The 57,107-nt window shown below is 62.7% G+C and carries 51 protein-coding genes and 6 pseudogenes (1 of these 57 running past the window's edge); 40 read left to right on the forward strand and 17 right to left on the reverse strand.

All coding sequences use genetic code 11. The features are described 5' to 3' along the window. The 13 genes from QN397_RS05690 to kdpE form a co-directional block, all read left to right on the forward strand. A protein-coding gene (locus tag QN397_RS05690) for an acetyl-CoA acetyltransferase (protein WP_323500325.1) crosses the window boundary here: on the forward strand, nt 1–694 show its 3' portion. 473 nt of this gene lie to the left of the window's left edge; only the last 694 of its 1,167 coding nucleotides appear in the window; the start codon falls outside the window, past its left edge; the stop codon is at nt 692–694. A gap of 3 nt (nt 695–697) precedes the next feature. Further along, on the forward strand, nt 698–2,305 hold the full coding sequence (locus QN397_RS05695; protein ID WP_323500326.1) for an acyl-CoA synthetase: 1,608 nt from the start codon (nt 698–700) through the stop codon (nt 2,303–2,305). A gap of 55 nt (nt 2,306–2,360) precedes the next feature. Beyond that, nucleotides 2,361–3,146: an SDR family NAD(P)-dependent oxidoreductase gene (locus QN397_RS05700; RefSeq protein ID WP_416352308.1), complete on the forward strand. Its 786-nt coding sequence runs from the start codon at nt 2,361–2,363 to the stop codon at nt 3,144–3,146. Between the two features lie 55 nt (nt 3,147–3,201). After that, nucleotides 3,202–4,212 (forward strand): TRAP transporter substrate-binding protein, encoded by a 1,011-nt coding sequence (locus tag QN397_RS05705; protein ID WP_323500328.1) that lies wholly within the window; start codon nt 3,202–3,204, stop codon nt 4,210–4,212. 12 nt (nt 4,213–4,224) lie between these two features. Continuing rightward, nucleotides 4,225–6,096, forward strand: coding sequence for a TRAP transporter large permease subunit (locus QN397_RS05710; RefSeq protein WP_323500329.1), 1,872 nt, complete (start codon nt 4,225–4,227; stop codon nt 6,094–6,096). Nucleotides 6,097–6,342: 246 nt separating this feature from the next. Next, nucleotides 6,343–6,441 (forward strand): K(+)-transporting ATPase subunit F, encoded by a 99-nt coding sequence (gene kdpF, locus QN397_RS05715; protein ID WP_187054148.1) that lies wholly within the window; start codon nt 6,343–6,345, stop codon nt 6,439–6,441. 1 nt (nt 6,442) lies between these two features. Continuing rightward, nucleotides 6,443–8,245, forward strand: a complete 1,803-nt coding sequence (kdpA, locus tag QN397_RS05720; RefSeq protein WP_323500330.1) for a potassium-transporting ATPase subunit KdpA — start codon at nt 6,443–6,445, stop codon at nt 8,243–8,245. Nucleotides 8,246–8,370: 125 nt separating this feature from the next. After that, on the forward strand, nt 8,371–10,464 hold the full coding sequence (gene kdpB, locus QN397_RS05725) for a potassium-transporting ATPase subunit KdpB (protein WP_187054150.1): 2,094 nt from the start codon (nt 8,371–8,373) through the stop codon (nt 10,462–10,464). Nucleotides 10,465–10,486: 22 nt separating this feature from the next. Further along, nucleotides 10,487–11,059, forward strand: a complete 573-nt coding sequence (gene kdpC, locus QN397_RS05730; protein WP_323500331.1) for a potassium-transporting ATPase subunit KdpC — start codon at nt 10,487–10,489, stop codon at nt 11,057–11,059. Nucleotides 11,060–11,071: 12 nt separating this feature from the next. Beyond that, complete coding sequence (locus QN397_RS05735) at nt 11,072–11,431, forward strand: hypothetical protein (RefSeq protein ID WP_187054152.1); 360 nt, start codon at nt 11,072–11,074, stop codon at nt 11,429–11,431. Then, nucleotides 11,421–11,570, forward strand: a complete 150-nt coding sequence (locus tag QN397_RS05740) for a hypothetical protein (protein ID WP_323497094.1) — start codon at nt 11,421–11,423, stop codon at nt 11,568–11,570. The genes QN397_RS05735 and QN397_RS05740 overlap by 11 nt, the downstream gene beginning before the upstream one ends. Nucleotides 11,571–11,599: 29 nt before the next feature. Then, nucleotides 11,600–14,395 (forward strand): DUF4118 domain-containing protein, encoded by a 2,796-nt coding sequence (locus QN397_RS05745; RefSeq protein WP_323500332.1) that lies wholly within the window; start codon nt 11,600–11,602, stop codon nt 14,393–14,395. After that, complete coding sequence (gene kdpE, locus QN397_RS05750; protein ID WP_323500333.1) at nt 14,392–15,105, forward strand: two-component system response regulator KdpE; 714 nt, start codon at nt 14,392–14,394, stop codon at nt 15,103–15,105. Before QN397_RS05745 ends, kdpE begins: the two co-directional genes overlap by 4 nt. Nucleotides 15,106–15,396: 291 nt before the next feature. On the opposite strand, the gene QN397_RS05755 is transcribed toward kdpE, so the two are convergent. The 4 genes and pseudogenes from QN397_RS05755 to QN397_RS05770 form a co-directional block, all read right to left on the reverse strand. Then, nucleotides 15,397–16,620: an FAD-binding domain-containing protein gene (locus QN397_RS05755; protein WP_323497090.1), complete on the reverse strand. Its 1,224-nt coding sequence runs from the start codon at nt 16,618–16,620 to the stop codon at nt 15,397–15,399. A 147-nt stretch (nt 16,621–16,767) separates the two neighbouring features. Further along, entirely contained in the window at nt 16,768–17,463 is a 696-nt protein-coding gene (locus QN397_RS05760; protein WP_323500334.1) for a hypothetical protein, read from the reverse strand. A gap of 134 nt (nt 17,464–17,597) precedes the next feature. Further along, nucleotides 17,598–17,756: pseudogene (locus QN397_RS05765) on the reverse strand (transposase); the annotation flags it as partial. A 61-nt stretch (nt 17,757–17,817) separates the two neighbouring features. Then, nucleotides 17,818–18,867: an alpha/beta hydrolase gene (locus QN397_RS05770; protein WP_323497086.1), complete on the reverse strand. Its 1,050-nt coding sequence runs from the start codon at nt 18,865–18,867 to the stop codon at nt 17,818–17,820. A 468-nt stretch (nt 18,868–19,335) separates the two neighbouring features. On the opposite strand from QN397_RS05770, the gene QN397_RS05775 reads away from it, so the two are divergent. Together QN397_RS05775 and QN397_RS05780 are read left to right on the forward strand one after the other, a co-directional pair. Further along, on the forward strand, nt 19,336–20,367 hold the full coding sequence (locus tag QN397_RS05775) for a dienelactone hydrolase (protein ID WP_323497085.1): 1,032 nt from the start codon (nt 19,336–19,338) through the stop codon (nt 20,365–20,367). Between the two features lie 136 nt (nt 20,368–20,503). Further along, nucleotides 20,504–22,981 carry a PAS domain-containing protein gene (locus QN397_RS05780; RefSeq protein ID WP_323500335.1) on the forward strand — a complete coding sequence of 826 codons (2,478 nt, stop codon included), beginning with the start codon at nt 20,504–20,506 and terminating at the stop codon, nt 22,979–22,981. A gap of 48 nt (nt 22,982–23,029) precedes the next feature. Here QN397_RS05780 and QN397_RS05785 read toward each other — a convergent pair whose 3' ends face one another. Further along, on the reverse strand, nt 23,030–23,764 hold the full coding sequence (locus tag QN397_RS05785; RefSeq protein WP_323500336.1) for a Crp/Fnr family transcriptional regulator: 735 nt from the start codon (nt 23,762–23,764) through the stop codon (nt 23,030–23,032). Between the two features lie 255 nt (nt 23,765–24,019). Here QN397_RS05785 and QN397_RS05790 point away from each other — a divergent pair, with 255 nt between their 5' ends. Both QN397_RS05790 and QN397_RS05795 read left to right on the forward strand, forming a co-directional pair. Then, nucleotides 24,020–24,823 (forward strand): alpha/beta hydrolase, encoded by an 804-nt coding sequence (locus QN397_RS05790; protein WP_323500337.1) that lies wholly within the window; start codon nt 24,020–24,022, stop codon nt 24,821–24,823. 3 nt (nt 24,824–24,826) lie between these two features. Further along, nucleotides 24,827–26,344: an ATP-binding protein gene (locus tag QN397_RS05795; RefSeq protein ID WP_323500338.1), complete on the forward strand. Its 1,518-nt coding sequence runs from the start codon at nt 24,827–24,829 to the stop codon at nt 26,342–26,344. 145 nt (nt 26,345–26,489) lie between these two features. On the opposite strand, the gene QN397_RS05800 is transcribed toward QN397_RS05795, so the two are convergent. Continuing rightward, complete coding sequence (locus QN397_RS05800) at nt 26,490–27,626, reverse strand: zinc-binding dehydrogenase (protein ID WP_323500339.1); 1,137 nt, start codon at nt 27,624–27,626, stop codon at nt 26,490–26,492. A 176-nt stretch (nt 27,627–27,802) separates the two neighbouring features. On the opposite strand from QN397_RS05800, the gene QN397_RS05805 reads away from it, so the two are divergent. From QN397_RS05805 to QN397_RS05815, 3 genes are read left to right on the forward strand one after another with little or no spacing between them, the layout of a single operon-like run. Then, nucleotides 27,803–28,996: an MGDG synthase family glycosyltransferase gene (locus QN397_RS05805; RefSeq protein ID WP_323497074.1), complete on the forward strand. Its 1,194-nt coding sequence runs from the start codon at nt 27,803–27,805 to the stop codon at nt 28,994–28,996. Next, nucleotides 28,993–29,538, forward strand: coding sequence for a hypothetical protein (locus QN397_RS05810; RefSeq protein ID WP_323497073.1), 546 nt, complete (start codon nt 28,993–28,995; stop codon nt 29,536–29,538). The genes QN397_RS05805 and QN397_RS05810 overlap by 4 nt, the downstream gene beginning before the upstream one ends. After that, a complete protein-coding gene (locus tag QN397_RS05815; protein WP_323500340.1) occupies nt 29,535–30,089 on the forward strand; it encodes a dual specificity protein phosphatase family protein in 555 nt (184 codons plus the stop codon). The genes QN397_RS05810 and QN397_RS05815 overlap by 4 nt, the downstream gene beginning before the upstream one ends. Nucleotides 30,090–30,133: 44 nt before the next feature. Here QN397_RS05815 and QN397_RS05820 read toward each other — a convergent pair whose 3' ends face one another. Next, entirely contained in the window at nt 30,134–31,333 is a 1,200-nt protein-coding gene (locus tag QN397_RS05820; protein WP_323497070.1) for a DUF6969 family protein, read from the reverse strand. On the opposite strand from QN397_RS05820, the gene QN397_RS05825 reads away from it, so the two are divergent. The 5 genes from QN397_RS05825 to QN397_RS05845 all read left to right on the forward strand — a co-directional run bounded on the left by QN397_RS05825 (nt 31,332) and on the right by QN397_RS05845 (nt 34,210). Then, nucleotides 31,332–31,718 (forward strand): thioredoxin family protein, encoded by a 387-nt coding sequence (locus QN397_RS05825; RefSeq protein WP_323497069.1) that lies wholly within the window; start codon nt 31,332–31,334, stop codon nt 31,716–31,718. The genes QN397_RS05820 and QN397_RS05825 overlap by 2 nt on opposite strands. Next, the gene (locus tag QN397_RS05830) at nt 31,718–32,446 is read left to right on the forward strand and encodes a cytochrome c biogenesis CcdA family protein (protein WP_323497068.1); all 729 of its coding nucleotides are present in this window, start codon (nt 31,718–31,720) and stop codon (nt 32,444–32,446) included. The genes QN397_RS05825 and QN397_RS05830 overlap by 1 nt, the downstream gene beginning before the upstream one ends. 100 nt (nt 32,447–32,546) lie before the next feature. Further along, a complete protein-coding gene (locus QN397_RS05835; RefSeq protein WP_323497066.1) occupies nt 32,547–33,074 on the forward strand; it encodes an RNA polymerase sigma factor in 528 nt (175 codons plus the stop codon). 20 nt (nt 33,075–33,094) lie between these two features. Continuing rightward, nucleotides 33,095–33,316, forward strand: coding sequence for a hypothetical protein (locus QN397_RS05840; RefSeq protein WP_323497065.1), 222 nt, complete (start codon nt 33,095–33,097; stop codon nt 33,314–33,316). Nucleotides 33,317–33,376: 60 nt separating this feature from the next. Then, a complete protein-coding gene (locus tag QN397_RS05845; protein ID WP_323500341.1) occupies nt 33,377–34,210 on the forward strand; it encodes a pseudouridine synthase in 834 nt (277 codons plus the stop codon). A 10-nt stretch (nt 34,211–34,220) separates the two neighbouring features. On the opposite strand, the gene QN397_RS05850 is transcribed toward QN397_RS05845, so the two are convergent. Then, nucleotides 34,221–34,739 (reverse strand): hypothetical protein, encoded by a 519-nt coding sequence (locus tag QN397_RS05850; protein ID WP_416352309.1) that lies wholly within the window; start codon nt 34,737–34,739, stop codon nt 34,221–34,223. A 170-nt stretch (nt 34,740–34,909) separates the two neighbouring features. Between QN397_RS05850 and QN397_RS05855 the strand changes: the two genes are divergently transcribed. From QN397_RS05855 to QN397_RS05865, 3 genes are all read left to right on the forward strand, one after another. Further along, the gene (locus QN397_RS05855) at nt 34,910–35,569 is read left to right on the forward strand and encodes a response regulator transcription factor (protein ID WP_323500342.1); all 660 of its coding nucleotides are present in this window, start codon (nt 34,910–34,912) and stop codon (nt 35,567–35,569) included. After that, nucleotides 35,566–36,966, forward strand: a complete 1,401-nt coding sequence (locus tag QN397_RS05860) for an ATP-binding protein (protein WP_323500343.1) — start codon at nt 35,566–35,568, stop codon at nt 36,964–36,966. Before QN397_RS05855 ends, QN397_RS05860 begins: the two co-directional genes overlap by 4 nt. A gap of 127 nt (nt 36,967–37,093) precedes the next feature. Then, nucleotides 37,094–37,450: a hypothetical protein gene (locus QN397_RS05865; protein ID WP_323500344.1), complete on the forward strand. Its 357-nt coding sequence runs from the start codon at nt 37,094–37,096 to the stop codon at nt 37,448–37,450. A gap of 6 nt (nt 37,451–37,456) precedes the next feature. Here QN397_RS05865 and aqpZ read toward each other — a convergent pair whose 3' ends face one another. After that, a complete protein-coding gene (gene aqpZ, locus QN397_RS05870) occupies nt 37,457–38,200 on the reverse strand; it encodes an aquaporin Z (protein ID WP_323500345.1) in 744 nt (247 codons plus the stop codon). A gap of 149 nt (nt 38,201–38,349) precedes the next feature. Between aqpZ and QN397_RS05875 the strand changes: the two genes are divergently transcribed. From QN397_RS05875 to QN397_RS05885, 3 genes are all read left to right on the forward strand, one after another. Beyond that, the gene (locus tag QN397_RS05875) at nt 38,350–39,393 is read left to right on the forward strand and encodes an ABC transporter substrate-binding protein (RefSeq protein WP_323500346.1); all 1,044 of its coding nucleotides are present in this window, start codon (nt 38,350–38,352) and stop codon (nt 39,391–39,393) included. Nucleotides 39,394–39,460: 67 nt separating this feature from the next. Beyond that, nucleotides 39,461–41,452, forward strand: a complete 1,992-nt coding sequence (gene htpG, locus QN397_RS05880; RefSeq protein ID WP_323500347.1) for a molecular chaperone HtpG — start codon at nt 39,461–39,463, stop codon at nt 41,450–41,452. A 2-nt stretch (nt 41,453–41,454) separates the two neighbouring features. Then, entirely contained in the window at nt 41,455–41,742 is a 288-nt protein-coding gene (locus QN397_RS05885) for a hypothetical protein (protein ID WP_323500348.1), read from the forward strand. A 73-nt stretch (nt 41,743–41,815) separates the two neighbouring features. Here QN397_RS05885 and QN397_RS26735 read toward each other — a convergent pair whose 3' ends face one another. Further along, nucleotides 41,816–42,220, reverse strand: coding sequence for a hypothetical protein (locus QN397_RS26735; RefSeq protein WP_416352180.1), 405 nt, complete (start codon nt 42,218–42,220; stop codon nt 41,816–41,818). Between the two features lie 909 nt (nt 42,221–43,129). Beyond that, nucleotides 43,130–43,546, reverse strand: coding sequence for a hypothetical protein (locus QN397_RS05895; RefSeq protein WP_323500349.1), 417 nt, complete (start codon nt 43,544–43,546; stop codon nt 43,130–43,132). A 194-nt stretch (nt 43,547–43,740) separates the two neighbouring features. On the opposite strand from QN397_RS05895, the gene QN397_RS05900 reads away from it, so the two are divergent. Together QN397_RS05900 and QN397_RS05905 are read left to right on the forward strand one after the other, a co-directional pair. Beyond that, nucleotides 43,741–45,324 (forward strand): MobA/MobL family protein, encoded by a 1,584-nt coding sequence (locus QN397_RS05900; protein WP_323497052.1) that lies wholly within the window; start codon nt 43,741–43,743, stop codon nt 45,322–45,324. 33 nt (nt 45,325–45,357) lie between these two features. After that, nucleotides 45,358–45,789, forward strand: coding sequence for a hypothetical protein (locus tag QN397_RS05905; RefSeq protein ID WP_323497051.1), 432 nt, complete (start codon nt 45,358–45,360; stop codon nt 45,787–45,789). Here QN397_RS05905 and QN397_RS05910 read toward each other — a convergent pair. Next, nucleotides 45,782–46,021, reverse strand: a complete 240-nt coding sequence (locus QN397_RS05910) for a hypothetical protein (protein ID WP_323500350.1) — start codon at nt 46,019–46,021, stop codon at nt 45,782–45,784. The two genes, QN397_RS05905 and QN397_RS05910, sit on opposite strands and share 8 nt — an antisense overlap. Before the next feature lie 187 nt (nt 46,022–46,208). Here QN397_RS05910 and QN397_RS05915 point away from each other — a divergent pair, with 187 nt between their 5' ends. After that, nucleotides 46,209–46,577 carry a hypothetical protein gene (locus QN397_RS05915; protein ID WP_323500351.1) on the forward strand — a complete coding sequence of 123 codons (369 nt, stop codon included), beginning with the start codon at nt 46,209–46,211 and terminating at the stop codon, nt 46,575–46,577. Between the two features lie 199 nt (nt 46,578–46,776). Here QN397_RS05915 and QN397_RS05920 read toward each other — a convergent pair. Next, a pseudogene (locus QN397_RS05920) lies at nt 46,777–47,043 on the reverse strand (integrase core domain-containing protein); the annotation flags it as partial. Between the two features lie 131 nt (nt 47,044–47,174). On the opposite strand from QN397_RS05920, the gene QN397_RS05925 reads away from it, so the two are divergent. From QN397_RS05925 to QN397_RS05935, 3 genes and pseudogenes are all read left to right on the forward strand, one after another. Next, on the forward strand, nt 47,175–48,683 hold the full coding sequence (locus tag QN397_RS05925) for a transposase family protein (protein ID WP_323500352.1): 1,509 nt from the start codon (nt 47,175–47,177) through the stop codon (nt 48,681–48,683). 257 nt (nt 48,684–48,940) lie between these two features. Then, nucleotides 48,941–49,066, forward strand: a pseudogene (locus QN397_RS05930) (transposase domain-containing protein); the annotation flags it as partial. Nucleotides 49,067–49,626: 560 nt separating this feature from the next. Beyond that, nucleotides 49,627–50,334 carry a DUF4399 domain-containing protein gene (locus tag QN397_RS05935; RefSeq protein WP_323500353.1) on the forward strand — a complete coding sequence of 236 codons (708 nt, stop codon included), beginning with the start codon at nt 49,627–49,629 and terminating at the stop codon, nt 50,332–50,334. Between the two features lie 145 nt (nt 50,335–50,479). Here the strand turns inward: QN397_RS05935 and QN397_RS05940 are convergent. Then, a pseudogene (locus tag QN397_RS05940) lies at nt 50,480–50,687 on the reverse strand (IS3 family transposase); the annotation flags it as partial. Nucleotides 50,688–51,622: 935 nt separating this feature from the next. Here QN397_RS05940 and QN397_RS05945 point away from each other — a divergent pair. Then, nucleotides 51,623–52,903 carry a HAMP domain-containing sensor histidine kinase gene (locus QN397_RS05945; protein WP_323500354.1) on the forward strand — a complete coding sequence of 427 codons (1,281 nt, stop codon included), beginning with the start codon at nt 51,623–51,625 and terminating at the stop codon, nt 52,901–52,903. Between the two features lie 272 nt (nt 52,904–53,175). Further along, a complete protein-coding gene (locus QN397_RS05950; protein WP_323500355.1) occupies nt 53,176–53,460 on the forward strand; it encodes a hypothetical protein in 285 nt (94 codons plus the stop codon). 35 nt (nt 53,461–53,495) lie between these two features. On the opposite strand, the pseudogene QN397_RS05955 reads toward QN397_RS05950, so the two are convergent. From QN397_RS05955 to QN397_RS05965, 3 genes and pseudogenes are all read right to left on the reverse strand, one after another. Then, nucleotides 53,496–53,778, reverse strand: a pseudogene (locus QN397_RS05955) (transposase domain-containing protein); the annotation flags it as partial. Nucleotides 53,779–53,917: 139 nt separating this feature from the next. After that, nucleotides 53,918–54,328, reverse strand: a complete 411-nt coding sequence (locus tag QN397_RS05960; protein WP_323500356.1) for an MAPEG family protein — start codon at nt 54,326–54,328, stop codon at nt 53,918–53,920. A gap of 122 nt (nt 54,329–54,450) precedes the next feature. Then, entirely contained in the window at nt 54,451–54,729 is a 279-nt protein-coding gene (locus tag QN397_RS05965; protein ID WP_323500357.1) for a GNAT family N-acetyltransferase, read from the reverse strand. A gap of 102 nt (nt 54,730–54,831) precedes the next feature. Here QN397_RS05965 and QN397_RS05970 point away from each other — a divergent pair. After that, nucleotides 54,832–56,194 (forward strand): annotated as a pseudogene (locus QN397_RS05970) (IS3 family transposase). Nucleotides 56,195–57,107: the final 913 nt, after the last annotated feature.

The following is a 57,107-nucleotide window of genomic DNA, read 5'->3' on the forward strand; positions in this document are numbered from 1 at the left end:
CGGCGATCAGTCCGATGCCCTCGCGGCAATCTCTGCAAAGAATCACATCAATGGTGTTCGCAATCCCTATGCGCACATGAAACGCGATCTCGGCTTCGATTTTTGTCGCACGGTGTCCGACAAGAATCCGTTCGTCGCCGGACCCCTCAAGCGCTCGGACTGCTCGCTGGTGTCGGATGGCGCCGCGGCACTCGTGCTGTCGATGGAGCCGGTGGGCAACGCGCAGGTCGCTCCCGTGCGCTGGCGCTCACGCACGCAGGTCAATGATTTCCTTCCCCTGTCGCGCAGGGACCCGACGCGCTTCGAAGGTGCAACCCGGGCATGGGGCAGGGGCCTTGCCGCGGCCGAGTCACAACTAACCGACCTGCAATTCGTGGAGACGCATGACTGCTTTACCATCGCGGAACTGCTCGAATACGAAGCCATGGGGCTGGCGCCGCACGGGCAAGGTGCGCGGGTCATTCTGGATGGCGTGACACGTATGGACGGCCGGCTGCCCGTGAACCCCTCGGGCGGCCTGAAGTCGCGCGGTCACCCGATCGGTGCCACCGGCGTGTCGCAGCACGTCATGGCTGCAATGCAGTTGTCCGGGACTGCCGGGGACATGCAGGTGCCGAACGCGCGAAGGGGCGCGGTGTTCAACATGGGCGGCGCTGCAGTGGCCAATTACCTGAGCGTGCTCGAAGCGGTCTGATCGATGCACCCGGCTCAAGTCATGAACCTCGGCCAATTGCTGACGCAAACGGCCCGGTTGTTTCCGCAACACGCAGGTCTGATCCAGGGCGACGAGACCTGGACCTGGAAGGCAATCCACGCGCGGGTCGACGCCATGGTGGCGGCATTGCGCCACCAGGGCATGAAGAAGGGCGACAAGATCCTCGTGCAGTCCCGCAACAACCTGCAGTTGTTCGAAAGTTGCTGGGTCGCCTTTCGCCTCGGTTGCGTCTGGGTACCGACGAACTTCCGCCTGACGCCACCCGAGATTTCGTACCTCGGCGCATCGAGCGGTGCACGCCTCATGATCTACGAGTCGGATTTCGCGATGCACGTCGACGCCGTGCGTGCGGCATCGGATGCGCTGGAGTTGGTGGTCTGCATCGGGAATCCGCGTGCCGGTGAGAGTTCGTACGAGGGACTCGTCCAAGAGCACGCAGCAGACTCGGACGAGTCTGGCGGATCGGTCGAGTGCGCCGCAGTCGCTTACGACGACCCGTTGTGGTTTTTCTATACCTCGGGCACGACCGGCAAGCCCAAGGCGGGCATCCTCACGCACGGACAAATGGCTTTCGTGGTGACCAACCATCTTGCCGAACTGATTCCGTGCACCACGGAAAAAGACTGTTCGATCGCGGTCGCGCCGCTCTCGCACGGCGCCGGAATCCATGCGCTGCTCAATGTGGCCCGGGGTGCCGCTACCGTCATGATGCCGGGCGAAAGGCTGGATCCGGAGTCGTTCTGGCAACTCGTCGAGCGGCATGCAGTGAGCAACGTCTTCACCGTCCCGACGATCGTCAAGATGCTGGTCGAACATCCGGCCGTCGATCGTTACGATCACTCTTCACTCCGCTACGTCATCTATGCCGGAGCACCGATGTACCGGATCGACCAGAAACTTGCGCTCGGCAAACTGGGCAAGGTGCTGGTGCAGTACTTCGGTCTCGGCGAGGTCACCGGCAACATCACCGTCCTCACTCCCGACATGCACTCGGCGGACGACGACGACCCCAACGCCAACATCGGATCCTGCGGTCGGGCCCGAGTGGGCATGGAGGTCGCGATTCTGGGCGCAGGGTTTCAGCGTGTCGCAGCTGGCACCGTCGGCGAAATCTGCTGCCGTGGCCCTGCTGTTTTCAATGGGTATCACGACAACCCGGATGCCACGGCCAAGGCACTGCAAGGTGGCTGGTTCCATACGGGCGACCTGGGCCGGATGGACAGCCGCGGGCTGCTCTACATCACCGGCCGCGAATCCGACATGTACATCTCCGGCGGGTCCAACGTGTACCCGCGTGAAGTCGAAGAGGTCCTGCTCACGCACCCGGGCGTCGCCGAGGTCGCCGTGCTGGGCGTACCCGATTCCAAATGGGGAGAAATCGGCGTTGCGGTGATCGTTCGCGGGGCCTCGGCGAGTCCGGTCGACGAACAGGCCCTGCTGGCCCACCTCGATGGCCGATGCGCAAAGTACCGCTGGCCACGCCGGATGTTCTTCTGGGACGCCTTGCCGAAGTCGGGCTACGGCAAGGTGACCAAGAAGGATGTCTTGCGGCTTCTCACCGAGCGCGGCGACATCGCTCCGTCTTCCTGATCATGGCCGCGTTGCGATAAGGAATACGCATGAAAGATGGTCGTTGAGCAATCGAATGAAAGACAAAGTCGTCATCGTCAGTGGTGCCGGCTCTTCGGGACCCGGCTGGAGCAATGGGAAAGCGGCGGCGGTGCTCTATGCGAGGGAAGGCGCACAGGTTTTCGCAGTCGACTCACGACTGGAGGCGGCACAGGAAACGCAGGCTCTCATCGAAGGCGAGGGCGGCACCTGCATGACGTTCAGGACCGACGCTTCCGTGAGTGCCGACATGAAGCAGGCGGTCGAAGCCTGCATCGGTCGGTTCGGTCGCATCGACGTGCTGCACAACAACGTGGGAATCGTCGAGGTGGGCGGGCCGGTCGAGACTTCAGAGGAAAGCTGGGACCATGTCATCGCGGTGAACCAGACCAGTGTGTTCCTCGCCTGCAAGCACGTGTTGCCGCACATGATCGAACGACAGTCCGGTGCCATCGTGAACATCGGCTCCGTCGCCGCCGTACGTTGGATCGGCTTTCCCTACATTGCTTACAGCGCCGCCAAGGCTGCGATCGTTGCCATGACGTCGAACATCGCAGTCCAGTACGCCGCACAAGGCATCCGTGCCAACTGCGTGATGCCAGGCTTCATGAACACTCCGTTGATCCGCGCGCCCCTGCTCAAGACATATGGCGGCGACATCGATTCGATGATCGAACAGCGCGACAAGCAAGTGCCCACCGGAAAGATGGGAGACGCATGGGACACCGCCTATGCAGCGCTCTATCTGGCATCGGATGAAGCCCGCTATGTGACCGGAATTCAATTGACAGTCGACGGCGGACTCAGCGCCCGATGTGCATGACAGCGACTAAAAAAAATAACCACGACAACCACGATAAACCAGGAGACAAGAAGATATGCAAACCTCACGCCGCACCATTCTCAAGACCGCCACGACCATCGGCCTGATCGGCCTTGGCAGCAAGACCGCGACCGCACAAAACGGCACCTTCAACTTCAAGGTCGGGACCAATGTTCAGAACACGCACCCGATCTTCATTCGCCTGAATGAGGCGACAGAGAAGATCAAGTCCGAAACCGATGGCAAGGTGATCGTGCGCGTGTTTCCTAACGGGCAACTCGGGTCGGACACCGACATGTTGAGCCAGGTGCGCTCCGGTGGGCTGGACTTCCTCACCCTGGCGGGCGTGATTCTCGCCAACCTGGTGCCGATGGCGTCGCTCAACAGCGTGGGCTTCGCGTTCCCGGACTACCCCAGTGTCTGGAAGGCGATGGACGGCGACCTAGGCAATTTCATTCGCCTGCACATCACCAAAGCGAATCTGCATGTGTTCGACAAGGTGTGGGACAACGGCTTTCGTCATGTCACTTCGTCCAAACTGATCAACACACCGGCCGATCTCAACGAACTGAAGATTCGCGTCCCGGTCAGTCCATTGCTGATGTCGTTGTTCAAGACGCTCAAGGCGTCGCCGACCGGCATCAACTTCAACGAGCTTTACAGCGCACTCCAGACCAAACTGGTCGATGCGCAGGAAAACCCGCTTCCCATCATCCAGTCCGCAAAGCTTTATGAAGTGCAAAAGAACTGTGCGCTGACAGGCCATATCTGGGACGGCTACTGGATGCTGGCCAACAACCGGGCATTCGAAAGTATGCCGGTCGCGTTGCGCGAGATCGTGACCAAGAACTTCAATGCGGCTGCCATGGTCCAGCGCGCCGACAGCGAAAAACTGGCGGTGTCGTTGCAACAGGAACTGGCCGGCAAAGGACTTGTTTTCAACAAGCCGGCGATCGAGCCGTTTCGCGTGGCGCTGCAACAGGGCAAGTTCTATTCGGAGTGGAAGGGAAAGTTCGGCGACGAGGCCTGGGCCAAGCTCGAGGCAGCGGTCGGCAAGCTGGTGTGACGGGAGCAGGACATGAACACCCAGGTCTTGTCCCCGGAGTTTGTTGCGCGACCGCCGCTGCGGCCCCTGGCGGCCCGGCTGGATCAGGCTTTTTTCAGCGTCATCGAGAACGTCGCCGCGCTGTTGCTCATCGGCGAGATCTGCATCCTGTTTGCCGGCATCGTGGCGCGCTATGTTTTTCATGCGCCGTTGATCTGGTCGGACGAACTCGCTCAGATGATGTTCATCTGGCTGGCGATGCTGGGCGCCGTGATCGCGTTGCGGCGCGGCGAGCACATGCGAATGTCGACCTTCGTCAACAACGCATCGCCAGGCACCCGTACGCTGCTCGAGACGGTGGCCATCATCGCGGCCATCGTCTTTCTCGGCTGCATTCTGGTTCCGGCCTACGAGTACGCGGCAGACGAGCAATTCATGATGATGCCCGGCCTGGAGTTGTCGAGTTCATGGCGGGCAGCGGCGTTGCCGGTCGGCATGTTCCTGATGTTGCTCGCGGGGTTGCTTCGACTTGCCGTCGTCGCTGAATGGAGGGTGATCCTGACTTCGCTGGTGCTGATCGGTGTGTGCGCTGCGGCCCTCATCCTGGCCAAGCCGCTGTTCGGATCTCTGGGTAACGTCAACCTGGTGATCTTCTTTGTCTTCATGATCGCGGGATGCGTGTTCGCCGGCGTGCCCATCGCGTTCTCGTTCGGACTCGCCACGTTGAGCTATCTGGCGTTGACCACCACGACACCGCTGGCAGTGCTGGTGGGGCGCATGGGCGAAGGCCTGTCGCATCTGATCCTGCTGGCGGTGCCCATGTTCGTTTTTCTCGGGCTGCTGATCGAGGCGACCGGCATGGCGCGACGCCTCATCGGTTGCCTTGCTTCGATGATCGGGCATGTCAAGGGCGGACTCTCTTACGTGCTGGTCGGCGCCATGTACCTTGTGTCAGGAATTTCAGGATCCAAGGTGGCCGACATGGCGGCCATCGCCCCCGCGCTCTTTCCGGAGATGCGCAAACGCGGGTCGAAGCCGGGTGAGTTGGTGGCGCTGCTTTCTGCGACGGGCGCACAGACCGAGACCATTCCGCCGAGCCTGGTGTTGATCACGGTCGGCTCCGTCACCGGCGTCTCGATTACCGCGTTGTTCGCGGGTGGCATGCTGCCGGCCGTGGTGGTCGGCCTGCTGCTTTGCGTGGTCGTCTGGCATCGACACCGTCACGAAGACCTTCGGCATATCTCCCGCAGCACCAAGGCGCAGATCGCGAAGCACCTCCTTGCAGCCTCGCCTGCCATCGCGTTGCCCTTCGTCATCCGGTTTTCCGTCGTCGAGGGCATCGCCACCGCCACTGAAGTTTCGACGATCGGCATCGTCTATTCGATGGCCGTCGGCCTGTTGATCTACAAAGAGTTCGACTGGAATCGGCTCAAGCCCATGCTGCTCGACACGGCTGCGCTTTCCGGCGCGATCCTGTTGATCATCGGCGCGGCCACCGGCATGGCGTGGGCGCTGACGCAATCGGGTTTCTCCACCAGTCTTGCCGAGGCGGCGATGGCGCTCCCCGGTGGCAAGTGGACGTTCCTGGCCGCGTCCATTGTCGGTTTCATCGTTCTCGGCAGCGTGCTCGAAGGCATTCCCGCCATCGTGCTTTTCGGGCCACTGCTGTTTCCGATTGCCCAGCAAGTGGGGCTTCAGGAGGTGCACTACGCCATGGTGGTCATCCTGGCGATGGGCATCGGATTGTTCGCTCCGCCATTCGGTGTGGGCTACTACTCTGCGTGCGCCGTGAGCAGGATCGATCCGCAAGAAGGACTGCGGCCGCTGGTGGGGTATATCGTCGCACTGGTCATCGGCGTCGTGGTCATCGCGGCCGTTCCCTGGTTCTCCACGGCATTCCTGTAACGCACGGGCGACCCGGCGCCCGCCCTCGAAGCGCCGGGTTTTTACGCTTTTTTTACGGCCCCTGGCCGACTCCATTCCCCGTTTTTATGTGCCCCTGCCGAGACTGACCGCCATGTCTCGAAACAGGAGTGACTGAATGGACTTCGTATGGATTGCCGCCCTCGCCGTGTTCTGGCTGGGAATGGTCGGCATGGTGAACGGGTTGCACAAGCTGCAATCCGCCAAGGGTGAACAGGGAGCGCGCAAATGATCAGTCTCGAAGTGCTTTACGGCTTCGGCGGATTCATCGCGATCGCGTTGTTCGCCTATCTTGTCTACGCCCTGATCCGCGCAGAGGAGTTTTGACATGACCACCTCCGCATGGACCCTGCTGGTGGTCTTTCTCGTTTTACTGGGCGTGCTGGCTTGGCCGCTCGGCCGCTTCATGGCCGCGATGTGCGACAGCCGCTTGCCGCGCTGGATGCAGCGCGTCGAAGCGCCGTTGTACGCGGTGGCGGGTACGTCGCCTGACCAGTCGATGCACTGGCGCACCTATGCGCTGGCGCTGGTTGCTTTCAACACTCTCGGCGCGATCTTCGTCTACGGCTTGCAGCGCCTGCAGGCCGTACTGCCGTTGAACCCGGCCGGCATGGCAGAGGTGTCACCGGATTCGTCGTTCAACACGGCGGTCAGCTTCGTGAGCAACACCAACTGGCAGGGCTACGCCGGCGAGTCGACCATGAGCTATCTCACGCAGATGCTCGGCCTCACGGTGCAGAACTTTCTGTCGGCGGCCACCGGCATCGCCGTCGCGTTTGCATTGGCACGCGGCTTCGCGGCGCGGCGCACCGACGGCAAGGGCCTGGTCGGCAACTTCTGGGTCGACCTGACGCGTATCACCGTGTGGTTGTTGCTGCCGATCTCGTTCGTCATCGCGATGGTGCTCGCGGGCCAGGGCGTCATCCAGAACTTCGACGCTTACAAGACCGCGACGACGATCGAAGCACAGGCTTACCAACAGCCCAAGCTCGACGCCGGCGGTCAGCCCGTCAAGGACGCCGCTGGCGCTCCGGTGCTCGAAGACGCCAAGACCACCACGCAAACGCTCGCCATGGGTCCGGTCGCTTCGCAAGAAGCCATCAAGATGCTCGGCACCAACGGTGGCGGCTTCTTCAACGCCAACTCGGCGCACCCCTACGAGAACCCGACGGCGCTTTCCAACCTCGTGGAGATGCTGGCGATCTTCCTGATCCCGGCGGGGCTGTGCTTCACCTTCGGCCGCGTCGTGGGAGACCGGCGCCAGGGCTTCGCCGTGCTCGCGACGATGACGGTGTTGTTCGTCATCGGCGTGCTGGTCATGCTGCCGGCCGAGCATGCGGGCAACCCGTTGCTGACGTCGCTCGGCGTCGACCAGGCATCGAGTGCGATGCAGGTCGGCGGCAACATGGAAGGCAAGGAAACGCGCTTCGGCATCGATGCGTCGTCCCTCTTCGCCGTCATCACCACAGCCGCATCTTGCGGTGCCGTCAACGCGATGCACGACTCGCTCACGCCGCTCGGCGGCATGGTGCCGATGGTGATGATGCAGCTCGGTGAAGTCGTCTTCGGCGGCGTCGGCACCGGCCTGTACAGCATGCTGATCTTCGCGATCCTCGCAGTGTTCATCGCCGGCCTGATGATCGGTCGCACGCCTGAATACCTCGGCAAGAAGATCGAGGCGCACGAGATGAAGCTCACCTCGATCGCCATTCTGGTTACGCCGATGCTGGTGCTCGCAGGCACCGCCATCGCGGTCATCGCGGGGGACGGCAAGGCCGGCATCGCCAACCCTGGCGCGCACGGTTTCTCGGAAATCCTGTACGCGCTGACATCGGCGGGCAACAACAACGGCAGCGCCTTTGCCGGGCTTTCGGCCAACACGCCTTTCTACAACGGGCTGCTCGCGGTCGCGATGTGGTTCGGCCGCTTCGGCGTGATCGTCCCGGTGCTCGCCATCGCGGGTGCCCTCGCTGCCAAGAAGCGTTTGCCGGTGACCGCCGGAACCATGCCCACGCACGGGCCGCTGTTCGTGACTTTGCTGATCGGCACCGTGCTGCTGGTCGGCTTGCTCAACTACGTGCCTGCGCTCGCGCTTGGGCCGATGGTCGAGCACCTCATGCTCTGGAAATAAAGGCTCGCCCCCAGGTCGCTGCGCACTGCGTGTCGCGACTTCCACGCCCTGACCGGGGGCAACACCAGCGGCCTGGCAAAGCCAGATCCGCGGTGTTCCTGGAAAAGACCTCATGGACAATTGATATGCAAATCCGATCTTCCCTTTCTCTCTTCGATGGTGCGCTCATCAAGCCCGCACTGTGGTCGTCGGTGACCAAGCTGAGTCCGCGCGTGCAATGGCGCAACCCGGTGATGTTCATCGTCTACATCGGCAGCATCCTGACGACGCTGCTCTGGCTGCATGCGCTGACATTTCCGGGTGACACCGGCATGCCGCCGGCGTTCGTGCTGGCCGTGTCGATCTGGCTCTGGTTCACCGTGCTCTTCGCCAACTTCGCCGAAGCGTTGGCCGAAGGCCGCAGCAAGGCGCAAGCCGCTTCCTTGCGCGGTTTGCGCAAGGACACCTGGGCCAAGAAGCTGCAGCAGCCGCACTACGGCGCGGCCTTCCTGCCCGAGCAGGCGCCCAACCTGCGCAAGGGTGACGTCGTGCTCATCGAGAGCGGCGACGTGGTGCCGCTCGATGGTGAAGTCATCGAAGGCGTGGCCTCGGTCGACGAAAGCGCCATTACCGGCGAATCGGCACCCGTGGTGCGCGAATCGGGCGGCGACTTCTCGGCTGTGACCGGTGGCACACGCGTGCTGTCCGACTGGTTGGTGGTGCGCATCTCGGTCAACCCCGGCGAGTCGTTTCTCGACCGCATGATCGGCATGGTCGAGGCTGCCAAGCGCCAGAAGACGCCGAACGAGGTCGCCCTCACCATCCTGCTGGTGGCGCTCACGCTGGTGTTCCTGATGGTCACCGTCACGCTGCTGCCGTACTCGGTGTTCAGCGTGGCCGCGGCCGGTACCGGCACGGTGGTGTCGCTCACCGCGTTGGTCGCGCTGCTGGTGTGCCTGATCCCGACGACCATCGGCGGCCTGCTGTCGGCGGTCGGTGTGGCCGGCATGAGCCGGATGATGCAAGCCAACGTCATCGCCACTTCGGGCCGCGCGGTGGAGGCCGCCGGCGACGTCGACGTGCTGTTGCTCGACAAGACCGGCACCATCACGCACGGCAACCGCCAGGCCAGCGCTTTCCTGCCGGCTGCGGGTGTCCGGCCCGAGCGGCTGGCCCGCGCCGCAGTCGTCGCCTCGCTGGCGGACGACACGCCCGAAGGCCGCAGCATCGTTGAGCTGGCACGCCGCCAGAACGTGTCAGATGCCGGAGTCGAAGGCGCGACCTTCGTGCCCTTTACCGCGCAAACGCGCATGAGCGGCGCCGACCTGCCGGCCGCGGCCAACAGTCTCGACGTCGACACCATCGCCATGCGTAAGGGTGCGGTGCACGCGGTGCAGAAGTACGTGGAAGCGCTCGGCGGCACGATGCCGCCCGATGTGTTGCGCGCATCCGAAGAAGTGTCGCGTCGTGGCAGCACGCCGCTGGCCGTGTCCGAAGGCAACCATGTGCTGGGCATCGTCGAGCTGAAAGACATCGTCAAGACCGGCATCAAGGAGCGCTTTGCCGAGCTGCGCCGCATGGGCATCAAGACGGTGATGATCACCGGCGACAACAAGCTCACTGCGGCTGCCATCGCAGCCGAAGCCGGCGTCGACGACTTTCTGGCCGAGGCCACGCCGGAAGACAAGCTCGCGCTCATCCGCCAGTACCAGGCCGACGGCCGGCTGGTCGCGATGACCGGCGACGGCACCAACGATGCACCGGCACTGGCGCAAGCCGACGTGGCGGTGGCGATGGGCAGCGGCACGCAGGCCGCGAAAGAGGCCGCCAACATGGTCGACCTCGACTCCAATCCGACGAAGCTGCTCGAAGTGGTGGAGACCGGCAAGGCCTTGCTGATGACGCGCGGCTCGCTCACCACGTTCTCCATTGCGAACGACGTGGCGAAGTATTTCGCCATCATCCCGGCGATCTTCGTGTCGACCTATCCGCAGCTCGGCGCGCTCAACGTGATGCGGCTCGCCAGCCCGTCGTCGGCCATCCTGTCGGCGGTGATCTTCAACGCGCTGGTCATCGTCTTCCTGATCCCGCTGGCGCTCAAGGGCGTGCGCTACCGGCCCGTCGGTGCGGCTGCGCTGCTGCGCCGCAACCTCGCGATCTATGGCCTCGGCGGCCTCATCGTGCCCTTCGTCGGCATCAAGCTGATCGACTGGATCCTTGTTGCCGTGCACCTCGTCTAAAGCGTCTCCAGGACTCATCATCATGAAAAACATTCTTCGTCCCGCGCTGGTTCTCTTCGTCTTGCTCAGCGCCCTTACCGGGCTGCTCTATCCGCTGGTCGTGACCGGCGCCGTCAAGGCGGTGTTCCCGGTGCAGGCGGCGGGCAGCATCGTCGAACGCGACGGCGTGGTCATCGGCTCGACGCTCATCGGCCAGAACTTCAGCGACCCCAAGCACTTCTGGGGACGCCCGTCGGCCACCTCGCCGATGGCCTACAACGGCGCGGCTTCGGGCGGCTCCAACCAGGGTCCGCTCAACCCGGCGCTGGTCGACGCGGTCAAGGGGCGCGTCGAAGCTCTGCGTGCTGCCGATCCTGGCAATACCGCGCCAGTGCCGGTCGATCTGGTGACCGCATCGGCCAGCGGGCTCGACCCACACATCAGCCCGGCCGCCGCGAGCTACCAGGCGGCCCGCGTGGCACGTGAGCGCGGCCTGCAACCGGCGCAAGTCGAGCAACTGGTCGCCTCGCACACCGAAGGCGCGCTGTGGGGCTTTTTGGGCGAGGCGCGCGTCAACGTGCTGGCACTCAACATGGCGCTCGACGCCGCCAAGTGAGGAGCACCTGTCATGGCCTATGCCGCTTATCGAGAGAACAATGGTGTCCCGCGAATCTCGCATGCCACGCCCCGCAACGCGACCGCGTTCTGCGTGCTCGACGTGACCGTCGCCTGCGCAGATGCCGCCTGCGTGCGGCGTAACGTCGCGCAGGTCGACGACACCGGCGTGGTCCGGTGCGAGCCGCTGCTGCACGACGACGGCACGCAAGAGAGCGTTGCGCCCCGCGTGCGCTTGATGATTCGCTTACCGATCACCCGCTACACCGAGCTGCTGCACCGCTTGATCGAGTGCGTGCCGTCCGGTGAAATCGGTCGCTTGGTGAGCTGGCGCGAGCACCTCGCCCGTTGCGGGTTGCGCGATGGCCGATAGCACCTTGGCGCAAGATATCTTGCACGGGCTGCTGGCCCTGGCGGCGTTGATGCTGCCGCTGTTGTTCGCCTGGTTCGTGCTGTCGCGCACCGCAAGGCGGCACAGGCACCCGAAGCGCAAGGACGAGTCGATGCGCTAACCTGCCCGCTCGCTGCCCACCCCGGATTCATGCAAGACCACACCCGCCCCGACCCCGACGCATTGATCGCCCAGATGCGCAACGACGAGGCGCGCGCCAGGCGCGGCAAGCTGCGCATCTACTTCGGCGCCAGTGCCGGTGTCGGCAAGACCTGGGCGATGCTGAGCGCCGCGCAACGCGAGCGCACGGCGGGCCGCGACGTGATGATCGGCGTGGTCGAAACGCATGGTCGCAGCGAGACCGCGGCGCTGCTGGTCGGGCTCGACACGCTGCCGCTCAAGCAGTTGCCGTACCGCGACCGCACGCTCCCCGAGTTCGACCTCGACGCCGCGCTGGAGCGCAAGCCCGCGGTGTTGCTGGTCGACGAACTGGCCCACACCAACGCGCCCGGGTCGCGCCATGCCAAGCGCTGGCAAGACGTGCAGGAGCTGCTGGCCGCCGGCATCGAGGTCTGGTCCGCCCTCAACGTGCAGCACCTGGAAAGCCTGAACGGCACGGTCGGCGCCATCACCGGCGTGCGCGTGCACGAGACCGTGCCCGACACTGTGCTCGACGAGGCCGACGAGGTGGTGCTGGTCGACGTCACGCCCGACGAGCTCACCGCGCGACTGGCAGCCGGCAAGGTCTATTTGCCCCAGCAGGCCGAGCGCGCGGCGAAGAACTTCTTTCGCAAAGGCAACCTGATCGCGTTACGCGAGATCGCGTTGCGACGCACCGCCGAGCACGTCGAAGACGACATGCGCGGCTGGCGCGTGGAGCAGTCCGGTGCGACCGCGCTGCAGGCGTGGAACACCTCGGGCGCCATCCTCGCCTGCGTCGGTCCGCACGAAGGCTCTGCGCAAACCGTGCGCACCGCCGCGCGACTGGCCGGCCAGCTCAACGTGCGCTGGCACGCCGCGTATGTCGAAACACCGCGGCTGCAACGGCTCGACGCGGCGCAGCGCGACCGCATCCTCGCGGTGCTCAAGCTGGCCGAAGAACTCGGTGCCGCGACAGCGGTGCTCACCGGCGCCGACATCGCGCAGCAGCTGACGGCCGAAGCGCAGCGGCTGAACTGCGCCACGATGGTCATTGGCCGACCCGAGGCCGCGACAGGATGGCGCCTCCTGGTGTCTCGCATGTGGCTTCAGCCTGCGTTGGCGCTTTCATTGGCCGAGCAGGCGCCGGCGCTCGACATCGTTGAAGTCGGGCGTGCCGACAGCACGCGCCGACTGGCCTGCGCGCCCCTCGGCCTCGGCCACCGGGCTGGGAACGGCGACCGCGACGATGGCAGCGACAGAAACGACGCGGCCGATGACGACGACGATGCCGACCGGCCGCGCGCCCAATGGCCCGGCTATGCGCTGGCAGCGGCGAGCAGTGTGGCGATCACCCTGGTCGCGACGCCGCTGCTCGGCGTGCTGGAACTGACCAACATCGTCATGCTTTTTCTGCTGGGCGTGGTGGGCATCGCGATGCGCTTCGGGCGGGGCCCTTCAGCCTTGGCGGCGCTGTTCAACGTGGCGGCGTTCGACTACTTCTTCGTGCCGCCACGGCACTCCTTCGCGGTCAGCGACGTGCAGTACGTCGTGACCTTCGCGGTGATGCTGGGCGTTGGCTTGTTGATCGGCCAGTTGACCGCGGGCTTGCGCTTCGCAGTGGGCGTGTCGACCAGCCGCGAGCGGCGCGCGCAGTCGCTGTTCGAGCTCACGCGCGAACTGTCGGCCGCCCTGGAAAGCACGCAGGTGGTGGCGCTCGGCGCCGCCGCGGTGCAACGCCATTTCGGCGGTCGGGCTCTCGTATTGGTGACCGACGCGACCGACCAGCTTGTGCGCCCGCTGGCGCCGCCGCCCGGCTTCGACGCGAGCGTGGCCGACTGGGCGTTTCGGCAAGGCCAGCCGGCTGGCCTTGCGACCGCCACGCTGGCCGCGCAGCCCTGGCACTACGTGCCGCTGAAGGCGCCGATGCGGGTGCGCGGCGTGCTCGCGCTCGAACCCGCGCGGCCGCGCTGGCTGCTCATCCCCGAGCAGGCGCAACAGCTCGCCACGCTGGCGCGGCAGATCGCGATCGCGCTGGAGCGCGTGCACTACGTCGAGGTCGCGCAGGGGGCGGTGGTCGAGATGGAATCCGAGCGCCTGCGAAACGCCTTGCTCGGCGCCATTTCGCACGACGTCCGCACGCCGTTGACCGCGTTGATCGCGCTGGCCGAGTCGCTGCAAACCTTGCCGCCCGACCAGCATGCCGAGGCTGCCCGCGCCATCGTCGCGCAGGCGCGCCAGCTGCATGCGTTGGTTAACAACCTGCTGGACATGGCGCGGCTGGAGAGCGGTGGCGGCGCCGTCAATTTGCGGCGCGATTGGCAGTCGGTCGAAGAAGTGATCGGCTCTGCCATTCGGGCGGCACGACCCGCGCTCGGCGACTGGCCGGTGCTTACCGCGCTGGCGCCCGACCTGCCGCTGGTCGAATTCGATGCGGTGCTGATCGAGCGCGTGCTGGTCAACCTGCTGGAGAACGCTGTCAAGTACGGCGCGCAGCCGGTGGTCGTGAGCGCCACCGTCACGCCCGTTTCGCTGGTGCTGACGGTGCGCGATCACGGCCCCGGTTTGCCCGCCGCCCTGCACGGCAACGAGCAAACGCTGTTCGACAAATTCACCCGCGGCCAGGCCGAGTCGGCCACGCCGGGCGTCGGGCTGGGCCTGGCGATTTGCAAGGCGGTGGTGAGTGCGCATGGGGGTGACATCGCTGCGATGAATGCGGTCACTGATGCCGAAGGTGGTGGCGCAGAATTCACCGTCACCCTGCCGCGCCGTGCGCCGCCAGCACTGCCCGAACTGCCATCGTCATGAGCACCACGCCTCGTCCCCTGCAACCCACCGCCATCGTGATCGAAGACGAGCCGCAGATTCGCCGCTTCGTGCGGGGCGCGTTGGAAACGGAAGGCTGGCTGGTGCACGAAGCCGCGACGCTGCGCGATGGCCTGGCCGCCGCCGGAACGCGCCAGCCCGACCTGCTGGTGCTCGACCTCGGCCTGCCCGACGGCGATGGCGTGACGTTGATCCGCGATGTGCGCGGCTGGTCGGGCGTGCCGATCATCGTGCTGTCGGCCCGCACCGACGAGGCCGACAAGATCGCCGCACTCGACGCCGGTGCCGACGACTACCTCACCAAGCCCTTCGGCACCGGCGAACTGCTGGCGCGCGTGCGTGCCAACCTGCGCCGGCCGCGCGCGGGGAGTGCAGGCAGTGACGAGCCCGAGGCGCTGTTTCGCTTCGGCGAGATCGAGGTCGACAGGGCCGCACGGCTGGTCCGGCGCGCGGGTGCCGAAGTGCATCTGACGCCCACCGAATACCGCCTGCTGACCGTGCTGGTCGCGAACGTCGGCCGCGTCATCACGCAGCGGCAGTTGCTGCGCGAGGTGTGGGGCCCGTCGCATTCCGACCAGAGCCACTACCTGCGCATCTACATGGGGCATCTGCGGCAGAAGCTGGAAGCTGATCCGGCGCAGCCGCGGCATTTGTTGACGGAGACGGCTGTGGGGTATCGGTTGGTGGCTTAGGGGCCCATCCACGGCTTCGACATCGTGACGATCTGCGCGGTGTTCTTGGCCTAGCGCCGGTAGCGCACATGGGTGAAGCTGAACTGCTGCTTGATCACATGGAACGAATGCGCGACCTTGGCACCCATGCCGGCGCTGGCAAAGCTGCGTTGGTTTATGCCGGACACCCTGCGAATCTCATCCTCTGGTGCATGCGTTTGGCGTGCAGGAATCGGTCAGTTGATCAGCGTGTCTCTAACTTGCCGGCTTCACTTTCGGCTTCTTGATCTGATCGGTCGCGGTCCTGAGTAATCACATGGTGGGTCGCGGTTGAGCTACCGAATTAATGGCCAGCAGGTCTGCAGCCGAGTCCAGACCGCGCACCGCGCTGGTCCACCATTTCGAAAAAGAATCGCAGCGCCGATCGACTGTCGGAAAGAGGGTGGGTGCCGTCTCACATTCGGCCCAGCTCGCCAGCCATGGCGCAAGGTGAGGCTCGTCGATGCTGCGCACGCTGCGGGCGACTTTCAATGCGGTGCCGATGGCGGCCGCATCTCCATGCCAGCGTTCGGTCGTCAGTTCTGCCATCCGGCTGCCGACGAAGTGCCAGCGCCTTGCATCCCAAGGCCATGCACGGTGAAATTCGTCAAGATAGAAGCCGATCACTACCGCGTCCGGGGGCAATGCAGTCGACAAGTCACCCAGGCTCCAGGGGTGTACGAGCCAGACATCGCGACCCGCGATGGCGGCGGCGCTGGGAGCGGTCGCGCCGAGCTCATCGGGCGGCTTCGATCGGATGTCCGGCTCCGGCCACGGTGGACTGCGCCGATGTGCATGGTTTTCTTTCATACCCTTCAACGCTGGTGCACGGGCGATGCGGTCGAGCGCCTCGTAAGACGTATCGATCACGCTGCCTGGGCTGTGCCACGAAGCCGGTGCGTAACGGGCTACGTTCTCGGCATTGAAAAGGTAGGGCTTGCCGCTGCCGGTGCCAGCGACCCACTGCCAGCTGAGGTGGTTGCTGGCCAGATCGCCATCGAGCAGGTGGCCATAGAGCCAATCGGCACCGGCACGCCAGTGGACCTTGCGCATATGAACTACATAGCTGGCCAACCACATGCGTGCATGGTTGTGCAGCATGCCTGTGGCATAGAGCGTGCGCACCGCTTCGTCGACCACCGGCACGCCCGTACAGGCCTGCCGAATGTCGGCCGGCAACTCTTGGGCATAGCCATCGTCCGGCAGCAGGCCCTCGTGCAGCGAATTCAGAATGGCATCGCCGCGGTGCTGCCAGACATGACGGAAGTAGGCGCGCCAGCCGAGCTCGAAAACAAATTTATGCTGCACGTCGAGCGTATGCCGCTCGCACACGCCGGCCAGCACGTCTGCTTGTGTGGCAAAACCATGAGTGATGTACGGGGAAAGACCACTCACAGCGCCGTCGAGGGAGTTGCGTGTCCGGGCATAGACGGCAGGCTGCACGGCAGCGATGCGGGCTTTTGCGGCGGCGATCGTCGGGATAAATTCGTTGTTCATGCACGCTTGGTCTATATGGTTAGCCCAGCCGGCAACGTCATGTCGCGCTGGTCAGTGACGGTCGGGACCAGGCCGACGGGCACGCGAGTTCATCGGACTGAACAGGTCTGTCCCGTCGAAGAAAACTGATCGGTATACGACATCGTGTTACCTTGCTCGGACGACGTGTCCGAAGTAAAGCGCCCCATTCGGACCCGCTATGTCATGGTGTTTAAACCCTGTCCGTACATTCGAGTCCGTGTAATTTTGAGCGCCAGCTTGCGTGATCTCGGGCCCGTCTTCAGCCAGCGCGGCGGCCGACTTGAGAGACGGTCGCACGATGGCAATATGACCAGGTTTCCTTGGGTTGGGACTTTCATACGAAGCCACCACTAATTCCCCGGCATTGCTCAGGCTCTGTGCTTGCTGGGCGGTCCCTATCGGATACCAGCCGGCTTGTTCGCCAGCAGCTCGGCCGAACCAGGCGGTTTGCGCACTCGCCAGTAAAACCGGGCTGTGCTCGGGTGGACGCAGCATGTAGACGTCAAGCCGTTTGCCGATGGCGGCGGCATACGCGCTGCAATGAGAGGTGTAGCCCGGCGCACCGGCTTCGGGCATTCCGGTCTCCCAGTTCACATGCGCGTGGGGCAACCATAGGTGCTCCACATCCGACTGATCGAGCACTCCGAGTAGCTTGGTTCCGACATCGCTGATCGGTCCGCAGCAAGGCTCAATGTGGTTCGAGCGTTCATTGGTTGGGTTCACCTCGCCTTCAGATAGCTGCGCAGCTGCAGCGAGCCCGACATGAACAATTCCCGCGGTGGAAAGCAGCAAAGCGGCAGGCCAGAACTTCAAGGTTTTCATACTTCTCAAATCAGTTGAGGTCGGAGTCTGCCATTGGACATACACCCGACCTTCTAAAGAGACGCTGAAGTGTGGGCATCGGCAGATTGAACGGACTCAACAGCCGTGCCGAGTTGCTGGCAGCCGCTTGTATCGCGCCTGAACTTGAGCCGCGTGGTGGCGTCGGGCACCGATTCGCGCGGCAGATGGATGCCCACGAAGTCGCGCATTGATTGGCTTTCGTACAGGGCATCTTCCAGCGCTTCGTCGGCCAAGCCGCACCGCTGCTGGAGACAGTACAGCGGCAGCAAACGACCACTCGTGGGGTCAGCGGCTCCCTAATTCTTCTACCGAGTGGATTAGCGTGAGCCGCGTTCAGTGTCCAAGATGCTTTCCGAAGAAGCTGGCGATCTCGTCGAACGCTTCTTTTGTCTCAGGCACACGATCGTCGAATTGATATTGGGCATGCGATTGCCCCTCAAAGACGACCAGATCGGCGGGTACGCCTGCTCTACGCAGCTCGCGGTGAACCCGCACGGTATTGCTCAACAGAAGGTCGCGCGTTCCTGTGGTCAGTATTGCGGGAGGGAAGCCGTGCATATCGCCATAGACCGGAGAGAGTAACGGATCCTTCAAGTCGTGACCTTTGGCGTAAATCAGAGTCCCGGCGTCGCAGAAGCCGTCACGGGACACAAGAATATTGTCGACCTTCTCGTTTGTGTAGAAGCTGTCGCCGGTCTTCGTCACGTCAGACATCGGCGTTCCAGGAGCAATGGCGCCCGGTACGGGGAGTCCTTGCGCCTGCGCGCTCAACACCATTTCGAGTGTCAATGCGCCACCGGCCGACGTTCCAAAAAATGCGACATTCTTTGAAGGCGTGTTTTTCAAAACGGCCTTGTAAACGTTCACCGCGTCATCTAGCGCGGCGGGGAAATAAGCCTCCGGAGGCATGCGATAGTCGACGGAAATAACTTTGTAGTGCCCGAAGCCAGCCATCATGATGGCCTCAGTTGTGCCGGATTCGCCGGGAAAAAGAACATAACAGCCGCCGTGCACGTGGATCAGAACCTTGTCGCGGTTTTCTGGTGGAATTGCATCGGGCGTAATGGTGAATACTTTGACGCCATCGACTGTTGACGCCGTTGACTTTACGTGCAGCCGTTCAAGCATCCCCGGAATTCCTTTGACGGCGTTAGCGGCCTGGACATCCGCATACTTTCTTGCCTCGTCACCGGTTTTCCAAAGCTTGTCCCAATCTGGGTTCAGCGGCGCTGCAATAAATGCTTGCATGCCGGTGCTGATGCCTGCAGTCGGTACGGGCAAGCTTTTGGCAGGGACCTGTAGTGGTGAAGCGATATCGACTGCAAAAGCATGCTGGGCAGCCAGGATCGAAGCGGCCAAAAATATTGTCTTTATGGTGCTCATGCGAGGTCTTTCGTTCTGGGAAAATTGATTTCCTGCAGTCGCGAAGAAAACTGTGCATCACGGTTTGACTTCAACAGATCGCGCTATCTGCAGATTGATATTCGTACTGGCTTCTCTATTGGCTCGTGTCCGTAACACTCGCTTCTAGGCCGTATCGAAGGGGCCAGATCGGCGCCCGTCGTCGACGGCACTCATTGACTATGGGGCCGCCGGGACTTTTTCAACGGTAGCGGTAGTTAAGCAATGGTTAACGTGTGTTTAACAATAAAGACGTGTTGGCGCCGGCAGCAAATTGACCTCACCGGGGGTCAAGATTCAACCGGCGCAGACCGGTCAAGCCTTACCGCTTCAGTCCACGCCCGCCACCGGCGCTTGGCGAATCGAATTCGCACTTCGTCGCAAGGCACGCGACCGCCTGCAAGACCGTGCAGACAATCGCCGACGTCGTCTCCACTGAAGGCCATCACCTTGAATACGCATACATCCAAACTGCTCGCTGTTGCCGTCGCCATTGGCACCACCATCGCACTCACACTCGTCGGCACCTGCGCGTATGCAGCCGGCTTCCAACACGGCTTTGCCGCCGATCCTGATGGCAAACCTTTGGAGATCGGCATCTGGTACCCGAGCGAGGCTGCGGCCCAGCCGGTGACGATGGGGCCGACGACGATGAGCGTCGCGGTCAATGGCCTGGTGCAAGGCAAGGCGCTGCCGCTGGTGGTGATGTCGCATGGAAACGGTGGCTCGTTTCTCGGGCACTACGACACGGCCATTGCGCTGGCCGACGCGGGCTTCGTCGTTGCGGCCGTCACCCACACGGGGGACAACTACAAAGACCAGAGTCGCGCCACCGACGTGATGGACCGGCCGCGACAAATGAGCAGGGTGATCGACCACATGCTGTCGACCTGGGATGGTCGCGGCACCATCGATGCATCGCGCATCGGCATGTTCGGCTTTTCATCTGGCGGCTTCACCACGCTGGCGAGCATTGGAGGCATCCCTGATTTTTCAACGATCGGGCCGATGTGTCGCCAGTACCCCGGCGACTTCGCATGCCAGCTGATCGCCAAAAGCGGCAGTGGCCATGTCACCGCACCACCGGCGTCCGCCATCGCCCTTGCGGCCGACCCTCGCATCAAGGCCGCGGTGGTGGCCGCACCCGCACTCGGTTTCACGTTCGCTGCGGATGGGCTCAAGGACGTCAAGGTGCCCGTGCAGCTCTGGCGCGCCGAAGACGATCTGATCCTCCCGCACCCGCGCTATGCCGAAGCGGTGCGTCTCGCGCTGCCGGACGCGCGGCAGATGCTGGACTATCACGTCATCCCCAACGCCGGGCATTACGACTTTCTGGTGCCCTGCAGCAGTGCATTGGCGTCGATCGCGCCCACCATCTGCAGCAGCGCTCCCGGCTTCGATCGGGCAGCGTTTCACGCCAGCTTCAACGCGGCGGTCGTGGGCTTTTTGAGCAGGGCGATAGGCGTCGGTTCGCGCAGCTGATCCGTCCGATCGCCACGGCGAGGGTCCATCGAGCACATTCCGCACTTGCGGCGGATGCGCAGGGGCTACGCCGCATGGAAACTCGGGCTTTCTGCTGACGGAGGAAATCGCTGCTGACGAGATAATTTCGTCAGCCATGACCACTGACTTCACCACGCCCGCTTCACTCGCAGCGTCCAGCACGTCTGTCTTCGATTCGGGCGGCGGTGTCATGGGCGCCCGGTTGCGCGCTTTCGACTGGGCGGGCACGCCACTCGGCGCCATCGAAGGCTGGACGAGCGCGCTGCGTGTCGCGGTCGATCTCATGATGTCATCGCACTTTCCGTCGTGCCTGTTCTGGGGCCCGGACCTGGTGGCCATCTACAACAACGGCTACCTTCCCATCCTCGGCGAAAAGCCGGAGGCGCTCGGTCAGCCCATGCGGGTCACCCGGCACGAGACGTGGGAGCAGCTCGAACCGATCGCCGACAAGGCGCTCAGAGGCGAGTCGACCTACATCGAAGACTTCAAGATCACCATCGACCGCCATGGTTATCTCGAAGACGCGTACTTCACCTTTTGCTACAGCCCGGTGCGTGACGATCGCGGCCGCATCGTGGCGTTGCTGGACACGGTGACGGAGACGACGGCGCAGGTGGAAGGTGTGCGGAACGCGGTCAACGAACGCGGCAGGCTGCAGCAACTGCTCCAGCAGATGCCGGGCTTCGTGGCCCTGCTCAATGGGTCGGGCCACGTGTACGGCTACGTCAACGACGCGTACATCGCGGTCGCGGGCGCGCGAAACTATTTGGGCAGGACAGTGCGGGAGGTCTTTCCCGACCTAGGCAGCCAGGGCTTCTACGAAATGCTCGATGGCGTCTATGCGACCGGCAAAGCGGTCCACGCCAAAGCCATGCCGATCCGGCTGACCGGCCTCAGCACCTTGCGCTATATCGACCTCCTGTTGGAGCCGATGCGCGATGCTCAGGGCCAGGTTAGCGGCATTTTCGTTGGCGGGTATGACATCACCGACCGGGTCGAAGCCGAGGCCCGGCTGAGCGATCTGAATGTCGAGCTCGAACGCAAGGTGATCGAGCGTTCGCAGGCGCGTGGGCGTACCTGGCAGGCCAGTCCCGATCTGCTCGGTGCGCTCGACAGCGAAGGCTATTTCCAGACATCCAATCCCGCGTGGCAGTCGATGCTGGGCTGGACCGAGCAAGAAGTCACCAGCATGTCGATCTTCGAACTGTTGCATCCGGACGATGTGGAGCGCACGCGCATCGGATTCAACCTGACCCAGCAGGGGCAGCCCGCCATCCGGTTCCCCAACCGGTACCGGTGCAAAGATGGTGGCTACCGATGGATTTCGTGGGTCGGCGTGCCCGAGGACGGCCTGGTTTATTGCAGCGGTCGTGACATCACCGACGAGATGGAGCAGGCCGAAGCGCTCGAACGCACGCAAGACGCGCTGCGGCAGGCGCAGAAGATGGAGGCGCTGGGCCAGCTCACCGGTGGCATCGCGCACGACTTCAACAACATGTTGCAGGGCATCGTCATGCCGCTGCAGTTGATCCGGAAGCGGATCGAGGCCGGGCGCTATGACGGGCTCGACCGGTATGTGCAGGCCGGGCTGGAATCCGCCCGGCGGGCAGCATCGATCACGCAACGACTGCTGGCGTTTTCTCGTCGGCAGCCGTTGGCCAACCAGAACGTCGAAGTCGCCGGCACGCTGTTGGGGCTGGAAGAGATCATCCGCAATGCGGCGGGCGAAAACATCGGGATTTTCATCCGCATAGAGGCCGGGCTATGGAACGTGCTGACCGATGCGCACCAGTTCGAAAGCGCCATCATCAATCTCGTCATCAACGCGCGAGACGCCTTGCCCAACGGGGGCGAGGTCACCCTCAGCGCACGCAACGTGCACATCGGGACGACCGAAGCGCGCTTTACGGAAGGCCTGGACAGCGGCGACTACGTTCAGGTCGACGTGCGCGACACGGGGATCGGGATGCCGCCCGACGTCCTGGCAAAGGCGTTCGAGCCTTTCTTCACGACCAAGCCGATGGGGCAGGGGACCGGGCTGGGCCTGTCGATGATCTACGGCTATGCAAGACAGTCTCGGGGTACCGTCATCATCGAAAGTATCGAGGGCTCTGGCACCTGCGTGCAACTCTATCTGCCCCGTTCCACATTGACTGAAACCCGCAAGGGGGAGGGGCCGGTCGCCACCCCGTCACGGTCCACTACCGCGCGCTGCATTCTTGTGGTGGAGGACGACAACGTGGTGCGTCGCATGGTCGTGGAACTGCTGCGCGACCACGGCTATCAGGTGCTGGAAGCTGGCGACGGCGCCGCCGGCATGGCGCTGCTCGAGGGCTCGATCGCGGTGGACTTGTTGCTCTCCGACGTGGGCTTGCCGGGGCCGAATGGCCGGCAGCTTGCAGACTTCGCCCAGTCCCGCTTCCCGGAGATGAAGATCATTCTGATGACGGGCTACGCCGCGCACGTCGCGACCGACACGGCTCAACTGAATCAGGGCGTCGTGCTGATGATCAAGCCGTTCGATGCCGACACTTTGCTCGCTAAAGTCTCGACCGTCCTCGCGCTGCGACAAGTTGTGGGCGCACTGCATTGATCGAGGATGCTTGCTGCACCCGGCGTGGAGATCCCGGGCCGGGCTTTGCTATGTCGCAGCCTGCAGGGCGGGTAACAGGCGGTCGTACTCGTGCCTCACCACGGCATAGCATTCGCAGGTGCGCGCTTCCAGTCCTTCCCGGTCCAGCACGGTGATCTTGCCGCGCGCATAGCGGATGAGTTTGCTTTTCTTGAGCTTGTTGGCGGCTTCGGTTACGCCTTCGCGGCGCACGCCGAGCATGTTGCCGATCAGCTCCTGCGTCATCACCAATTGGTCGCCCTGCAGGCGGTCCAGGCTGAGCAGGAGCCAGCGGCAAAGCTGCTGGTCGACCGAGTGATGTCGGTTGCACACGGCGGTTTGCGACATCTGGGCGATGAGCGCCTGCGTGTATCTCAGCAAGAGGTGCATGGCCTGACCGCCGCGCTCGAACTCCTGTTTCAGCGCGATCGCCGGCAACCGAAATCCGTGGCCTCCGCTTTGCACCACGATCCGGCTCGTGGCAGAGCCTCCACCCATAAAAAGCGAGATGCCGACAATTCCCTCGTTGCCGACCACAGCCACTTCGGCCGAGGCGCCTGTGTCCATCACGTACAGCAAGGACACGATGGCCGTCGTCGGGAAGTAGACGAACTTCATCGTCTGGTTGGATTCGGCCAGGACCAGGCCCAAGGGCAATGCGACAAATACAAGTTCAGAAGACCAGCGCTCGCGCTCAGCTGCACTCAATGCCGCCAGAAGCAAATTGGCTTTCAGGTCCTCGTTGGGGAGCGTCTTGGTTGCCATGAGGACTCCGGTGTTGGCTCGGTCAAGTTGAAACTCGGGAGAAACTAAAACTTTTGGCCACCACCAAAAATACGACTTACCGCTGATGTGGCTTGTCGGGAATTGGCCCGATATCTCTACAGCTGTTCGGGTTGGCCTTGCACAGGCGTCGCGTTGACGGTGGCAAGGTGCCGATCGGGGATAATTTCCCGGGATAGTTTCTGGCGGCCGAGCGATGCGTTTGCAACGCTGCCTCAACCGGTCGAAGGAGACCTTATGGACGTCGCACGCCGCAATAACGTCAAAATTCTGGGCGATGGCCCGGCCACCATGGTTTTCTCGCATGGGTTCGGTTGCGATCAGAACATGTGGCGCTTTCTGGCGCCGCAGTACTCGGCCCGCTTCAAGACGATCACGTTCGACCTGGTCGGCGCGGGCGGGTCCGATGTCGCCGCCTACGACCCCAAAAAATACGCCTCGCTGTCGGGCTACGTGGACGACCTGCTGGAAATCGTCGATGAGTTCGCGACCGGCCCGGTGATTTTTGTCGGTCATTCGGTCAGCGCGATGGTGGGCATGCTGGCCGGCATCCGCGAGCCAGAAAAATTTGCTGCGCACGTCATGGTCGGGCCTTCGCCTTGCTACATCAACGATGGCGACTACGTGGGCGGTTTCTCGCGTGAAGACATCGACTCGCTGCTCGACACGCTGGAGTCGAACTATCTGGGCTGGGCCAGCAGCATGGCACCCGCCATCATGGGCGCGCCGACGCAGCCGGAACTCGGAGAGGAGTTGACCAACAGCTTTTGCCGCACCGACCCCGACATCGCCAAACATTTCGCACGCGTGACCTTCATGGGAGACAACCGTGCCGACGTGGGGCGGCTGATCGCGCCCACACTGGTGGTGCAGTCCAGCGACGACCTCATCGCACCTTTGTCGGTCGGCGAATATCTGAAACGCACACTGCCCAACGGCACGCTGCGCGTTGTCGAGAACGTGGGCCATTGCCCGCACCTGAGCGCACCCTGCGCCAGCGCCGACGTGATGGACGAGTTCCTCGCGACCCTGGGACGTTGACGAATGCCTGAGCAGTTGCCCACGTTGCCGGGTGCGGAGCAGCTTTTTGAGGAATTCCCCAGCGGGCTGCTCGTCACCAGCACGACCGGCCTGATCCTGAAGGTGAACCGTACGTTCTGCACCTGGGTGGGCATGCCGGCAGAAGAGCTGGTCGGGCTCAAGCGCCTGCAGGAGCTCTTCACCATGGGGGGCAGGATCTTCCACCAGACGCACTGGCTGCCAACGTTGCAGATGCAGGGGTCGCTGTCCGAGGTCAAGTTCGAAGTGCGCCACAAGGACGGCCGCACCATACCGATGATGATGAATGCGATCCGTCGCGTCGGGGCGTCGGGCAGCTACGACGAGATCGCCGTCGCGGTCGCAGAAGAACGCAACAAGTACGAACGCGAGCTGGTCGCGGCGCGCAAGCGGGCGGACGAACTGGTCCTGAAGGAACGAAGCGCGCAGGAAGACCTGACCATCAGCCAGGCCCGATTGCGACAGGCCCTGCGCATCGGTGCCCTGTTTCTTTGGGAGGTCGATGTGGCGAGTGGGCGCAGGCGCTATGAAGACGAAGCCGCCCGCCTGCTCGGGTTCGAGGCGCCGCGCGCTGTTACCGATGTCATGTACGCCGGCGCCATCGCACCGCACGACCGCGAAAAGGAAGCCGAGGCGTTTGCACATGCCATCGACGGGACGCTCGACGGTTACCAGTGCACCTACCGTCTGAACGGCGTCGACGGCGTCCAGCGCACGGTCGTGTCGTCAGGCCAGGGCTTCTTCGACCAGGAGGGCGCCTTGATCCAGTTCGTCGGAATATTGAGCGACGTGACAGAGCCGACGCGGCAGCGCGCGCTGGCCGAAGACCGGGCATTGTTTGCCGAGCAGATGGTCGGCATCGTGAGCCACGATCTGCGCAATCCGCTCTCTGCCATCCTGATGGGAATCAAGCTGCTTGCGCATGAAGAGACGGCGCCCGGCAAGGTGCGCGTGCTGGGGCACGTGACAAGTTCTGCCACGCGGGCGCAGCGGCTGATCGAAGAGCTGCTCGACTTCACCCAGGCGCGCGTAGGACGGGGCATAGCGGTCGTCCCCAGGCCCTTCGACCTGCACGCTTGCATCGCCACGATCGTCGAGGAGCTGGCGCTGGCCTTCCCCGATCGAAAGATCGTCCACCAGCGACTGGGCGAAGGGCAAGTCGTCGCAGACCCGGACCGCATTGCTCAACTGGTGGGCAATCTGGTGGGGAACGCGATGGCTTACGGCACACCGGGTGGAACCGTCACGGTCAGTTCGTCGACCGACCAAGTCACCGCGAGCCTTCGGGTGCACAACACTGGCGACACCATTCCGGACGTGCAGATTGCATCGCTCTTCGAGCCGATGGTGCGTGGTGTTCCCGGTGACAGCGGGATACGCAGCGTCGGCCTGGGCCTGTATATCGTCAAGGCCATCGCGGCGGCGCACCGCGGTGGCGTGACCGTCACGTCCTCGCGGGGTCGGGGGACCGAGTTCGTCTTCACGTTCCCGCGCATTTCCTGAAATTGTGCGTCGCGCTGCCTTACAACCCTGCGCGCACCAGCACCACCATGAGCATCGACACGCCGCCCATCGCAAGCGCCAGGGCGATCTGACTCCATCTGCTGTCCATAAATTTTTCTCCGTTTCTTGTTGACGATCGTCCGCGTTACAGCGCGTCGGCCAATCCCTTGTTCGGATTCAGCAGAAACTTCTCGCCCGTCGCCGCCTTGCCGTAGATCGCGATCGCGTCGAGCTGCAGCATCTCCGCCAACGACACCTCGCGCGTGTAGTGGCTGGCAAAGGTGGTCTTCAACTCGTCGGTCACGCGCTTCTTGAGGCGCGAGACGTCGGCAGGTGCGAGCTTTTGTAAAAAGGGGAACAGCAGCCAGCCGCCCATGCTCCACGCCATGCCGAAGGCGCGGGTGAATTCGGTCGGCCCGCGGTCGAGGCCGCCGTAGATGTAGACCTGCTTGTGCGTGGTGGAGCCGTAGCGGCTGTATTCCTTGGCCGTGCGGTTGATCGCGATCTCCATCGCCGTCAATATTTGCCCGGCCAGCTTGCCGCCGCCGGTGGCGTCGAAGGCCAGCGTGGCGCCGGTCGCGATGATGGCTTGCGTCAGGTCTTCCATGAAGGTCGGCGACGTGGCGTTGCACACGTACTTGGCGCCGATGGATCGCAGCAGCGCTTCCTGCTCGGGCTTGCGGACGATGTTGACCAGGCCGATGCCGTCCTTCAGGCAGATCCTGTTGAGCATCTGGCCGAGGTTCGATGCGGCGGCCGTGTGCACCAGCGCAGTGTGGCCTTCGCGCCGCATCGTCTCGACCATGCCGAGCGAGGTCAGCGGGTTGACGAAGCACGACGCGCCTTCGGCCGCGGTCGTGCCCTCGGGCAACAGCAGGCACTGGTCGGCTGGAAACGCGCGGTATTGCGAGTACATGGCGCCGCCGATGGCCGCGACCATCTTGCCGAGCAGCGCTTGCGCCGCCGGCGACGAACCGGCTCGCACCACCACGCCGGCGCCCTCGTTACCGACCGGCATCGACTGGCCGAGCCGCCCGGCCATCGCGGTCATGGCGCGCTCGGGTACGGTGGCGGTCACGACGGGCTTGTGCGCCGTGCCCGTCACGGTGGCGGTGCTCATGTCGGCCGCGCCGAAGAGCAGGCCGAGGTCGGACGGGTTCATCGGCGAGCCTTCGACGCGCACCAGCACATCGTCGGCGCCGAGTTCGGGCACCGGCACGTCGGCCAGCGAAAGTTCGAGTTCGCCGTTGGCCTGGATGATCGAGCGGAGTTGAAGCGCCATGGTGATGTCTGCCTTGTGTTGTCTTGGAGGATGCGCTGGGAGTATAGGAACTGCTCGACGGCGCGGTGTGGTCGCGACTGCAATGCCCGCCAGACCCGTGGTCATTCCAAAGACGAATGCTGTAATGCGCGGCAGGTCGTCGAGCCGACGAGACCATCTTCAGGGCCCATTCCTTCATGACCAAACTACTCATCCTCAGCGTGAGCGCCGGCAACGGCCATGTTCGCGCCGCGCAGGCGCTTGCTGCCACCGCCGCGGCGCTGCAGCCCCCCCCGGATTCCACAAGTCGCCCGGCCGTCGAGGCGACGCACATCGACGCCATGCAATACGTCGCGAGCGGCTTTCGCAAGGTCTACACCGACTGGTACATCCAGCTCGTGAACCGCGCGCCGGAGGTGTGGTCGTACATCCACCAGAAGGCCGACAGCACGCCGCACAGCGCGACCTCGCAACGGCTGCGCCGCGGCATCGAGCGGGTGAGCGCTGGCGCGCTGCTGCGCGAGGTGCAGCGCGTCAAACCGGACGCAGTGATCTGCACGCACTTCCTGCCGGCCGAGCTGTTGATGCGCGAGCAGACCAAAGGGCACATCAGCTGCCCTGTATGGCTCCAGGTGACCGATTACGACCTGCACAACATGTGGATCGTGCCGGGCATGGCGGGCTACCTCGCGGCCACCGACGAGGTCGCGTTTCGCATGCGGGCGCGTGGCTTGGCGACCGACCGCATCCATGTGACCGGCATCCCGGTGATGCCGGCGTTCTCGCAACCCGACGCACCCGCGCTGGCACGCGATGCGTGCGTGACGCGGCTCGGGCTCGACCCGGCGCGCAAGGTGGTGTTGATGGCATCGGGCGGTGCCGGTGTCGGCGATTTGCCGAGCATGGTCGAGCGCGTGCTGGCGCTCAGTGGGCCGGGCAGCGACTTTCAGGTGATCGCGGTCGCGGGGCGCAATGCAGCAGCGCATGCATCGCTCAGCGCATTGGCCCAGCGCATGCCCGGTCGCCTGGTCGCCATCGGCTTCACCGACGAAATGGAAAAGCTCATGGCTGCCGCCGACCTGGTCGTGACCAAGCCCGGCGGGCTGACGATTTCGGAATGCCTCGCACTCGGCAAGCCGATGCTGCTCGTCTCGCCCATCCCGGGGCAGGAAGAGCACAACGCCGGCTTCCTGCTGGAAGAGGGCGCCGCCTGGCTGGCGTACGACACCATCGGCCTCGAATACAAAGTCGCCCGCCTGATGGCCGCGCCCGACAAGCTGGCGCAGATGGCGCGCAAGAGCCGCGCGCTCGGCAAGCCCGATGCGGCGCGGCGCGTGCTCGACTGCGTGCTGGGCACGGCTCGGTCAACAACTACGGCGGGTACTCGATGAGTTGGAACGAACCCGGCCTGACGGTCGAATTGGGCACGGGCGATGTCGGTTGGCGCCGCACCGTCATGTACATGACCTGGGTGCTGGTGATGGCGTTCTTCTTCGCCAACGCCGAGATCCAGATCGAAGGCGGTGCCGGCTGGGCGACCAGCCTCCCGACCTGGCGCATCGAGCACCACTGGCTGCTCGACATCTTCTGGGGCGGCCGCGCGATGACGGGCTACCACGCATGGGTGTTCAGCTTCATGGCGCTGGTGTTCTATTCGCCGCTCGCCTTCAACGGCCGCGGCCGATGGCGCGACGCCGGGCTGGCGCTGTGCGGGCTCATTGCTTTCTGGATCGTCGAAGATTTCCTGTGGTTCATCATCAATCCGGCGTGGGGCTGGGCGCAGTTCAAGCCGGAGCTGGTGACGTGGCACAAGCACTGGGTGATGGGCGCGCCGGTCGACTACTGGGTCGGGCTCGGTGTGATTGCGCTCATCCTGTATTTCAGGCATCGGCCGCGTGCCGAGCATGAAAGGGCCGAAAAGGCGACGCGATGAAGCGGCGCTCCAAGCGGCAGGACGCACCGGTCGAGGTAAGGCCCAAGGAATGGGCTGAATCGCTGGCCGGCGGTGACCACCGCGTCGAAAACCTCCACCGCATCACGCCCACGCTCTACCGCAGCGCGCAGCCGCGCCGCGAAGACGTGCCGGCCTTGCAGGCGCTCGGCATCAAGACCGTCATCAGTTTTCGCTCGTTCAACAGCGACGAGCGCACCTTTCGCGGCAGTCCGGGCGGCAGCGGCATCGACCTGGTCCGCGTGCCGATCGACACCTGGTCGATCAACGACGACGAAGTGCAGCGCGCCCTCGTCGCCATTTACGAGGCAGAGAAGAAGGGCCCGGTGCTCCTTCACTGCTGGCACGGCGCCGACCGCACCGGCGTGGTCGCGGCGGTCTACCGTATGGTGGTGCAAGGCTGGACCAAGGACGCCGCCCGGCACGAAATGTTTCGCGGCGGGTACGGGTATCACACGCTGTGGCGGAACATTCCGCGCTATCTGGAGCAACTGGACGTGGGCGCGATGCGCGCGAGGTTGGCTGTCGGCTGAGGCTCGCCGATTTGGCTTTGACTTTGTAGTTCGGACGCCGCAGGTCACCGGCACAGCGGACTTGATTGGCGATCCAGCGCGAAGCTCTGAATGCGAGCCAACTTGGCGTCCAGGTCGATCGCCCGCTCGGACAGGACTTCGAGGCCTTCGTCTTGCAGAAGTCCCGGAGCCTTGCGACTGAACAACTTTTGGTCGCGATCCGCCAAAACGCTGCGGATATCTTCGTCGCAAAGCTGGACCACACATTCGATTACCCGATCGATCAGCACGTTGCCAGTGTCGAGGGCCATCGCCTCCAGCAACGCTTCCGTGGTGCGCGCCGAGAGCATCAGGTCTCCGGTCACCCAGCTGTTGACGGTGAAAAGGGAACAGGGGAGGCCCTTGGCGTCGAAGCCGATGGTGAGCAAGTGGCGCGTGGCCACCCACGGGTCGGCACCGTCGGCGAGTTGCGCAAACTTCAATTCGCTGGCTGATCGAAGCCGCCTCGCCCAAAGCCTGCGATGGGCGAACAGATGAATGTGCCCATGCTCGATGGAACCTGACCGATCCTCGGGTGCATGCGAGTGATAGAACCACTGGTAGCCACTGCCCTGGTCGATGGCGTCGTTCTCCGGGTAATGGCGTCCTTGAAGCGGGGCTTGGCCTGCCAGAAGGCTTCCCAGCAAATGCGCCCCGCGCTGCGCCAGTTCCGAATAGGTTGCAAGCAGGCGCAGGCCGGCGGCTGCGTTGCCACCGGCCGACCGGCGCCCTTCCCGGGTCCGCTGCCTTATTTTTTGGGAGCGCACTTTGGAGCGCATTTGGCAGCGCATTTTTTCGCCATGCTTTTGGCGGGTTTGGCGCAGCATTTCGCAGCGCATTTGCCGCAGCACTTGGACATGCCTGCCATGGGCTTGCACTTGGCGGTGTCCCGCTTGTCTTGTGCGGCGGCGGGCAAAGCGAGGGTAACGGCCGTCAGAGCGGCGAGGGTGGCGAACTTGAAAGATGTTTTCACGGGTTTCCTTGGAGTTGGTGGAATGCGAGGCGCGCTGGCGTCCGCGATAGCTAAGAGGGGCCGACACGTGGATCGGGTTCGCAACGGCATTGATTTTCATGATCGTGGGCTCGAAACACGGCCGTCCGACCGATCGATGAAAAATATTTGGCTTTTCGCGAACCGTTTTCCTGTCTCGTGGGCTCTCACTGGAGGCAATGCCCAAAATCAAGTGCCGCCCGAAATGTCCACTCACCTCAAGGATCGTTCCCATGAAGTTCTCGAAAATCACCCTGCTGGTCGCTCTTTCCTCGCTGATGTCTCTGGCGATGGCCGGTGAAATCAAACCCTTCGACCAAAAGGAGTTCGACACCCTGACCGCTTCCGGCAAGGCCGTTGTCCTCGACATCAGCGCGACGTGGTGCCCGACATGCAAGGCGCAAAAGCCCATCATCGACGGCCTCATGAAGCAGCCCGCCTACAAAGACGTCACGCTCCTGACCATCGACTTCGATGCCAACAAGTCGACGGTCAAAAAGTTCAAGGTGGGGATGCAGAGCACCCTCGTGGCCTTCAAGGGCGCCAAGGAGGTTGGCCGCTCGGTCGGCGACACCACGCCTGAGGGCCTTGAAGGCTTGATCAAGAAGTCGATCAACTGATGGACTTTGGGCTGGGTTCCTATGGATTTGGGCTTTTGGCGGGGCTGCTTTCAACGCTGTCGCCCTGCGTGCTGCCCATCGTCCCCATCCTCCTCGGGTCGGCGAGCAACGCCCACCCCAGGGCGCCGCTGGCTTTGGCGGGAGGCCTGGCCATCTCCTACGCGGTCATCGGCACGACTCTGGCGTGGGCCGGGGCTGCGCTTGGCATCGACGCCTCGATATTTCGGAATGTCGGCGCCGTCATCCTCGGGCTTCTCGGCCTGGTGCTGATCTCGGGCGGCTTGCAGCAACGCTTCGCCTCGGCGACCGCTGGCCTCGGCGATGCCGGGAACCAGCTGATCTCGCGCATGAAGCTCGACGGTCTGCCGGGTCAGTTCGCGATCGGCCTGGTCTTGGGGGTGGTGTGGAGCCCGTGCGTAGGACCCACCCTGGGCGCTGCCATTCTGTTGGCAAGCCAGGGCGCGCAGCTGGCGCAGGTCGCCTTGCTGATGGGCATCTTCGGCTTGGGCGCGGCCTTGCCGGTCGTGGCGCTGGCCTACGTCTCGCGCGGCGTGATGACGAAGATGCGTGGCAAGCTCATGCAGGCGGGCAAGACGGGGAAAGCGATCCTTGGCGTCATCATGATCGGCTTGGCCATCATGATTCTGTCGGGGGCGGACAAACCAGTCGAGACATGGCTGGTGGAACAGTCCCCCGCGTGGCTCACAAATCTGACGACACGCTTCTAGTCGCTGGCTCTGTAAATATCTCTGAAGGACTGTTGAATGCGTCTCGAACCTTGCATCTGTCACCTCATGGTCGGGTGCCCCCCGACGCGGCAGCCTGACCGTGGCAGTCAGTGGAACCGAACGTGACAACCTGATCTTCGCCGCGCAAACGGGCGATTCCGCTGCCATCGGGCGCCTGCTGGCGGTCTGCCAATCGGACGCCCGCCGATACGCCCGCCGACATTGCCACATGAGCGATGTCGACGACGCGGTACAGGAGTCGCTGCTGGTCATCTCGCGCAAGATTCATGGGCTCAAGGCTGCCGCCGCTTTTTCCTCCTGGCTTTTTACCGTCATCAAACGCGAATGCCGCAAGCTGGAGCGAGCCATGTTTCGCCACGACGCGCTGGACGAAGACCTGGCGGATCATCAGCTTGCCAGCCGCAGCGACAACGACCTGCGCATCGACCTTGCCGCCGCTCTCGAATCGTTGCCGGCTCACTACCTCGAGGTGGTGCTGCTGCGCGACTTCGAGGAACTGACCATCGCCGAGATCGCCGCACGCCTTTCCGAGCAGCCCGGCGCTGTCAAAAGCCGCTTGCACCGGGCCCGTGAGCTGGTACGCGAATACATGCTTGGCGCCAGTTGACAGGGCAAGGACCGGACTGAATGGCAGGGCAACTCGCTGCGCTCCATGCATTGACCCAGGAAATGGCGCGAAGCAATGGCCGCCCCAGCGCCGACACGGTGGCCGAATTTCTGGCGGCCGGCTATCAGGAGAAAGACATTCTTCGCATCGTGCTGGCGATCTCAGTGAAGGTCTTGAGCAACTTTTCAAACCATGCTTTCGGCACCGAGCTGGATGCGAAGTTCGCCGCGTACAAGGTCTGACCGTCTTCAGTGGCGCGGTGCAAGCGGTGCGCCGCTCGGTAGACTCGGGTCCACCCCACCATGACCGAGTCCACACCCTCCGCCCCCGGCGCCGTGCGCCTGAACAAACGCATGGCCGAACTCGGCTTGTGCTCGCGCCGCGAGGCCGACGAATGGATCGCGCAGGGCTGGGTGAAGGTCAACGGCCGGCCGGCCGAGATGGGCGTCAAGGTCACGCCTGCCGACCGCGTCGAGGTCGACCGCAAGGCCGAGCAGCATCAGCAGCAGCAGGTGACGATCATCCTGCACAAGCCGATGGGCTACGTGAGCGGCCAGGCCGAAGACGGGCACGAGCCCGCAGTGGTGCTCGTCAACCCGCGCACGCACTGGCGCGAGGACCCGAGCCGCAACCGATTCTCCCCGCCGCAACTGCGCGGCCTGGCGCCTGCAGGGCGGCTCGACATCGACTCGGTCGGCCTGCTGGTGTTGACGCAAGACGGCCGCGTGGCGCGCCAGCTCATCGGCGAAGACTCGGGGATGGAGAAGGAATACCTGGTGCGCGTGGCCTATCACGGCTTGGGCAGGCCGGCGCCCATGGGGCAACTGGTGCGCATCGATGACGACGATGCCATTTCGACGAATGTGCAGGCGGTGTTCCCGCCCGCCATGCTCGCAAGGCTACGCCATGGCCTGAGCCTGGACGGTCAGCCACTCAAGCCGGCGCGGGTCGATTGGCAGAACCCCGAGCAACTGCGCTTCATCCTGACCGAAGGCAAGAAGCGGCAGATCCGTCGGATGTGCGAGCAGGTCGGCCTGAAGGTCGTCGGCCTGAAGCGCATCCGCATCGGCCGCGTCGTGTTGGGCAACTTGCCGGCCGGGCAGTGGCGCTACCTGGGCGCCGACGAGCGCTTCTAGCGCTCTGCGGTCAGGCCGCGCAAGCCTTGTTGTGGGAGGCGTGCATGCCCTTGGCCTTGGCATCCGCTTCGCTCAGGTACTCGCCCTTCTTGGTCTTGCCGTAGTAGCGGTCGCCCATGCAGTGGTAGACCTTGGTTTCGTCGTTCGCCCATACCTTGCCGGCACCGCCGCCTGGCGCTGCCGTCATGGTCGACGGGTCGTTCTTCGCGGGGGTCTTTGTGGCACCACCGGTCGAAGGCGCGACGCCGGTCTTGCTCACGGCGGCCGATTGCGTTTGCACTGCGGGGGCGGCAGCAGCCGCAGTGGCTGCAGCCGCCGGTGCAGCGGCTGCACCCGCCTTGCCGTACCAGGTCTTGATGCCCTTGTGACCGCGGCATGCGCCTGACTTGGTATCGGGCGAGGCGTAGCTGTCGTCCTTGCATTGCACCGTGCTGCCGGCTGGCGCGTCGGTCGGGAGGGTCTGTGCCTGGGTGGCCAGCATGCCGACGAGGCCGGTGGCGGCGAGCAGCAACTTGACGGAAAACTTCATGCGAAAACTCCAGATGATGGGATACGTGACTAAACGCGCATCGTCAGCGCTCGTTCCCAGCGCTACCTGACTCCGCCCGGACTTCAGCGCCCACTCTGGGCACCCTAAGAAAAGCGGCGTAGCCTGCGCCGTATGCCCGAAGGGCAAGGAAAAAAGAGCAAGGAGACAACGTGCGCGTGCTGCTGGTGGAAGACGACGACATGATCGGGCGCAGCCTGATGCAGGCGCTCGAAAGCGCTGGCTGGTCGGTCGACTGGGTGCGCGATGGCTTGCTCGCGCAGAGTGCGATGTCCGATGGCGGCTACACCTGCGTGCTGCTCGACCTCGGGCTGCCCAAGCAGGACGGCACCGAGGTGCTGCGCCGCGCCCGCGAACGCGGCGACCTCACGCCGGTATTGGTGCTGACAGCGCGCGACGGGCTGGACGACCGCATTCAGAACCTCGACCTCGGCGCCGACGACTATGTGCTGAAGCCTTTCGAGTTCCGCGAGCTGCTGGCACGCATGCGCGCCGTGATCCGTCGGCGCGACGGCAGCGCGCATTCGCTGGTCGGCACGCTCGCTCTGCAGCTCGATCTGACGACCCGCGAGGTCTTGATACAAGGCGAACGCGAGGCGCTGACAGCGCGCGAATTCGCATTGCTTCATGCGCTGCTGGAGCGCCCCGGCGCCATTCTTTCGCGCGACCAGCTCGAACACCGCATCTACGGCTGGGGCGAAGAGGTGACGAGCAACGCGGTCGACGTGCTCATCCACGGCATGCGCCGCAAGATCGGCCCCGACGCGATCCGCAATGTGCGCGGGCTGGGCTGGCGCGTGGTACCTGCGTGATCGACGCGCTGCGCGCGAGCCGTGCGTGGGGCCGTCCGCACTCGTTGCGCGGCCAGTTGTTGTGGTGGTTGCTGACGCTGCACCTGATCGCTGCCGGCCTGACGGCCTGGTCCGCCTACGTTGTCTATGGCCGGCTGGTCCACAACTTCATGGACGACCAGATGCGCCTGGTGGCCGAGTCGTACACGGCGCACCACCGGCCGCCCGCGTTGCTGCCGCTGCCCGAAGCGGCAGACCTCGGCCGCGGCGCTTTCGTCCTGCAGCTCTGGAGCGCCGACGGCACCACGCTGCTCGCCAGCAGTTGGCCTGCGCTGACAGTGCCGTTGCAGACGCAGACCGGCTTCGGCGACGTGCACACCGGCACCGGCACCGGCACCGACTGGCGCGTGTACACCGCGCCCGGCGTGCGCAAAGACCAACTGCGCGTGCAGGTGGTGCAGAGCGACGACTTCCGTCGGCATCGCGTCATACGACGTGCCCTGTTCGAAGGCTTGCCTATCGCCCTGCTGCTGCCGCTGGCGATGCTGATTTTGTGGATCATCGTCACCGCGGCATCGCGCTCGTTGCGAGCCGTGGCACGCGACGTGGTGGCGCAGGACGAGCGCAGCCTGTCGGAGCTTTCGGTTGCGCGCGTGCCTGAAGAAATCATGCCGCTGGTCGATGCTTTCAACGGCTTGCTGGCGCGACTGCGTGCTGCCTTTGCGACGCAGCGGCGCTTTGTGCAGGACGCTGCACACGAGCTGCGCAGTCCGATCGCGGCGATCACGCTGCAGATCGAAGCGCTGCGCCCGCACGTTGCGAGCGATGGCGATGCGGCACAGCGTTTTGCGCAGCTCGAAGCGGGTGTGACGCGCGCTCGGCGTCTGGTCGATCAGTTGCTGTCGTTGTCGCGCCAAGAGGCGCCGCCATCGACGAGCGCGGCGGCGCCGGTCGACCTCGCGGCACTGCTGCGCGACAGCATCGGCAGCCTCATGGTGCTGGCCGATCAGCGCGGCGTCGATGTCGGCTTTGAAGGACAGCTGTACCAGCTGGTCGATGCGCCGGCCAGCGAGCTGCGCTGCGTCTTCGACAACCTGATCGACAACGCGCTGCGTTACACGAAGCAGGGGACCGCAGTCGACGTGCGGCTGCATGCGGTCGAAGGGCGTCCGGTGGTGGATGTCATCGACCACGGGCCAGGCATTCCATCGGATCTGATGGGCCGGGTATTCGACCGTTTCTTTCGCGCGCCGGGTGCAGCAGCGGGTGGCAGTGGGCTGGGGCTGTCGATCGCTCAGGCGGCAGCCGCCCGGCACGGCATGCGCATCGCGCTGCGCAACCGCTCTGTGGACGAGGGCGGACCGGGCGTCGTCGCCCGCGTGTATCTGCCTGTGCAGTTGTCCGTCACGGCCAACTAGGTTTTTGCTCACCCGGGCGTAATTCGACGCTCACTGGGCGCTCAGTCTGCATGCCTAGAGTGATCTCAGGTCGACCGACGAGCATGTCGCTTCCGGTGCAAGACCGACGATCCCCAAGGAGACCATCATGCAAGCTTCGACTCGATTTCTGGCACTCGGCGCCATTGCTGCCGTCACCGCTTTCGGCTCCGCCGCGGCCTCGGCGCAGACCCCTAAATGGGACGGCGGCGGTAGCGAGGCGATCGGCCAGTCCACCAGCATGTCCATCGAAGGCACGGCGTCGAGCGACGAAGTGACCAAGGGTGCGATGGCCGCTGCCCGCCCGGCCGACACCGAGGCAAGGGGTCAATCGACCTCGATGCCGATGCCCGCCGGCAGCATTTCGTCGGACGAGGTCTACAAGGGCGCCGTGCTGGCCTCCCATCCGAGCGGCACCGAAGCGCTCGGCCAGTCGACCTCACTGCCAATGGGCACTGGTTCCTGATTGGCTTCAGGCCACCGGAACGTCGCGCGCCAGCGTCGGGTGCGGTTCATCCGCAGGCGACGTGAGCAGCAGTTTGTAGATCAGCGCGCCCAGGATGGCGCCGACGATCGGCGCGACCCAGAACAACCACAGCTGGTCGACGGCATAGCCGGGGCCGAACAGCGCCGGGCCGGTGCTGCGGGCCGGGTTGACCGACGTGTTGGTCACCGGGATCGAGATCAGGTGGATCAAAGTCAGGCACAGGCCGATGGCAAGACCGCCGAAGCCCGCCGGATTGCGCTTGGAGGTGGTGCCGAGGATGACGATCAGGAAGATGGCCGTGAGCACCACTTCGATCAGCAGCGCAGACATCATGTTGTAGCCGCCGGGCGAATGCGCGCCGTAGCCATTGGTCGCAAAGCCGCCGATGTCGGCACCCGTCTTGCCGGTCGCGATAAGGTAAAGCACGCCGGCACCGGCGATGGCGCCGAGCACTTGCGACACCACATAGCCCGCGAGCTCGCTGGCGCGAAAGCGGCCACCGACCACCAGACCGACCGATACGGCCGGGTTGAAGTGGCCGCCTGAGATGCCGCCCAGCGCGTAGGCACCGGTCAATACGGTCAGGCCGAAAGCCAGCGAGACGCCGGCAAAGCCGATGCCGAGTGCCGGAAAAGCCGCTGCCAGAACTGCGCTGCCGCAGCCGCCGAAAGTAAGCCAGAACGTCCCGATGAATTCGGCCGCCCACTTTTTAGGAGTGCTGTGTTCCATATCCCTGATTCCTCGTTGTGTGACGGGCGGATTCTAGGCAGCAATGTAGGAGTCGACTGACATGGGAGTTGGCTCAGTGGCAGGCTGAGCCAGTTCTTCACGGATAACCCGCATTTCATGGGCTCGCTTTGCGACTACGCTTTGCGGCCATGAGCCCATTCGCCTTCAAAACCGCCGCTGCCGGGCTGCTGCTGGCCAGCGCCTTCGTCCTGATCCCGACGAGCGCGCGAGCGCAGCAGGGCACAGTCAACGCGTTGTGCAGTACCGACGTCGGCTGGTGCGAAGACGCGGCCGCTGCGTTCACGCGGGCAACTGGCATCAAGGTGAATCAGTCGCACAAGGGTACCGGCGAGATCGGGGCGCAACTGCGCGCCGAAGCGGCCAACCCCAAGACCGACATCTGGTGGGGCGGCACCGGCGATCCGTTTCTGCAGGCGGCCGAACAGGGCCTCCTCGACCCGTATCGACCGGCCTACATCAACGATCTGCACGAATGGGCGGTGCGGCAGTACGCGATGTCGGGCAACCAGGTCGGCGGCTTTTATACGAGCGTGATCGGCTTCGGCTTCAACACCGACGTGCTCAAGAAAAAAAAGCTGGCCGAGCCGAAGTGCTGGGCCGACCTGGTCAAACCCGAGTACAAGGGCGAGATCGAGATTTCTCATCCCGCATCGAGCGGTACGGCCTACACGATCATCGCTGGCCTGGTGCAGCAGATGGGCGAAGACGCTGCCTTCGACTACTTCAAGAAGCTGCACAAGAATGTGACGACCTACACCCGGAGCGGACAGGCGCAGGCACCCAACGTGGCCAAGGGCGAGGTCGCCATCGGCGTCAGCTTCTTGTTCGGCTTCGAGAAGTGGCGTTTCGACAAATTCCCGGTGAAGACGGCGGCGCCTTGCGAAGGCACCAGCTATGAAATCGGCGGCATCGCGCTGGTCAAAGGCGCGCGCAACAAGGCCAACGCCATCAAGTACTACGACTTTTTGATGAGCCCTGAGGGCCAGGCGATCGGTGCCGCGGCGGGCAGCTATCAGACGCCGGCCAACAAGACCTTCAAACCCGATCCGCGCATCCCGTCGTCGGACGGCATCAAGCTCATCAAGTACGACTTCGAGAAGTACGGCAAGGCAGCCGAGCGCAAGCGGCTGATCGAACGCTGGACGCAGGAAGTCGAGTCGCAGCCGCGCTGAACGGGGCGTTCAGGGCGGACGGCGCGGGGTGTCTAGAATTTTCGTCTTTCGCACCCACGTCTGAGCCATGTCCGAACCCTCCAGCACCAAACTCCCCTTTCAGGCCGAAGTCGCCCAACTGCTTCACCTGGTCACGCACGCCTTGTATTCGAACAAGGAGATCTTTCTTCGCGAGCTGATCTCCAACGCGTCGGATGCCTGCGACAAGCTTCGCTTCGAAGCCATCGACCAGCCGGACCTCTTTGAGAACCAGCCCGAGCTCGATGTCCGCATCAGCTTCGACAAGACGGCCCGCACGCTGACCATCGCCGATCGGGGCATCGGCCTGTCGCGGCAGGAGGCGATCGACAACCTCGGCACGATCGCCAAGAGCGGCACCAAGGACTTCATGAGCAAGCTCTCCGGCGACCAAAAGGCCGACGCACAGCTCATCGGCCAGTTCGGCGTGGGTTTCTACTCCGGCTTTATCGTGGCCGACAAGATCACGGTCGAGTCGCGCCGTGCCGGCCTGCCGACCGAAGACGGCGTGCGCTGGGTCAGTGGTGGCGCCGGCGACTTCGACGTCGACACCATCACGCGCGTCGACCGCGGCACGACGGTCACGCTGCATCTGCGCGACGACGCCGAGGAATACCTCAACGCCTGGAAGATCAAGCAGATCGTCGGCAAGTATTCCGACCACATCTCGCTGCCCATCCTGATGGAAAAAGAGGAGTGGAAAGAGGGCGAAAACGATCAGCCCGGCGACATGGTCAAGACCGGCGAATGGGAAACCATCAACAAGGCCAATGCCTTGTGGAGCCGTGCCAAGAAAGACATCACGCCCGAGCAATACGTCGAGTTCTACAAGGCCATCAGCCACGACTACGAGGCACCGCTGACCTGGAGCCACAACCGGGTCGAAGGTTCGACCGAGTACACGCAGCTGCTCTACATCCCGGCCAAGGCGCCCTTCGATCTGTGGAACCGCGACAAGAGCGCGGGCGTCAAGCTCTACGTCAAGCGCGTCTTCATCATGGACGACGCCGAGGCACTGATGCCGAGCTACCTGCGCTTCGTCAAAGGCGTGATCGACTCGGCCGACCTGCCGCTCAACGTCAGCCGCGAGCTGCTGCAAGAGAGCCGCGACGTCAAGGCGATTCGTGAAGGCAGCACCAAGCGCGTGCTGTCGATGCTGGAAGACCTGGCGAAGAAGGCGACTGCACTTGTCGAAGCCGCACCTGCTGAAACGGCCGGCGACGGCGTGACCGATGTCGTCGACAAGAAGGACGACGCCACCGAAGCGGCCACGTCCGAAGACGCCGGCAAGTACGCGAAGTTCTATGCCGAGTTCGGTGCCGTGCTGAAAGAAGGCCTGGGCGAAGACAACGGCAACCGCGATCGCATCGCCAAGCTGCTGCGCTTTGCATCGAGCACGACCGACACGGTGAGCGTGAGCTTCGCCGACTACAAGGCGCGGATGAAAGAGGGCCAGGACGCCATCTACTACATCACCGCCGACACAATGGCAGGCGCAAAGAACAGCCCGCAGCTCGAGGTCTTCAAGAAGAAGGGCATCGAAGTCTTGTTGATGACAGACCGTGTCGACGAATGGGCGCTCAACTACCTCAACGAGTTCGATGGCATGCCGCTGCAAAGCGTGGCCAAGGGTGCGGTCGACCTGGGCAAGCTGCAAGACGAAGGCGAGAAGAAGGCGGCTGAAGAGGCGGCCGAGTCGTTCAAGCCGATGCTCGAAAAGCTGAAGGCCGCGCTCAAGGACAAGGCGGAAGACGTGCGCGTGACCACGCGCCTGGTCGACTCGCCCGCGTGCCTCGTGGTGCAGGACGGCGGCATGAGCACGCAGCTCGCGCGCATGCTGAAGCAGGCCGGCCAGCCCGCGCCGGAACTCAAGCCGGTGCTCGAAGTGAACGCCGATCATCCGCTGGTCAAGAAGCTGGAAACGTCGGCTCACTTCGACGACCTGGCGAACATCCTGTTCGACCAGGCCTTGCTGGCCGAAGGCGGGCTGCCGGCGGACCCTGCCGCTTACGTGCGCCGCGTCAACGCGCTGCTGGTCTGACGATGCAGGCGCGCCATCGCATCGGCATGTCGATGGCGCTGTTCATTGGGTTGCCTGCTGCGTTGATGTCGCTGACGTTGTCGGGTTGCGCTGGCATCGGCGTCGGCGTGGCGGGCGCCTCGGGTCAGGGCTTCGGTGTCGGCTTGAGCCTGTCGCCCGATGCGCTGTTTCGGCGGACATCTCCCGCAGGCGCCGTGGCGTCGCCACCTCGCATCGAGGGCTCGGTGGCGACACCGGTGCCCGCCATCGTCGAAACATACGAGTCGGCACCGCCAGCGAGCACGCGCTGATGCAGCGGAGGCGGAGAGGCACACTGAGAGCTTGCAGAGCTTTTGCAGGGATTCGTCCCGAACTCGCTTTTGTTCATTTGGGCTGGTAAATACGGATCGAGACCGGTTTCCCGGCCGTTTGGAACCAAGGCGAATGTGCGTGCCTTGTAATTCCGTTGTCGGCTGCCGTGAATCGGAGCGAGGAGGTGTGTGCTCGCGCATTCGATGTATGGACCGGACGGTCAGCCTCGCGGCACAATTCGACGGGTACGTGCGTGGAGTCGGGCTCGACCACGCGGCTAAGCGCCATGCCGCCGCTCAGCAACCGGCGTCTCAGCGAGGCCTCGTCCAGTTCGGCCGTTGACGGCCAGTCAAGCCCGGCCGCATCGGCCAAGCTGAGGTATTTGGCAACGGCTTCCTTGGAGATCGAGAGGCTCTGGGCGATGCGCTCGTGCGACAGGCAGCTCTGGTGCTTAAGTCCGAGCATGTCCTTGATCATGCGTTACTGTGGTGTTGAACGCGGCCCTCAAAAAGCGCAAGGCCATGCCCAGCGGGTGCTTCATACGCAACGTCAGCACCGACCGTGCAACCGGTCAGATGTAGCTCGAAACCTCTTCGGTCACGATGTCGAAATCACCGGTCATGCACCGCCGAAGTACGCATCAGCGGCACAGGAACGACGTCCGTGCTGAGCTCGTGGCCATGATGCAGCTCATAGGGCCCATTTCCGTGCCTGTTGCGCCTCCAGCTACGGCGGATGCTCTTTGGCAAGCCGCGCATGTCGCCGCATCCGACCATGTTCTCTTTCACTTGGAGACCCCGTGCCCTACACAGGGAGGTACTGCAAACTTATTTAGCTACGCAGGACTCTGAGCTAGAAGCAGCCAACGCTGAGTCATATCGGTTGCGTGATTCGGCTTTTGTTGCGGTCGCATCGGGTGTGGCTCTGTCCCAGTTTTTAGCTCGTGAACTCCAGATTGCTTTCGACCGAGATTGCAAGTTTCAGGTTTGACTTACGGTCAAGGCGAAGTTGGTGCATGAACGTGAAGCGGATAAGCACGCGTCCATGCTTGCAGCTGCACAGTGGGAAATCAGGCGGCGCACGATTCAAGCGCAGATTGACCGACACCAAGAGCGTTTAGCGGAAATGCGAGGTCTAGAAATTGGGCGGCTGCTAAGGCCGGTCCTCAGGCTAGTCCGACTTAGTTCGACTTCACCAAAGTGACCGGCTGCATCCAGCCCGCAGCCACGCTATCGGTGACGCCAGGCACGGGCCGGGAGTTTTTCGCACGGGCTCGAGGCGCCCGGGTTCGAGGCCGGGCCGGGAGTTATTCGACGACGGGGAGGAAGCCGGCGGCGGCCACTTCCCTCAGGTCCCTAGTTCCGATGAAGCCTTCTACGACGCATTTCAGGAAGGTGAAATCTGGGCGTTCGTTGCTAACTGATCGAATCCCTGACCCGTCCTGACGCCAGTAGAGGAAACGACTACGGGCAGCGGGTCGGTCCGGACGGGATCGGCGGAAACGACCGGCAGCGGGTCGAGTCTAAACAGGGCGCGCTCGTCCGGACGGGTCAGAAAGCGGTCCAGGCCAGCAAGCACGTCCGCTTTGATTTCCTCCCTGACTGCCATTTCACCCAGGATGTAAGAGCCGATGAGGACTTTCTTGCGGGTGTCCGCCTTTCTTTTTGAAGCCACGTCGAGGTGATCGATTTTGAGCTTTGCCTTTTTCAAATTGGCGATCGTGCTTTTCTGAGTGACCAGTCTTTTCTCCCGTGCTTCAATATCCGTTCTCAGTTTCTCGGAGCGTTCCAAGTTCGTTCTCATGTTGTTGCCTGTTTTTTGTAGTGCACAAAGTTTAAGGTAGTGCGATGTAGTCGGGCTTTTAGGAGTAAAACGGGAATCAGAGACAAGATAGCCTTCGAGACGCACGCGGGAAGGGTTCAGATTTACATAGGCGCACTTAGTAGTTTTACGCAAGAAACTTCGCTCGCCTGCCGCTGGCTTTAAACTCGGGGAAAATGGTCTCATTTCATATCGCCGCCAAAGCCGGAGCCGGAGGGCAGGGAGGTGCGCACGCGGACTACATCGAGCGGGCGGGGAAATACAAAACCAGAGATCGTGACGATCTCGCTTTTTCCGAGACGCTGAACCTGCCCGAGTGGGCAACCAACGCGCACGAATTCTGGGAGCAAAGCGACCGTCTCGAACGCGCGAACGCGGCGGGCTATCGAGAATACGAAATCGCGCTACCCCGCGAAATGACTTCCGAGCAGCGCCTCGACCTCGTGCGCGATTTCATCGCGACCGAGATCGGTATCCTGCATGTCTGCACCTACGCGATTCACTGTCCCCGCGCAGCACTCGAAGGCGGCGAGCAGCCGCACGCTCACATCATGTTTTCGGAGCGCACGCATGACGCGGTAGAGCGAAAGACGCCGGAGCATTATTTCAAGCGCGCGAATCTGAAAGAGCCCGAGCGCGGCGGCTGCAAGAAGGCCCGCGGCGAGCCGAAGATGGTGGCGGAACGAAAGGCCGAGCTCGTTGCATTGCGCGAGCGATTCGCCGCGCTGCAAAACAAGCATTTAGAGAAGCTCGATCTGCCCGACCGCGTGACGCACCTGAGCCTGAAGGCCCAAGGAATCGAGCGCGCTCCTGAGGAGCACCTCGGGCCCAAGCGGATAGCAGCTAAGACGCCCGAGGTCGCGCGCGTCCTGGCTGCACGTCAGGACCGCACCTTGTCGGTCTTGCTTGAGCAAAGCATCCGCATTGGAGAGCGTCGACTGCATCGACTCGTGAGCCTTCGGATGGCTCGGGGTGCTGCTGCGCTTAAGGCGCTGATGACGAAGACGCCAACAGATTTATTCGGGGAAGCTGGCGGAGCTCGAAGTGAAAGAGACGACGCCGGCGTAAACCACCAGGTCGAGCAACCGGCGCCGGCAGCGGCATCGAGGATGAGCCGATTCGGCCAGGCGGCGAACCTGGCCACACAGGCAAAGCTCGCAACAGAGGTGAAAGAGGCGGAAGCGAAGCTCGCCGCCGAAGCCAAAGAAGCCGCGATCAAGAGAGCCGAGGACAGGAAAGCCAAGGCCAAAGCCAGAGAAGCAAAGGTTCGGGCAGCCACTGAGCGCGCTATTCCGCCAAAGGCTATGAATTTCCCACCCGCTGCGCCAGCGCAGCCCGTAGCACCAGCTACGGCCCGGGCTGACGGCGTGGTGATCGGCGCGAAGGTCACGAAAAAATACTACGACGATCTTCTTGTGCGCCTCGATGGCTTACGACCGGGGAAAGTGGAGTGGATCGTGAGCATCGCTCGAAGCGAGCAGGTCTACGAAGGCCCGATCGTCTACATCACAGACACGCACATCGGACAGCGCACTGGCGATCTGTCAGTCGTGCTGCACGACATCAGCAAGCTCGATAATGCCGTCTGGATCAACAAACTCATCAACAACCAAAAGATCACGACGCGGGACAAGATCGTCGTGACGTACGACAAGACGCAGGGCCAGCTCGTGCAGCCGCCGCGGAATCTGGCGCCACCCCCGCCGCAGCCACGGCAGCGAGATCCGCAGATCGATCGAGAGATCGACCGCCCTCGATAGCGAGGGGACAGTCAAGGGGACAGCAAGTGAGCAATGACCGAATTAGTCGTAAAGGCCAACATGGACGCAGAACTTAGCCGTTTTAAGTCGGACATTTCGTTGACTGACTACGCTCAAGCCGAGTTCGGCTACGAGCTGGTGGAAGGGGAGAGCAGCGCCGCTTCGAAGGTGTTGAAGCTGGGTGGCGACAAAATCATTGTGATCCGGAAGCAGGACGGTCACGACGTGTACTTCAGCACCGGCGACGGCAGCGATTGCGGATCTATCGTGGACTTTTTGCAGCGGCGCAAGCCGGTCTATCTGGGCTTGGTGCGCAAAGAATTGCGGCAGTGGCTGCCGGGTTCAAAGAAGCCCACGACGAACAGGCCCGCTGGGGAGCCAGTACGGGTCATGGCCACGTCAAGAGACCAAGCCAATGTATTCTCCGCTGGGCCAAGATGGAGCCTTACCGCGGCTCTTATCTGACCGGCGAGCGCGTTGCTGGCAGGCCCGACACTCTTGCGTAACCGACGAGACGTCGCACGACCGAGCAGTTCTTCTGCTCGACCCAAGCCTGGTCATTCTTGCGGTATGCACGCGAACGCGTCTGCTGCAGGCCATGCGCCCGGCAGTAGTCGAAGACGGTCTGGTTCATGAAGGCGCTGTCGTTGTCGGTGTCGACGCCAAGCATGCCGAAGGGAAGTACGGCACCCGGCATGTTCTGGTAGACGATCTAGCTCATCTTGGCCTCTTGCAGCCGCTCGGGATACGTCTACGATGGACAGCGCTTCCACGATGAGCGCCTGATTGCGTACCGGCATTGCGACGCATTCGGTCCAGCCGCTGGCGATGTCGGTGAGCGTCAGGGTATGGACGAAGTCACAGCCCATCTTGGAGCCACCGCAGTGTTCGACCATGTCGACTTCGAAGAAGCCCGGTGGCGGGTCTCTCCAGTCGGCAAAGGTGCGAACCGGAACGCTGCGCCGGATGGCTGCATCCACGCCTGTTCTGCGCTTGCGCTGGCCGTCGGTGCTGACACGCGTGGCGGCCAGGGTGCGCTCGATGGTGGCGGCACTGATCTGCATGAGCCGGGCGCGGACATCCGCGTGAAGCTGCAGATGACCGTGCCGCTCCATGGCAACGACGAGGATCGGGATGAGCGTCTACAGGCGCTTGCCGCAGACGCGGTCGCCTGCCTCCCACAACACGATCAACGCTTGCCGTACCGCTTCGTCGTACACGCGGTTCCTCGGCGGTCGCGCCGGCTTCGGTGATGCATCTGCAAGCAAGCGGATCGCGTGCTTGCGGTGATAGCCGGTGACGGCCACGAACTCATCGAGGATGCGGCTCCGGTCGACGCCGGATGCCCATAGTATCGCTCACGGATCGCCTCAGTGAGCTCCTTGCGTGTGGTCATGCTGACTTGCCTCTTCACGTTGCTTGCTCCCGCCGGACCATCCGGTGGGTAGCAAATTACGTGAGGCAACAGGTCAGCATGGGTAGCAAAACTACTGAGTCAATGCGCCGGACAAACCAATTGTCGCCAACCAAAGGCCATGGCAGCGAGTCGAAGTACACCACATCGGGTGTGCGGGCTTGCAAGCTCGAGTGCGGTCGGCGGGTGTTGTAGAACTCAATGTACCGGCCGATCCCGGTGCGGGCCTGGCCGACGCTCTCGTAGGCGTGCAGGTACACCTCCTCGTACTTGATCGAGCGCCACAGCCGCTCAATGAACACGTTTGGTTGACGACAATTACCTTGGCCGGCGCATTGCCGCATCAAAAATGCTACTCGTGCTGACCTGTTGCCTCACGTAATTTGCTACCCGTTGGATTGTCCAGCGGGAGCACAACGTGACAAGGCAAATCAGCATGACGACACGCAAGGAACTGGTCGAGGCGCTGCGGGAGCGGTATCGCAGCGCGGCGTTCGGCGACCGGATCAAGATCCTCGATGAATTCGTGGCCTTGACCGGCTATCACCGCAAGCATGCGATCCGAGTGCTACGCGACGAGGTCACGAAGACGAGTGCTGCGCGAGCGCGCAATCGTCTCTACGACGAGGCGGTGCGCCAAGCGCTGACGATGCTGTGGGAGGCGGCAGATCGGGTCTGCGGCAAACGGCTGAAGGCGCTGATCCCGCTCCTGGTCGACGCGATGGAACGTCACGGCCATCTCGACTTGGATCCGATCATTAGGACCAAGGTGCTTCAGGTCAGTGCAGCGACCATCGACCGCATGCTCGCCGCTGCGCGCTTGCACATCGACGGACAGCGCAAGCGCCGCAAGGGAGTGGGCTCGGCCATCCGACGCAGTATCCCAGTGCGCACCTTCTCCGACTGGCGAGACCCACCGCCAGGCTTCTTCGAGATCGACATGGTCGAGCACTGTGGCGGCCCGAAGACGGATGGCGACTACGTTCATACGCTGACCATGACGGACATTGCCACGGGATGGACCGAGTGCGTCGCCATGAGAATGCGGGAACAGATGCTGATCGTCGGGGCGTTCGAGCAGGTGGCGGGCGAGCTGCCGTTCGCCATGCTCGGCGTGGACTCCGATAACGACAGCGCCTTCATGAGCGAGAGCGTGTTCGACTACTGCAAAGGCCATGGCCTCGTGCAGACCCGCTCGCGTGCCTACAAGAAGAATGATCAGGCCTGGGTCGAGCAGAAGAACGGCTCCATCGTGCGCAGGCTGGTCGGCTACGGCCGTCTGAGTGGGGTCGGAGCGACGAAGGCCCTTGCGACGCTGTACGCGTCATCTCGCCTGTACGTGAACTTCTTCCAGCCATCGTTCAAGCTGAAATCCAAGACGCGCGACGGCGCCAGGGTGCACAAGATCTACTTCACACCAGCAACGCCTTGCGATCGGCTGCTGGCTCACGCCAGCACAACGACGGCGATCAAGGCGCGGCTGAAGGCGCAGCTCGAAAGCCTCGACCCGGTGCAGTTGCTGCAAGAGATTCGGGAGGCGCAGCAAACGCTGAGTGAGATCGCAGCGCACGGCACGCCAAGCGACGCTGCGCCAGGCAGGTCGCCGGACGTCGACGCCTTCCTCATGAGCCTGTCCACGGCGTGGAAGGATGGAGAGGCCCGACCCACGCATCGCAAACAGCCCGGCGCCAAGCACTGGTGGCGGACAAAGGTTGATCCGTTCGCCGACGCGTGGCCGCTTGTCGACGGCTGGCTGATTGCCGAGCCGTCCGCTTCGGGCAACGAGTTGATGAACCGATTGGCAACGATGTTCCCGGAAGCGTATGCCGGCAACGCGCAACTGCGAACGTTGCAACGCCGGGTCAAAGCTTGGCGCGCCGAGCGGGCGCGAGAAATGATCCTGGGCCGGCTGCGCAAGTCGACCGGCATACCAGCCGAAGTGTGAAACAGCCGCCGCGAAAACTTCGCGCCCGGCAGACTATGGACATGTGGACGATGCGCCTGCGGCGCACCGGCTGCGACCGTGGACAACGCGCCGCTGTGCGGCCTGCGTTGCCCACTGCCGCAGCCTTCGACCACATGCCCACAGCCTTCGATCATTGAATTGAACAGGGCAGATAGAGAGCCAAAACGACAAGCGGCCGGCGGGTAACATTCCTTCGTGAGGCAACACGCCTCTCATCCAGATTGACGCTAGACATGCAGTCGGCCAAGTTGCATGGCTACGATCCGTGGGCTTACCTGAAGGACGTGCTCACGCGACTGCCGACACATCTGAACAGCCGCATAGACGAGTTGCTTCCGCACCTCTGGCAGCCCGCAAACTGAACAACACATCGCTTAACGGGCTTCGCTAATTGCCGTCAAGGTGGGACGGCTGGCCGCTTACTGATTACCGGCAACCGTAAAGGTCCGCTGCCTCATGCAGTGAGCATTGCGTGCAACATGTCAAGTTCCCACTTGAGCAGCGTGGCCTCAGATAAGGTCAGTTGCTCCACTGAAGCTGATCTTTTTGCGCGTGTTTGAGGCGTGCGGAAATGTTCAATAAATCACGAGTCACGCCCTTCGCAGCCGCGCGGGACATAGACACGTTCTGTCACAGTTTTTCCACTTGCTCCGCAGAACTGTAGAAGTTCCCCTAAATTTTTAGGGTCATATTCGCTTCGAGAATTTATCGAATCAATCGGATGTGATGATCCACTTCTTACAAATAATTACGTCAAAAGATGTTATTCAGTGGCCTTCTGCCCCTCGCACGAATTCGTTTCTGCGAACGATCGTTGCTAGCGCTAGTCCTGTGCTGTGCCGCAGCATGCATCAGTGCGCAAACGCTGGAGGAACTGCAGTCACCGGGCGAGTCGCCAGCTGCAGAAGAAGCCGATCGCATCGTGAGCCCGTGGCTTTCACCAGCGCGTAAATTCGGCAAGGAGCTGTACTTCTCCAATCTCAAGGATGGGCAATCCGTCGAATCACCGTTCGTTGCGCGCTTCGGCGCTTCCAATGTCGGCATCGTTCCGGCCGGCAAAACCGTCGGTAATCACGGGCATTTGCATTTGTTGATCGACACGCCGTTACCGGTCGATCTGAAAAAGCCGCTGCCATTCAGCGCCAATTACATCCACTTTGGCAAGGGTCAAATGGAAGCTTTAGTGGATCTTTCACCCGGCACGCACACCGTGCGATTGCTGCTCGCAAACTATGCCCATGTGCTGTATTTCGTCTACAGCGAAGAGCTGACCATCATGGTCACGAAGCAGAACAAGGGGGTAACCCCTGCGAGCGTACTTGGCTCGCCACGCGTGTTCGTGATGCAGCCGGCTGCCGGCAGCACGGTATACGCACCGTTTCGCATGGCGCTGCATGCGAGCGGCTTCAATTTGTCGCACTCCGCAGCCAATGCCGAAGGCACAGGATATTTTCGAGTCAACCTTCAACGCACGGGCTCCAAAGGTGAGGCCATCGACCTCAAAGGGGGTCAGACCGAGTTTTGGCTGGCGCCGCCCAAAGGGGAGTACTTGGTTCTGCTTGAGTGGGTGAGCAACGACAACGGTAAGGTGCAGGCGAGCGCTAAGGCGATCAGCTTCAGCGTTCAATGAGGTACGGTCAGCTTTTGACACTGACCTGGCTCCTCTTGCCATGCCATTGATAACGAAGAAGTCCGGGGTTGCAAAATTAATTGATCTCGGTGGTCGCGAGTGACCGAGTGAGCTTGCCCCTGGAATCCGTGCCCCATAGCCGAGTTCATGAGTTGGCTTGCTGTGGCTGATTGGCAAGCCAGTGCTGCTCGAACTGCATCGGGCTGACGTATGCAAGTAGAGTGCAGCCGGTCGCGGTTGTACCAAAGCAGCCAATCGATGGTTTCGTCCTTCGCCTCGCGCCGGGTCTTGAACCGTTTGCCGTGCAGTCGCTCCACCTTCAACGACCCGAAGAGCGTCTCAGTGCAAGCGTTGACGCTCCTATGTCAAGCGGGACGTGCGGAGTCTGCCAGCATCGCCCTGAAGTCGTGGCCAGCTTACTGGTCAATTCTCGACCGGTCGCAACAGGTCTACAACGCAAAGCGGATTCACTCGGCGCTTGGCTATCTTCCACCCAACGAATTCGAATCCCAAGTTGCTCGGAAGGCGGCTTAGTTCGCAGGAGCGCGCTGATCCAGCCGTAGGGGTTCACTCCAGTCAACAACCAGACCCAAGATGCGTGCCGCCGCCGCGATGCTCTGACCACCCTCGACCAGTCGCACCGCCTCCTGCTTGAATTAAAACGCTCAGCAAGGGATACATTTTTCGAGGGCAAGGTCACCTGTTGCGTCTCCGGCGCTCGGTAGGCACGTGATGTTGGTTCGCCAGGAGTTACAGCTGTCAGAAAAATGTGCGAAGGCGACGGCAAGTGCATGGCATGGCATGGCACGGCACGGCACGGATCGACTTCGCGCTGCAATCTCCACGCCACCCCCACAAGATAGGAATGTTCGTGACTTTTTTCAGTTACGAACTGTAAACATTTGTTTACATTACGAGTTGACCACTAGCCGATTTACAGCGTTCGGCGGGAGGCCGCCGCCGGACACGTCAAGGTGCTCGGGAGAGAGGCTCAAGCCGACGCAGCGATGCCGCCTGATCGTTAGGCCGAAATCTTTTTTAGATTCACCCATTTTCAGCAAACCTGAGTATCGAACGAATGCAGTCGACGACCACGCGTCTCATCTCTGGCGGGCAAAAAGAAACCCAGCCTGACGATGGCTTTTCCGCAGAGGCCGAAGCGCGCGAGGCTGTGATCCGCTCGGGTATGGTGAGGCTCTTTTTGCGCGGCACCCTCTTTCGCCAGCGTGTCGGTGCCTCGCTGATGACCGTCTTCGCAGCGTTCTGCTGGCGTCACGCGGAGCCAGCATTGCTGCTCACCTGGCTGATCGCCGGACTCGCGATCCTGGGCTGGCGCAATCGGCGCGAGGCTGCCTACGCCGCCATGGTTGGCCGGGACACGTCGGCAATGCAGGCCGGCTTTATATCCGCCATGCGACCGATCTTCACTTTGCACGGGGCAATCTGGGGCGTGTCGCTGTTCTTCAGTTTCGACAACCTTCCGCTCTATGACCAGCTCGGTTGCTGGCTGGTGCTCGCTTGCGTTGCTTCTGCGCCGCTGACGACTGTCGCATTGGTTCCTGCGCTTTCCAGGGCCTACACGAACACCCTGTTCAGCATGTTGATTGCAGTGCTTCTTGGCATAACAGCGACCAAGGAATCCGGCAGCGCGGGACCGGATCTGTTGCTGCTCGGCTTGCCATTCTTCTATTGGTGGCTGCTCGGACGCTTCGGCAAAGGCATCCACCACAACCAGCGCGAGCAATTCGGGCTGCAGTACGACATCGCCTTGCGGGAACAGGAAGCACGCGAAGCCGTGCGTGTCAAAAACCGCTTCCTTGCGGCGGCGTCGCACGACATGCGCCAGCCCGTGTTGGCGTTGTCGCTCTATGCCGAGCACCTGCTCGAGCACCCCGACATGCACATCCAACTGGCGCCAAAGATCGCTGCGGCGAGCCAGGCGGTGAGGGGACTCTTTGAATCGCTGTTCGACCTGGCCAACCTCGACGGCGGCCAGGTTCAGCTGCGGATCGCGCAGGTTGACATCGCGCAGTTGCTCGCCGACGTTCACAACCAGTTCGAACCGCTCGCCGCTGCTCGCCGCATTTCGCTGCGCTGGCGTGGCGCACCATCCCTGCTGATGACCGATGCCGTGCAGATGCGGCGGATGATCGGCAACCTGGTGGGTAACGCCATCAAGTACAGCGAGCCCGACCGGAAGATCCTGCTCTGCGCGCGGCGCCATCGCGGCGGAGTTCGCGTGCAGGTGTGGGACCAGGGCTTCGGCATACCTGAACAGCATCTGGGCAATATCTTTAAGGAGTTCTATCGCGTTGACCGGCCTGACCAAGGGTCGATCGATGGAGCCGGCCTTGGCCTGTCCATCGTCACACGTCTGGCGCGAATACTCGGCACGCAGGTTCAGGTTGACTCGGTGGTCGGCCGCGGCACGCGCTTCACGCTTGACCTGGATGCGACGTCTCAGGCGGCGAATTCTCCCGCTGGCGAAACTGACGATAACCTCCGGAACGTAACAAAAGATGTGCTGGCCATCGCCCGCGTTGACAACTGCGTCACGGTCACTATGTAGTCCCACTGCACGCCTCTGAGCGATCCCGAACGGATCCAGCTGCGGTGTGCACCATCTCTCATGGCCCGCCCTTGCCTGATAAGGCCAACACCGAGCGGCGGGCCTTGAATCGCTGCTTCCATGATTTGCTGGTACTCATCAATCAAGTGCTTTTGAGCGGCAGCCCCAAAGTAAAGTGATCGAGGCTGCTCTGCATCGGCACTGCTCTGGCATTCATGGAGACCGGCACCCAAAGTTCATCTGCCGGCGCGCGAGCTGGAGGCAGGTGCCGCATGAGCGCCCTGACCGTTCACGCGGACACACACGGGCCCTCCGGCGAAGAGGTGCCCGCGTCCGGGCGCGGCCCCGCTTCGGCGAGGGTGGTGGTGACCTACGGCTTCTGGCTCTTTTTGTTGAGCAACATCATGATGTTCGGGGCCTTCTTCGCAAGCTATTCGGTGCTGCACGGCCACACGGCCGGCGGCCCTTCGGGCCATGAGCTCTTCCATCGCGCCAAGCTGCCGGTCGGAACGGCCTGCCTGCTGTTCTTGAGTAATCACCGGGCAAACCCATCTTGACGCCAAACGCTGGTGCGCGTCAGCGCGGTACTGATTCAGTTCGTGCCCGGATTCCAACGGTGCGGCAGCAGCATCCTCGATTCAGCTCATCGGCTGCGTCGGCAGTCGCGTGAAGACGTCCTTCAGATACGCGTACGGGTCGTGTCCGTTGAGCCGTGCCGACTGGATCAGACTTATGATCACTGCGGCTTGCTGACCCGCACGCAAGCTGCCGGCAAACAACCAGTTCAAGCGCCCCACGGCCACCGACCGAATCTGGTTCTCGATCCAATTGTTCTCTGCCGGCAGTCGACCATCATCGATATAGCGCGTCAGCGCAAATTCGAACGCCTCACCTTACTTTGCGCGCAAATTCTGAGACGACCCTTGAAGAACAGTCTCTGCAAGCGCTTTGCCAGAGTCATTTATAGGTCGGCTTTTGGCCGCTTCCCGTCCGTGGCCGGCACGGCGCAGGCGGCTACGCGACGAGCAAAGCCCACACCCAATACGCCCCAATACCAATCTGCGCCAGAAACGCAAGAAATCGAGCATTGACCGCGGGCACGCTCAATGACGACAGATGGACGCTCGACTGGAACACGCGAGCGATTAAAAACCAGGGCGCGAGCCCATCGGTCACGCTGGTTCGGTTGGTAGCCAAAGCGATAAGCAAGAGGCCGCCAAATACAGGGATGCCCTCGAGGCAGTTGGCGTGCGCTCTGCTGAGCCGTTGCATGAACGGTGACAGATTCGAGTTGTCGGGCTGGAACTCATTCGCCGCGACCGCCCTTTGCATGACCAGTCGGGTACGAAGAGCTTCCATGAGGACAAGCAGAATCAGCGACCAAGCGATGAAGCTGGTCAGGACGAATGCAGACATGCTCGGCATGGTTCCATCTCCTCAGAATTCAACGAAGTCCGCAGAATACCCTGCGGTGGCGACCTGACGGGCTGCGGCGCGCAAAAGTCCGCTTCTGGCCCGACTGTAGCCGGTTGGCGCCTTCGCGCGCCCTACGGTTCAGCCGTCGAGAGTTGATATCTCGCAAACGAAGTGGCTCCTATCGTGACAACGCTGTGCAAGTCGAAGCCGAAGCTTTCATAGAGGCTTCGTAGCCCGTGGCGGTCCGCGACGCAGTCCAGGCGAAGGTGAGCACGCCCAAGCTCTTGGGCTCGAGTCCGCGCATAGGACAGCAGCTCGGTCGAGACTCCCTTCTTCGCCCACGCTCGGCGAACGGCGAGCTTGTGAACGAAGGCCGAGGTGCCAATATGCCGGTAATGTGGTTGACTCATGGGCTGGCATTGGTAATCATTGCCAGCATTGGGTTTGAATCGCCCTGAATCGCCCCAGGATTGAACTGACCCCCAGAAGTTGGACGAACTTCAAGGAGTCCCATGGAGAAGTACAAAACGGAGTTCAAGCTCCAGGTCGTCAATAGCTTTCTAGAAGGTGAAGGCGGCGCAAAGCTGTTGGCGCGGCGGTGGAAAGTGCCCGAGGAAAAAATCCGTGCCTGGGTGAGCCACTACCGCCTCCACGGCATCGACGGTCTACGCCCCAAGCGCAGCGCCTACAGTTCGGAATTCAAGCTGCAGGTTCTGTTACATCAGGACCGCGAACGACTGTCCAGCCGTCGGGTCGCCGCCATCTATGACATCCGCAATCCGAACCAGGTTGTGGTCTGGCGACGCGACATTGCTGAGGGCGACGCGCAAGCTCTGGGGAACACCATGCCAAAGCCAGATACAAAGCCAGATACAAAGCCAGAACGACGTTGCTCAGAGACACCGCCCGAGGCCATCCCCGATTCGGCGGACACCCTGCGCGAAGAGAACGAGCGACTGCGCGCGGAGGTCGCGTACTTAAAAATAGTGCACGCCTTGATCCGAGCGAAGAGATCACTTGCGCCGACAAAGCGCGCTTGATACTCGGATTGAGGCATCACCACAAATTGACGGACCTGCTGCGGGCAGCAGGGCTTGCGCGCAGCACTTTCTACTACCAGTGCAAGGCGTCCAGCGTATCGAGCCAAGCGGCTTGGAGGCAAAGGTTCGCGCCGTTTACGGTGAACATAAAGGCCGCTACGGCTACCGAAGAATCACGGCAGCGCTGCGCAATTCGCTGGGGGTGTCCGTCAACCACAATTGCGTCCAGCGCCTCATGAAGGAGATGGGATTGCGCACGCTGATTCGGGCGAGGAAGCGCTCTTGGCACGCCCCTGAAATCAGCGATGTGCACGTGCCAAACGTCCTGAAGCGAGACTTCTTCGCGAAGACTCCCAATGAGAAATGGGCGACCGACATCACCGAGTTCAACGTGAACGGGCAGAAGCTCTATCTGTCGGCCTGCATAGACTTGTACAACGGCGAGATCATTGCGCACCGCATGGCCAGGCGCCCTGTCTTCGACTTGGTCTCCGGCACGTTGGATGTGGCACTTGCGCGGGCCAAACACGTCGCTGGACTGACCGTACATTCAGACCAAGGCTGGCATTACAAAATGCAGCCATACCGGGCGATGCTTGCGCATCGCGGGGTAACGCAAAGCATGAGCCGAAGAGGCAATTGCTTTGACAATGCTGTGATCGAAAGCTTCTTTGGCACCCTCAAGGCGGAGTACTTCCACCTTGAAAAACTTGGCGACGTTGATGAGCTCGAAGCGGGCGTGAATGAATACATCCACTACTACAACCACGAGCGCATCAAGCTGCGATTGAAAGGGCTTAGCCCGGTTCAATACCGGTCGAGAAACACCGCCTGATCGGCGGGATCACAATGTCCAACTTCTGGGGGTCAGTTCAATCCCGGGGCGATTCACTTGGCCCTTTTTAGAGCTTCAAGGTGTTCCATTTACGCTGCCAAAGTTGTCATGACGCACGTAGTTAGGGAAGTTCTCGTCGTTGCGCTTGATGCGCCCCTCCGAAGTGGCCGAGCTTCAACGCCTTCGGCCGGAACAGCTGACCTACATTGACCAGATATTGCAAACAAAACACAAATGGCCGGCTTAGCACCTTGGCCGTCGGCGCAATCCAAGTCTGGCTGCCGAATGCTGTCAGCTAAAGCATGCGTCGCAAGTCCAACTTTGCACTTTGATCTGGAGTCAATGTGTTTGAACCAGGGGATCGGTGCGGCGCCGCGAATCCAAGTAGCCGCCGCAGCCCTCAAAGGCCCGACCTGAATCGGCTGGCCTCCCTATCATGGTCTACGGGTATCCGGCAAAAGCCCGGCCAGCGCCCGCCGGCAGCCATTTGGACGCTGTATCGGCCGCGTTGCGCCGTTCATGGCGCGGACCTGCCCAACGTAAACTTTATTAGCGGCTGATCAGTTTGATCGCCGTGGCCCAGCCACCGGATCTTCGACGCACAAGCCGTTGCTGCGATGGTCCGAAAGTCGCCTCTGGGGAATGACCGGAAGAGCGCTTGTAGGCTCGCGTCGACTCAAGATGCGGCAAAAGTTGAATCGCTGGCGCAAGCCGGTTTCGAAGTCGAAGACTTGAAATGCTTCTGCTCATCACTGGACTATTTTACTGAGCGACCTTTTTCTCATCTTGCTGCTCAACGCAGTGGTCGGCGCTGGTGGCTGGTGGTTGGTGGCAGTCGAATTACTAGCGCCAGCGCAGGTGGGTAGATTGGTCGACGACCTGCCGGCAACGTCAGTCAATATGACGTCAAATT

The sequence above is a fragment of the Variovorax sp. RTB1 genome, from assembly GCF_035018765.1.
Taxonomy (GTDB): domain Bacteria; phylum Pseudomonadota; class Gammaproteobacteria; order Burkholderiales; family Burkholderiaceae_C; genus Variovorax.

Coding starts and splice junctions, on each gene's coding strand:
- QN397_RS05695 (WP_323500326.1), top strand. CDS start 698: ATGCACCCGGCTCAAGTCATGAACCTCGGCCAATTGCTGACGCAAACG.
- QN397_RS05700 (WP_416352308.1), top strand. CDS start 2,361: ATGAAAGACAAAGTCGTCATCGTCAGTGGTGCCGGCTCTTCGGGACCC.
- QN397_RS05705 (WP_323500328.1), top strand. CDS start 3,202: ATGCAAACCTCACGCCGCACCATTCTCAAGACCGCCACGACCATCGGC.
- QN397_RS05710 (WP_323500329.1), top strand. CDS start 4,225: ATGAACACCCAGGTCTTGTCCCCGGAGTTTGTTGCGCGACCGCCGCTG.
- kdpF (WP_187054148.1), top strand. CDS start 6,343: ATGATCAGTCTCGAAGTGCTTTACGGCTTCGGCGGATTCATCGCGATC.
- kdpA (WP_323500330.1), top strand. CDS start 6,443: ATGACCACCTCCGCATGGACCCTGCTGGTGGTCTTTCTCGTTTTACTG.
- kdpB (WP_187054150.1), top strand. CDS start 8,371: ATGCAAATCCGATCTTCCCTTTCTCTCTTCGATGGTGCGCTCATCAAG.
- kdpC (WP_323500331.1), top strand. CDS start 10,487: ATGAAAAACATTCTTCGTCCCGCGCTGGTTCTCTTCGTCTTGCTCAGC.
- QN397_RS05735 (WP_187054152.1), top strand. CDS start 11,072: ATGGCCTATGCCGCTTATCGAGAGAACAATGGTGTCCCGCGAATCTCG.
- QN397_RS05740 (WP_323497094.1), top strand. CDS start 11,421: ATGGCCGATAGCACCTTGGCGCAAGATATCTTGCACGGGCTGCTGGCC.
- QN397_RS05745 (WP_323500332.1), top strand. CDS start 11,600: ATGCAAGACCACACCCGCCCCGACCCCGACGCATTGATCGCCCAGATG.
- kdpE (WP_323500333.1), top strand. CDS start 14,392: ATGAGCACCACGCCTCGTCCCCTGCAACCCACCGCCATCGTGATCGAA.
- QN397_RS05755 (WP_323497090.1), bottom strand. CDS start 16,620: ATGAACAACGAATTTATCCCGACGATCGCCGCCGCAAAAGCCCGCATC.
- QN397_RS05760 (WP_323500334.1), bottom strand. CDS start 17,463: ATGAAAACCTTGAAGTTCTGGCCTGCCGCTTTGCTGCTTTCCACCGCG.
- QN397_RS05770 (WP_323497086.1), bottom strand. CDS start 18,867: ATGAGCACCATAAAGACAATATTTTTGGCCGCTTCGATCCTGGCTGCC.
- QN397_RS05780 (WP_323500335.1), top strand. CDS start 20,504: ATGACCACTGACTTCACCACGCCCGCTTCACTCGCAGCGTCCAGCACG.
- QN397_RS05785 (WP_323500336.1), bottom strand. CDS start 23,764: ATGGCAACCAAGACGCTCCCCAACGAGGACCTGAAAGCCAATTTGCTT.
- QN397_RS05790 (WP_323500337.1), top strand. CDS start 24,020: ATGGACGTCGCACGCCGCAATAACGTCAAAATTCTGGGCGATGGCCCG.
- QN397_RS05795 (WP_323500338.1), top strand. CDS start 24,827: ATGCCTGAGCAGTTGCCCACGTTGCCGGGTGCGGAGCAGCTTTTTGAG.
- QN397_RS05800 (WP_323500339.1), bottom strand. CDS start 27,626: ATGGCGCTTCAACTCCGCTCGATCATCCAGGCCAACGGCGAACTCGAA.
- QN397_RS05805 (WP_323497074.1), top strand. CDS start 27,803: ATGACCAAACTACTCATCCTCAGCGTGAGCGCCGGCAACGGCCATGTT.
- QN397_RS05810 (WP_323497073.1), top strand. CDS start 28,993: ATGAGTTGGAACGAACCCGGCCTGACGGTCGAATTGGGCACGGGCGAT.
- QN397_RS05815 (WP_323500340.1), top strand. CDS start 29,535: ATGAAGCGGCGCTCCAAGCGGCAGGACGCACCGGTCGAGGTAAGGCCC.
- QN397_RS05825 (WP_323497069.1), top strand. CDS start 31,332: ATGAAGTTCTCGAAAATCACCCTGCTGGTCGCTCTTTCCTCGCTGATG.
- QN397_RS05820 (WP_323497070.1), bottom strand. CDS start 31,333: ATGGGAACGATCCTTGAGGTGAGTGGACATTTCGGGCGGCACTTGATT.
- QN397_RS05830 (WP_323497068.1), top strand. CDS start 31,718: ATGGACTTTGGGCTGGGTTCCTATGGATTTGGGCTTTTGGCGGGGCTG.
- QN397_RS05840 (WP_323497065.1), top strand. CDS start 33,095: ATGGCAGGGCAACTCGCTGCGCTCCATGCATTGACCCAGGAAATGGCG.
- QN397_RS05845 (WP_323500341.1), top strand. CDS start 33,377: ATGACCGAGTCCACACCCTCCGCCCCCGGCGCCGTGCGCCTGAACAAA.
- QN397_RS05850 (WP_416352309.1), bottom strand. CDS start 34,739: ATGAAGTTTTCCGTCAAGTTGCTGCTCGCCGCCACCGGCCTCGTCGGC.
- QN397_RS05865 (WP_323500344.1), top strand. CDS start 37,094: ATGCAAGCTTCGACTCGATTTCTGGCACTCGGCGCCATTGCTGCCGTC.
- aqpZ (WP_323500345.1), bottom strand. CDS start 38,200: ATGGAACACAGCACTCCTAAAAAGTGGGCGGCCGAATTCATCGGGACG.
- QN397_RS05875 (WP_323500346.1), top strand. CDS start 38,350: ATGAGCCCATTCGCCTTCAAAACCGCCGCTGCCGGGCTGCTGCTGGCC.
- htpG (WP_323500347.1), top strand. CDS start 39,461: ATGTCCGAACCCTCCAGCACCAAACTCCCCTTTCAGGCCGAAGTCGCC.
- QN397_RS05885 (WP_323500348.1), top strand. CDS start 41,455: ATGCAGGCGCGCCATCGCATCGGCATGTCGATGGCGCTGTTCATTGGG.
- QN397_RS26735 (WP_416352180.1), bottom strand. CDS start 42,220: ATGATCAAGGACATGCTCGGACTTAAGCACCAGAGCTGCCTGTCGCAC.
- QN397_RS05895 (WP_323500349.1), bottom strand. CDS start 43,546: ATGAGAACGAACTTGGAACGCTCCGAGAAACTGAGAACGGATATTGAA.
- QN397_RS05900 (WP_323497052.1), top strand. CDS start 43,741: ATGGTCTCATTTCATATCGCCGCCAAAGCCGGAGCCGGAGGGCAGGGA.
- QN397_RS05905 (WP_323497051.1), top strand. CDS start 45,358: ATGACCGAATTAGTCGTAAAGGCCAACATGGACGCAGAACTTAGCCGT.
- QN397_RS05910 (WP_323500350.1), bottom strand. CDS start 46,021: ATGCCGGGTGCCGTACTTCCCTTCGGCATGCTTGGCGTCGACACCGAC.
- QN397_RS05925 (WP_323500352.1), top strand. CDS start 47,175: ATGACGACACGCAAGGAACTGGTCGAGGCGCTGCGGGAGCGGTATCGC.
- QN397_RS05950 (WP_323500355.1), top strand. CDS start 53,176: ATGAGCGCCCTGACCGTTCACGCGGACACACACGGGCCCTCCGGCGAA.
- QN397_RS05960 (WP_323500356.1), bottom strand. CDS start 54,328: ATGCCGAGCATGTCTGCATTCGTCCTGACCAGCTTCATCGCTTGGTCG.
- QN397_RS05965 (WP_323500357.1), bottom strand. CDS start 54,729: ATGAGTCAACCACATTACCGGCATATTGGCACCTCGGCCTTCGTTCAC.